This window comes from Lentzea atacamensis, assembly GCF_003269295.1.
Lineage (GTDB): Bacteria > Actinomycetota > Actinomycetes > Mycobacteriales > Pseudonocardiaceae > Lentzea > Lentzea atacamensis.
The window spans coordinates 8,811-64,861 of the sequence record NZ_QLTT01000012.1 but is presented as its reverse complement, the minus strand read 5'-3'; the positions used below and the strand labels follow the sequence as shown (position 1 = coordinate 64,861).

General features: G+C 67.9%; 58 protein-coding genes, 1 pseudogene and 2 riboswitches (1 of these 61 only partly in view). Of the genes and pseudogenes, 30 read left to right on the top strand and 29 right to left on the bottom strand.

What is annotated here, in order from left to right; genetic code table 11:
* The 5 genes in view from C8D87_RS38715 to C8D87_RS38695 are tightly spaced (at most 16 nt apart) and all read right to left on the bottom strand, a layout consistent with a single transcriptional unit that may run on beyond the window.
* Window positions 1–1,256, bottom strand: partial view of a 6-phospho-beta-glucosidase gene (locus tag C8D87_RS38715; RefSeq protein ID WP_112231043.1) — the 5' portion only. It extends 13 nt beyond the left edge of the window; only the first 1,256 of its 1,269 coding nucleotides appear in the window; it begins with the start codon at window positions 1,254–1,256; its stop codon lies beyond the left edge, outside the window.
* Window positions 1,253–2,146, bottom strand: a complete 894-nt coding sequence (locus C8D87_RS38710; RefSeq protein ID WP_112231041.1) for a carbohydrate ABC transporter permease — start codon at window positions 2,144–2,146, stop codon at window positions 1,253–1,255. The genes C8D87_RS38715 and C8D87_RS38710 overlap by 4 nt, the downstream gene beginning before the upstream one ends.
* The gene (locus C8D87_RS38705) at window positions 2,143–3,117 is read right to left on the bottom strand and encodes a carbohydrate ABC transporter permease (protein WP_109631376.1); all 975 of its coding nucleotides are present in this window, start codon (window positions 3,115–3,117) and stop codon (window positions 2,143–2,145) included. The genes C8D87_RS38710 and C8D87_RS38705 overlap by 4 nt, the downstream gene beginning before the upstream one ends.
* 12 nt (window positions 3,118–3,129) lie before the next feature.
* Entirely contained in the window at window positions 3,130–4,458 is a 1,329-nt protein-coding gene (locus tag C8D87_RS38700) for an ABC transporter substrate-binding protein (RefSeq protein ID WP_112231341.1), read from the bottom strand.
* A gap of 16 nt (window positions 4,459–4,474) precedes the next feature.
* Entirely contained in the window at window positions 4,475–5,686 is a 1,212-nt protein-coding gene (locus C8D87_RS38695) for an ROK family protein (RefSeq protein WP_112231039.1), read from the bottom strand.
* Window positions 5,687–5,812: 126 nt separating this feature from the next.
* On the opposite strand from C8D87_RS38695, the gene C8D87_RS38690 reads away from it, so the two are divergent.
* Window positions 5,813–6,457, top strand: a complete 645-nt coding sequence (locus C8D87_RS38690) for a DUF3159 domain-containing protein (RefSeq protein WP_112231037.1) — start codon at window positions 5,813–5,815, stop codon at window positions 6,455–6,457.
* A 31-nt stretch (window positions 6,458–6,488) separates the two neighbouring features.
* On the opposite strand, the gene C8D87_RS38685 is transcribed toward C8D87_RS38690, so the two are convergent.
* The 3 genes from C8D87_RS38685 to C8D87_RS38675 all read right to left on the bottom strand — a co-directional run bounded on the left by C8D87_RS38685 (window position 6,489) and on the right by C8D87_RS38675 (window position 10,452).
* Window positions 6,489–6,812 (bottom strand): hypothetical protein, encoded by a 324-nt coding sequence (locus C8D87_RS38685; protein ID WP_112231035.1) that lies wholly within the window; start codon window positions 6,810–6,812, stop codon window positions 6,489–6,491.
* 79 nt (window positions 6,813–6,891) lie between these two features.
* On the bottom strand, window positions 6,892–7,809 hold the full coding sequence (locus C8D87_RS38680; RefSeq protein WP_112231033.1) for an N-acetylglucosamine kinase: 918 nt from the start codon (window positions 7,807–7,809) through the stop codon (window positions 6,892–6,894).
* A gap of 51 nt (window positions 7,810–7,860) precedes the next feature.
* Window positions 7,861–10,452 (bottom strand): S8 family peptidase, encoded by a 2,592-nt coding sequence (locus tag C8D87_RS38675; RefSeq protein ID WP_170166738.1) that lies wholly within the window; start codon window positions 10,450–10,452, stop codon window positions 7,861–7,863.
* 337 nt (window positions 10,453–10,789) lie between these two features.
* Between C8D87_RS38675 and C8D87_RS38670 the strand changes: the two genes are divergently transcribed.
* The 9 genes from C8D87_RS38670 to C8D87_RS47250 are packed head-to-tail and all read left to right on the top strand — an operon-like array spanning window position 10,790 to window position 19,338.
* Window positions 10,790–11,644 carry a fumarylacetoacetate hydrolase family protein gene (locus tag C8D87_RS38670; RefSeq protein WP_112231029.1) on the top strand — a complete coding sequence of 285 codons (855 nt, stop codon included), beginning with the start codon at window positions 10,790–10,792 and terminating at the stop codon, window positions 11,642–11,644.
* Between the two features lie 3 nt (window positions 11,645–11,647).
* On the top strand, window positions 11,648–12,958 hold the full coding sequence (locus C8D87_RS38665; RefSeq protein ID WP_112231027.1) for an enolase C-terminal domain-like protein: 1,311 nt from the start codon (window positions 11,648–11,650) through the stop codon (window positions 12,956–12,958).
* Complete coding sequence (locus C8D87_RS38660; protein ID WP_112231025.1) at window positions 12,951–13,703, top strand: SDR family NAD(P)-dependent oxidoreductase; 753 nt, start codon at window positions 12,951–12,953, stop codon at window positions 13,701–13,703. The genes C8D87_RS38665 and C8D87_RS38660 overlap by 8 nt, the downstream gene beginning before the upstream one ends.
* A gap of 14 nt (window positions 13,704–13,717) precedes the next feature.
* Complete coding sequence (locus C8D87_RS38655; protein WP_112231023.1) at window positions 13,718–14,758, top strand: sugar ABC transporter substrate-binding protein; 1,041 nt, start codon at window positions 13,718–13,720, stop codon at window positions 14,756–14,758.
* A complete protein-coding gene (locus C8D87_RS38650) occupies window positions 14,755–16,230 on the top strand; it encodes a sugar ABC transporter ATP-binding protein (RefSeq protein WP_112231022.1) in 1,476 nt (491 codons plus the stop codon). Before C8D87_RS38655 ends, C8D87_RS38650 begins: the two co-directional genes overlap by 4 nt.
* On the top strand, window positions 16,227–17,243 hold the full coding sequence (locus C8D87_RS38645) for an ABC transporter permease (RefSeq protein WP_112231020.1): 1,017 nt from the start codon (window positions 16,227–16,229) through the stop codon (window positions 17,241–17,243). Before C8D87_RS38650 ends, C8D87_RS38645 begins: the two co-directional genes overlap by 4 nt.
* Before the next feature lie 3 nt (window positions 17,244–17,246).
* On the top strand, window positions 17,247–17,558 hold the full coding sequence (locus C8D87_RS38640) for an L-rhamnose mutarotase (protein WP_112231018.1): 312 nt from the start codon (window positions 17,247–17,249) through the stop codon (window positions 17,556–17,558).
* Window positions 17,555–18,511, top strand: a complete 957-nt coding sequence (locus tag C8D87_RS47255) for an aldo/keto reductase (RefSeq protein ID WP_215732609.1) — start codon at window positions 17,555–17,557, stop codon at window positions 18,509–18,511. Before C8D87_RS38640 ends, C8D87_RS47255 begins: the two co-directional genes overlap by 4 nt.
* Window positions 18,511–19,338 carry an amidohydrolase family protein gene (locus tag C8D87_RS47250; RefSeq protein WP_459178200.1) on the top strand — a complete coding sequence of 276 codons (828 nt, stop codon included), beginning with the start codon at window positions 18,511–18,513 and terminating at the stop codon, window positions 19,336–19,338. The genes C8D87_RS47255 and C8D87_RS47250 overlap by 1 nt, the downstream gene beginning before the upstream one ends.
* Here the strand turns inward: C8D87_RS47250 and dapA are convergent.
* Window positions 19,335–20,195 (bottom strand): 4-hydroxy-tetrahydrodipicolinate synthase, encoded by an 861-nt coding sequence (gene dapA / locus C8D87_RS38625; RefSeq protein ID WP_112231013.1) that lies wholly within the window; start codon window positions 20,193–20,195, stop codon window positions 19,335–19,337. The two genes, C8D87_RS47250 and dapA, sit on opposite strands and share 4 nt — an antisense overlap.
* Before the next feature lie 89 nt (window positions 20,196–20,284).
* Here dapA and C8D87_RS38620 point away from each other — a divergent pair, with 89 nt between their 5' ends.
* The gene (locus tag C8D87_RS38620) at window positions 20,285–21,145 is read left to right on the top strand and encodes a LysR family transcriptional regulator (RefSeq protein ID WP_211337138.1); all 861 of its coding nucleotides are present in this window, start codon (window positions 20,285–20,287) and stop codon (window positions 21,143–21,145) included.
* Here C8D87_RS38620 and C8D87_RS38615 read toward each other — a convergent pair.
* Entirely contained in the window at window positions 21,131–21,805 is a 675-nt protein-coding gene (locus C8D87_RS38615) for a FadR/GntR family transcriptional regulator (protein ID WP_109631436.1), read from the bottom strand. The two genes, C8D87_RS38620 and C8D87_RS38615, sit on opposite strands and share 15 nt — an antisense overlap.
* A gap of 189 nt (window positions 21,806–21,994) precedes the next feature.
* Here C8D87_RS38615 and nagA point away from each other — a divergent pair, with 189 nt between their 5' ends.
* On the top strand, window positions 21,995–23,194 hold the full coding sequence (gene nagA / locus C8D87_RS38610) for an N-acetylglucosamine-6-phosphate deacetylase (protein ID WP_112231011.1): 1,200 nt from the start codon (window positions 21,995–21,997) through the stop codon (window positions 23,192–23,194).
* Window positions 23,195–23,462: 268 nt separating this feature from the next.
* On the opposite strand, the gene C8D87_RS38605 is transcribed toward nagA, so the two are convergent.
* From C8D87_RS38605 to C8D87_RS38585, 5 genes are read right to left on the bottom strand one after another with little or no spacing between them, the layout of a single operon-like run.
* On the bottom strand, window positions 23,463–24,506 hold the full coding sequence (locus tag C8D87_RS38605; RefSeq protein WP_112231009.1) for an SIS domain-containing protein: 1,044 nt from the start codon (window positions 24,504–24,506) through the stop codon (window positions 23,463–23,465).
* Window positions 24,503–25,921 (bottom strand): glycoside hydrolase family 3 protein, encoded by a 1,419-nt coding sequence (locus C8D87_RS38600; protein ID WP_112231006.1) that lies wholly within the window; start codon window positions 25,919–25,921, stop codon window positions 24,503–24,505. The genes C8D87_RS38605 and C8D87_RS38600 overlap by 4 nt, the downstream gene beginning before the upstream one ends.
* A 3-nt stretch (window positions 25,922–25,924) precedes the next feature.
* On the bottom strand, window positions 25,925–26,743 hold the full coding sequence (locus C8D87_RS38595; RefSeq protein WP_109631449.1) for a carbohydrate ABC transporter permease: 819 nt from the start codon (window positions 26,741–26,743) through the stop codon (window positions 25,925–25,927).
* On the bottom strand, window positions 26,743–27,744 hold the full coding sequence (locus tag C8D87_RS38590; RefSeq protein WP_112231004.1) for a carbohydrate ABC transporter permease: 1,002 nt from the start codon (window positions 27,742–27,744) through the stop codon (window positions 26,743–26,745). Before C8D87_RS38590 ends, C8D87_RS38595 begins: the two co-directional genes overlap by 1 nt.
* 10 nt (window positions 27,745–27,754) lie before the next feature.
* Window positions 27,755–29,029, bottom strand: coding sequence for an extracellular solute-binding protein (locus C8D87_RS38585; protein ID WP_112231002.1), 1,275 nt, complete (start codon window positions 29,027–29,029; stop codon window positions 27,755–27,757).
* Between the two features lie 223 nt (window positions 29,030–29,252).
* On the opposite strand from C8D87_RS38585, the gene C8D87_RS38580 reads away from it, so the two are divergent.
* Both C8D87_RS38580 and C8D87_RS38575 read left to right on the top strand, forming a co-directional pair.
* Window positions 29,253–30,008 carry a GntR family transcriptional regulator gene (locus tag C8D87_RS38580; RefSeq protein WP_109633095.1) on the top strand — a complete coding sequence of 252 codons (756 nt, stop codon included), beginning with the start codon at window positions 29,253–29,255 and terminating at the stop codon, window positions 30,006–30,008.
* Window positions 30,009–30,018: 10 nt separating this feature from the next.
* Window positions 30,019–31,479, top strand: coding sequence for an MFS transporter (locus C8D87_RS38575; protein WP_112231000.1), 1,461 nt, complete (start codon window positions 30,019–30,021; stop codon window positions 31,477–31,479).
* Window positions 31,480–31,531: 52 nt separating this feature from the next.
* On the opposite strand, the gene C8D87_RS38570 is transcribed toward C8D87_RS38575, so the two are convergent.
* Complete coding sequence (locus tag C8D87_RS38570; RefSeq protein WP_112231339.1) at window positions 31,532–32,443, bottom strand: threonine ammonia-lyase; 912 nt, start codon at window positions 32,441–32,443, stop codon at window positions 31,532–31,534.
* Window positions 32,443–33,375: a threonine ammonia-lyase gene (locus tag C8D87_RS38565; RefSeq protein ID WP_112230998.1), complete on the bottom strand. Its 933-nt coding sequence runs from the start codon at window positions 33,373–33,375 to the stop codon at window positions 32,443–32,445. Before C8D87_RS38565 ends, C8D87_RS38570 begins: the two co-directional genes overlap by 1 nt.
* Window positions 33,376–33,438: 63 nt before the next feature.
* Between C8D87_RS38565 and C8D87_RS38560 the strand changes: the two genes are divergently transcribed.
* Window positions 33,439–33,933, top strand: a complete 495-nt coding sequence (locus tag C8D87_RS38560) for a hypothetical protein (RefSeq protein ID WP_112230996.1) — start codon at window positions 33,439–33,441, stop codon at window positions 33,931–33,933.
* A gap of 516 nt (window positions 33,934–34,449) precedes the next feature.
* A complete protein-coding gene (locus tag C8D87_RS38555; RefSeq protein ID WP_325049753.1) occupies window positions 34,450–35,445 on the top strand; it encodes a S1 family peptidase in 996 nt (331 codons plus the stop codon).
* Here the strand turns inward: C8D87_RS38555 and C8D87_RS38550 are convergent.
* Together C8D87_RS38550 and thiE are read right to left on the bottom strand one after the other, a co-directional pair.
* Window positions 35,442–36,203, bottom strand: a complete 762-nt coding sequence (locus C8D87_RS38550) for a dioxygenase family protein (RefSeq protein ID WP_112230992.1) — start codon at window positions 36,201–36,203, stop codon at window positions 35,442–35,444. The genes C8D87_RS38555 and C8D87_RS38550 overlap by 4 nt on opposite strands.
* A gap of 31 nt (window positions 36,204–36,234) precedes the next feature.
* Window positions 36,235–36,876 (bottom strand): thiamine phosphate synthase, encoded by a 642-nt coding sequence (gene thiE, locus C8D87_RS38545; protein WP_109631475.1) that lies wholly within the window; start codon window positions 36,874–36,876, stop codon window positions 36,235–36,237.
* Window positions 36,877–36,902: 26 nt separating this feature from the next.
* Window positions 36,903–37,014: riboswitch (TPP riboswitch) on the top strand.
* On the opposite strand from thiE, the gene C8D87_RS38540 reads away from it, so the two are divergent.
* From C8D87_RS38540 to C8D87_RS38525, 4 genes are all read left to right on the top strand, one after another.
* The gene (locus C8D87_RS38540; RefSeq protein ID WP_112231337.1) at window positions 37,009–37,962 is read left to right on the top strand and encodes an FAD-dependent oxidoreductase; all 954 of its coding nucleotides are present in this window, start codon (window positions 37,009–37,011) and stop codon (window positions 37,960–37,962) included. It overlaps the preceding riboswitch by 6 nt.
* Window positions 37,959–38,159 carry a sulfur carrier protein ThiS gene (gene thiS / locus C8D87_RS38535; protein ID WP_109631478.1) on the top strand — a complete coding sequence of 67 codons (201 nt, stop codon included), beginning with the start codon at window positions 37,959–37,961 and terminating at the stop codon, window positions 38,157–38,159. Before C8D87_RS38540 ends, thiS begins: the two co-directional genes overlap by 4 nt.
* Before the next feature lies 1 nt (window position 38,160).
* Entirely contained in the window at window positions 38,161–38,916 is a 756-nt protein-coding gene (gene thiG / locus C8D87_RS38530) for a thiazole synthase (RefSeq protein ID WP_112230989.1), read from the top strand.
* Between the two features lie 235 nt (window positions 38,917–39,151).
* Window positions 39,152–39,595 (top strand): MarR family winged helix-turn-helix transcriptional regulator, encoded by a 444-nt coding sequence (locus C8D87_RS38525; protein WP_233439171.1) that lies wholly within the window; start codon window positions 39,152–39,154, stop codon window positions 39,593–39,595.
* 36 nt (window positions 39,596–39,631) lie between these two features.
* Here the strand turns inward: C8D87_RS38525 and C8D87_RS38520 are convergent, their stop codons facing one another.
* Both C8D87_RS38520 and C8D87_RS38515 read right to left on the bottom strand, forming a co-directional pair.
* Complete coding sequence (locus tag C8D87_RS38520) at window positions 39,632–40,120, bottom strand: DUF5956 family protein (protein WP_112230987.1); 489 nt, start codon at window positions 40,118–40,120, stop codon at window positions 39,632–39,634.
* Between the two features lie 51 nt (window positions 40,121–40,171).
* Window positions 40,172–40,600 carry an SRPBCC domain-containing protein gene (locus C8D87_RS38515; RefSeq protein ID WP_112230985.1) on the bottom strand — a complete coding sequence of 143 codons (429 nt, stop codon included), beginning with the start codon at window positions 40,598–40,600 and terminating at the stop codon, window positions 40,172–40,174.
* A gap of 14 nt (window positions 40,601–40,614) precedes the next feature.
* On the opposite strand from C8D87_RS38515, the gene C8D87_RS38510 reads away from it, so the two are divergent.
* Window positions 40,615–41,205, top strand: a complete 591-nt coding sequence (locus C8D87_RS38510; RefSeq protein ID WP_215732608.1) for a TetR/AcrR family transcriptional regulator — start codon at window positions 40,615–40,617, stop codon at window positions 41,203–41,205.
* Here C8D87_RS38510 and thiD read toward each other — a convergent pair.
* From thiD to C8D87_RS38490, 4 genes are all read right to left on the bottom strand, one after another.
* Window positions 41,148–41,966 carry a bifunctional hydroxymethylpyrimidine kinase/phosphomethylpyrimidine kinase gene (thiD, locus tag C8D87_RS38505; RefSeq protein ID WP_112230983.1) on the bottom strand — a complete coding sequence of 273 codons (819 nt, stop codon included), beginning with the start codon at window positions 41,964–41,966 and terminating at the stop codon, window positions 41,148–41,150. The two genes, C8D87_RS38510 and thiD, sit on opposite strands and share 58 nt — an antisense overlap.
* Window positions 41,963–43,618, bottom strand: coding sequence for a phosphomethylpyrimidine synthase ThiC (gene thiC, locus C8D87_RS38500; protein ID WP_109631494.1), 1,656 nt, complete (start codon window positions 43,616–43,618; stop codon window positions 41,963–41,965). The genes thiD and thiC overlap by 4 nt, the downstream gene beginning before the upstream one ends.
* A riboswitch (TPP riboswitch) is annotated at window positions 43,608–43,732 on the bottom strand. It overlaps the preceding gene by 11 nt.
* Before the next feature lie 171 nt (window positions 43,733–43,903).
* Window positions 43,904–44,230, bottom strand: coding sequence for a hypothetical protein (locus C8D87_RS46490; protein ID WP_170154729.1), 327 nt, complete (start codon window positions 44,228–44,230; stop codon window positions 43,904–43,906).
* A gap of 211 nt (window positions 44,231–44,441) precedes the next feature.
* Window positions 44,442–45,044, bottom strand: coding sequence for a LysE family translocator (locus tag C8D87_RS38490; protein ID WP_109631501.1), 603 nt, complete (start codon window positions 45,042–45,044; stop codon window positions 44,442–44,444).
* Between the two features lie 85 nt (window positions 45,045–45,129).
* Here C8D87_RS38490 and C8D87_RS38485 point away from each other — a divergent pair, with 85 nt between their 5' ends.
* Window positions 45,130–46,071 carry an aldo/keto reductase gene (locus tag C8D87_RS38485; protein WP_112230981.1) on the top strand — a complete coding sequence of 314 codons (942 nt, stop codon included), beginning with the start codon at window positions 45,130–45,132 and terminating at the stop codon, window positions 46,069–46,071.
* Here the strand turns inward: C8D87_RS38485 and C8D87_RS38480 are convergent.
* Window positions 46,068–46,646 carry a peptide deformylase gene (locus C8D87_RS38480; protein ID WP_109631509.1) on the bottom strand — a complete coding sequence of 193 codons (579 nt, stop codon included), beginning with the start codon at window positions 46,644–46,646 and terminating at the stop codon, window positions 46,068–46,070. The two genes, C8D87_RS38485 and C8D87_RS38480, sit on opposite strands and share 4 nt — an antisense overlap.
* Window positions 46,647–46,754: 108 nt before the next feature.
* On the opposite strand from C8D87_RS38480, the gene C8D87_RS38475 reads away from it, so the two are divergent.
* Both C8D87_RS38475 and C8D87_RS49005 read left to right on the top strand, forming a co-directional pair.
* On the top strand, window positions 46,755–47,033 hold the full coding sequence (locus C8D87_RS38475) for a DUF3263 domain-containing protein (RefSeq protein ID WP_109633103.1): 279 nt from the start codon (window positions 46,755–46,757) through the stop codon (window positions 47,031–47,033).
* 242 nt (window positions 47,034–47,275) lie between these two features.
* Window positions 47,276–47,632: a LytR C-terminal domain-containing protein gene (locus C8D87_RS49005; RefSeq protein ID WP_325049759.1), complete on the top strand. Its 357-nt coding sequence runs from the start codon at window positions 47,276–47,278 to the stop codon at window positions 47,630–47,632.
* A gap of 58 nt (window positions 47,633–47,690) precedes the next feature.
* On the opposite strand, the gene C8D87_RS38465 is transcribed toward C8D87_RS49005, so the two are convergent.
* Window positions 47,691–49,844 carry an AAA family ATPase gene (locus C8D87_RS38465; RefSeq protein WP_112231333.1) on the bottom strand — a complete coding sequence of 718 codons (2,154 nt, stop codon included), beginning with the start codon at window positions 49,842–49,844 and terminating at the stop codon, window positions 47,691–47,693.
* Window positions 49,845–50,112: 268 nt separating this feature from the next.
* On the opposite strand from C8D87_RS38465, the gene C8D87_RS38460 reads away from it, so the two are divergent.
* The 4 genes from C8D87_RS38460 to C8D87_RS38445 all read left to right on the top strand — a co-directional run bounded on the left by C8D87_RS38460 (window position 50,113) and on the right by C8D87_RS38445 (window position 52,257).
* Window positions 50,113–50,499, top strand: a complete 387-nt coding sequence (locus tag C8D87_RS38460) for a hypothetical protein (protein WP_112230979.1) — start codon at window positions 50,113–50,115, stop codon at window positions 50,497–50,499.
* On the top strand, window positions 50,490–50,801 hold the full coding sequence (locus tag C8D87_RS38455; RefSeq protein ID WP_112230977.1) for a hypothetical protein: 312 nt from the start codon (window positions 50,490–50,492) through the stop codon (window positions 50,799–50,801). The genes C8D87_RS38460 and C8D87_RS38455 overlap by 10 nt, the downstream gene beginning before the upstream one ends.
* Window positions 50,774–51,439, top strand: a complete 666-nt coding sequence (locus C8D87_RS38450) for a hypothetical protein (protein ID WP_112230975.1) — start codon at window positions 50,774–50,776, stop codon at window positions 51,437–51,439. The genes C8D87_RS38455 and C8D87_RS38450 overlap by 28 nt, the downstream gene beginning before the upstream one ends.
* Before the next feature lie 437 nt (window positions 51,440–51,876).
* On the top strand, window positions 51,877–52,257 hold the full coding sequence (locus C8D87_RS38445) for a hypothetical protein (protein WP_112230973.1): 381 nt from the start codon (window positions 51,877–51,879) through the stop codon (window positions 52,255–52,257).
* Between the two features lie 148 nt (window positions 52,258–52,405).
* Here C8D87_RS38445 and C8D87_RS38440 read toward each other — a convergent pair.
* Window positions 52,406–53,017: pseudogene (locus C8D87_RS38440) on the bottom strand (CDP-alcohol phosphatidyltransferase family protein); the annotation flags it as partial.
* Between the two features lie 132 nt (window positions 53,018–53,149).
* Here C8D87_RS38440 and C8D87_RS38435 point away from each other — a divergent pair.
* Both C8D87_RS38435 and C8D87_RS38430 read left to right on the top strand, forming a co-directional pair.
* A complete protein-coding gene (locus tag C8D87_RS38435; protein WP_170166737.1) occupies window positions 53,150–54,904 on the top strand; it encodes an RHS repeat-associated core domain-containing protein in 1,755 nt (584 codons plus the stop codon).
* A 21-nt stretch (window positions 54,905–54,925) separates the two neighbouring features.
* Window positions 54,926–55,345, top strand: a complete 420-nt coding sequence (locus C8D87_RS38430) for an SUKH-3 domain-containing protein (protein WP_170166736.1) — start codon at window positions 54,926–54,928, stop codon at window positions 55,343–55,345.
* A gap of 91 nt (window positions 55,346–55,436) precedes the next feature.
* Here the strand turns inward: C8D87_RS38430 and C8D87_RS38425 are convergent.
* The coding region (locus tag C8D87_RS38425) for a CDP-alcohol phosphatidyltransferase family protein (protein ID WP_459178199.1) at window positions 55,437–56,051 on the bottom strand (615 nt) is incomplete at its 5' end.

The following is a 56,051-nucleotide window of genomic DNA, read 5'->3' as shown; positions in this document are numbered from 1 at the left end:
ACCCACGGAAGCAGATCGCGGTTCTGCGCGATCAGCTCGTCGGCCAGCTGGTCCGCGATGGCGTGCTGGCCGATCAGCGGGTGGGCGAGCAGCGCGTTCGCCACTCGGTCACGGCTGCCGTGGAGTGCCGCCTCCAGTGCCAGGTACTCGTACGCGGTCACGTGCGAGATCAGGCCGGAGATGGACGGTTCCACGGGGCGGACCGGTAGCGGTGCGCCACCAGAAGAATCCACAGTGGACGAAACTTCGATCACGGCGTCGTCGGGCAGGAACGGGAGGGTGCCGTTGTTCTGCACGTTCACCACATGCTTTTCGGCGCCGGCGCCGCCTGTCAGCGCGTGCACCAGTTGTACGGCCGCCTCGGAGTAGTAGGCGCCGCCGCGCTGGCCGAGCTGTTCCGGCTTCGTCACGACCGACGGGTCGCCGTAGATGTCCAGCAGCTCCTTTTCGACCGCTGCCACGACTTCGGCGCGCGGTGGTTCGGTCTGCTGCTTCTTCACGACGGCGTCGTGGTTGTAGAAGTAGTTCAGGTAGTACGAGGGCACCATGTTCAGGCGTCGCATCAGCGCGCCGTCGATGCCGATGTGCTCGGCCAGTCCCTCGACGTGGTCGGAGAGGAGTTCGGGCAGGCGGTCGACGCCGTCGACGTAGACGCCGCGCTCCCACGTGAGGTGGTTCAGGCCGACGTGCTCCAGCTCCACTGTGGACGGGTCGACGCCCAGCAGGGCGGAGGTCCAGCGCTGGAACGTGATCGCCACGTTGCACAGGCCGATCGCCTTGTGGCCGTGTTGCAGCAGGGCCCGCGTCACGATGCCGACCGGGTTCGTGAAGTTCACGATCCACGTGTCCTCGCCGGCCAGCCGGCGCACCTTGTCCGCGATGTCCAGGACCACCGGCACGGTGCGCAGGGCCTTGGCGAGGCCTCCGGCACCGGTGGTCTCCTGGCCGACGCAACCGCAGGTCAGCGGGAACGTCTCGTCCGAAGCGCGGGCCTTCTGGCCGCCCACGCGCAGCTGCAGCAGCACCGCGGACGCGCCCTCGACGCCATCCTCGAGCGACGTGGTGGTGCGCACCTTCGCCGGGTGACCCGCGTGCTCCAGCAGGCGCTGGCTGAACGGGCCGACGACGGAGAGGCGGTGCTCGTCCGGGTCGACCAGGACGATCTCGTCCACCGCCAGGCTGGTGCGGCGGCCGGCGATGCCGTCGATCAGCTCAGGTGTGTAGGTGGACCCGCCACCGACGACGGTGAGTTTCATCCCTTGACTCCCGTGAACGTGATTCCCTTGACGAACGACTTCTGGGCGAAGACGAAGAGGACGACGGCCGGGATCATCGTCAGGAACGTCACCGCCATCGACGAGTTCCACTGGACGATGTGCATGCCCTTGAACGTCGCCAGTGCCAGCGACAACGTCCACTGGTCCTTCACTTCGCCGGTGTAGAGCAACGGGCCGAAGTAGTCGTTCCAGGTGAAGAGGAAGCAGAACAGCGCGGTGGCAGCGATGCCGGGCTTCGCCATCGGCACGATGACCCGGACCAGCGCCTGGAACTCCGAGCAGCCGTCCACCCTCGCCGCGTCCACATAGGACTGCGGGATGGTGAGCATGAACTGGCGCAGCAGGAAGATGCTGAACGCGTCGAACAAGAAGTAAGGAACGACCAACGGCCACAGCGTGCCCGTCAGGCCGAGTGAGGACCACGTGTCGTACAGCGGCACCGCCACGACCTGCGGCGGCAGCATCATCGCGCCGATGACCAGCAGGAAGGCCAGGTTCCGGCCGCGCCACTGGAGTTTCGCGAGCGCGTAGGCCGCGGGGATCGACGAGATCAGCATCCCGGCGGTCGCGAGCAGCGAGTACGTGAGGCTGTTGATCAGGTACTGGAACAGCGGGGCCTTGTCGAAGACCTCGACGAAGTTCTCCCAGTGCCACTCGCGCGGCCACAGGTCCGCGGTGAACGCCTGGTCGTCGGACATCACCGCGGTGAGGAAGACGAACACGACGGGGGTGGCGAACATCAGGCCGAGCGCGAGGCCGATCGCGTGCGTGGCGACCCAGTTCAGGAAGCCGCCGACGTCGCGCTTCCTGCGCGGCTGCTCCGGATCCGCGGGGACGTCGACCGGTGGTTTGGTCAGCGTGGCGGTCATGCTCCCGGACCCCCTTCCTCGGCGGTGGAGTTCTTGCGCATCCGCTGAACCAGCACGATGGTCACGGCGAACGAGATGATGAACAGGAGCGTGGCCATCGCGGCCGCGTAGCCCATGTCGAAGTAGCGGAAGCCCTGCGTGTACAGGTAAACCGGGAACGTCAGCGTCGAGTTGTCCGGGAAACCGAGATATTTGGTCGATCCCGTCGCGTCCGCGGCTCCCGAGCCGGCCGACCCCGCGACGACCGCCTGTGTGAAGAGCTGCAACGCGAGGATCACCGAGTTCACGATGCCGAAGAGCAGCACCGGCGAGATCGTCGGCAGCGTGACGTGCCACCAGCGCCGGATCGGGCCGGCGCCGTCGAGCTCCGCCGCCTCGTACTGCTCCTGCGGCACGTCGAGGATCGCCGCCAGGATGATGATCATCAGGTCGCCGGAGATCCACAGCATGATCGCGGTGATGCCGGGCTTGGCCCACGCCGGGTCGGAGAACCACAGCGGCGAGTCGATCCCGAAGACACCGAGCAGGTTGTCGACCGGACCACCGTTGGGGCGCAACACCATGAAGAACACGAGTGTCGCGGCCACCGGCGGTGCCAGCGAGGGCAGGTAGCAGAGCGTGCGGATCAACCCGACGCCCGACTTGAGACGAGCGATGACCGACGCCACACCCAGCGCGAACACCGTCCGCGCGATCGTGAGCACCAGGACGAACCACAGCGTGTTCGTGATCGCCTTGATCAGCAGGGGATCCTTGAACATGAACGTGTAGTTGTCGAGGCCGTTGAACTCCGGCGCGTTGATCAGGTCGTACTTCGTGAACGAGAAGACGACCGTGGCGACCAGCGGATAGCCGAAGAACAGGACGAAGCCGATGATTGCCGGGGCCATGAACCCGAGCACGGCGAGACGGTGGCGGGCACGTGCCCGCCCCCTGCCGGGGGCGGGCCGAGCGCCGAGCGTGGCGGTCATCGTGGGAATCCCTTACTTGCCGCTCTTGGCGATCTGGTCGTCGATGTTCTTGTCGACTTCCTTCAGACCGGCTGCGAGGTCCGGCACCTTGCCGGAGGTGTAGGACACCGCGAAGTCCGTGACGGCCTTGATGTGCGCGTCACCGATCGGGGTGACCGGGTTGCCCTTGAGCTTGTCACTCTTGGCCAGGTCGATGAACGTCTTGAACTGCTCGTCCACCTGGAGCTTCGGGCTCTCCATCGCGGCCTTGGTGCTCGGCACGTTCTTGATGGCGTTGGAGAGATCGACGATCGTGTCGGTGTCGAACGACAGGTGCTTGATCAGCTCCCACGCGGCGCCGGGGTTCTTGGCGCCCTTGGGAATGCCCATGATCGTGCCGGTGGTGAAGGCGGTGCCGTAGTCGGCGGGCTTCCAGGTCGGGAACGGAGCCGTGCCGAACTTGATCTGCGGCGCCTGGGCCTTGAGGAAGGCGGTGCGGTACTCGCCGTCCATCATGATCGCGATCTTGCCCTGGTGGAACGCGTGGTCGGCCGAGTACTCCTGGCCGAGACCCGCGCGGAAGCGCTCCAGCGCGTCGAAGCCGTAGAAGTCAACGAGCTTCTTCTGGAACGTCATCATCTCGGCGAAACCGGGCGAGGAGGCGAGCGCCGACTTGCCGTCCTTCTCCCACTCGGCACCGAACGACGGAGCCAGGATGGTCGGGCGGTTGGCGTAGAAGCCCATCGTGGGCAGGTAACCCGCGACCTCGATGTCGCCGTTCGGTGCCCTCTTGGTCAGCTTCTTCGCGGCCTCGAACAGCTCGTCCAGCGTCTTCGGCGGGGCCGTGACGCCGCCGGCCGACATCATGTCCTTGTTGTAGTACATGGCGTACACGTCGGTGAGCATGGGCATCGCGCAGCGGTTGCCCTTGTACTCGGTGTACTCCCTGACCGCGGGGGAGATCTGGTTCAGGTCGACCTTGTCGCGGTCGATGTACGGCTTCAGCGCCTGGAACGCGCCGGAGGAGCAGAACTGGCCGATGTTGTCGGTGGTGAACGACAGCGCGACGTCCGGGGTGTTGCCGGACCGGATACCCGCGGTGATCTTGTCGTCGTCCTGCGAGCCCTCGTGCTTGATCTCGATGTTCGGAAACTTCTTGTTGAACGTCTTGAGGGCCTTGGTGACCTCTTCGTACTCGCGGTCGGAGTAGTTGCTCCAGACCGTGAGCGTGAGCTTGTCGTCCTTACCGGGAGCAGCGGCAGCACCGTCGGTGGTGGAGCCGCCACCCTTGCCCGCCGCACATGCGGTGAGGGTCAGCGCTGCGGCGACACAGAGCAAGGCAGCACGGGTGTGCTTGCGCATGTGCACTCCTTCTCGATCAACGTGGGGACCCGGCGACCACAGGGCCGCGGAATGGAGCCGTGGTGGCTGCCGGCAGGCCGAAGACCTGCTCGCGCGCGACGGCCAGTGCCGAGTGCAGTGCGCCGCTGCGCACCGGCTTCCCGGTCACCAGGGCCAGCTGGACCGGAGTCCTCGGCACCACCAGTTGCCGCAGTTCCGCGGCAACGAGATCGTTCAGCGTGGCTCCCCCTGCCTGGGCGATGTCGCCGGACAGGAGGATGAGTTCCGGGTCGAGCACCGCGACGACGCTGGCCACACCCGTGGCGATGCGCCTGGCGAGATCGACCATGAACTCCCTGCCCGCCGGCCCCGCGGCCAACGCCTTGCGCACGGCACCGTGGCCGTTGCGCGCGGCGAGCCCGTGAGCCCTGGCGAGCTTGCAGATCGATGCGTTGCTGAGCAGCTCACCGAACGTGCCGCCGGAGCGGTCGGTGTCGGTGTCGGCCGATGCGCGGTCGGGGATCATCAGCCCGTCGATCTCGCCCGCGCCACCGGAAGCGCCGCGCAGCAGCACCCCGTTGATCACGACAGCGGCACCGACGAGGTCCGCGGGCCAGATGACGACGAAGTCGCGCACCTTCGTGGCCCGTCCGGCGACCATCTCCTCCAGCGCGACGAGGTTGACGTCGTTCTCGACGCTCACCGACGTCGCGAGCTGCTCCCGCAACCGGCCGGGCATGTCGAAACCGCTCCAGCCGGGCAGATGTGGCGCGTAGGCGAGCTCGCCGTTCGCGGGGTTCACCGCGCCAGGACAGCCCACCACGACGTGCAGCAACTGGTCGGGCGCGAGACCTGCCTGCCCGCACGCCTTGCCGACCGCGCTCACGAGCGCCTCGAGCACACCGTGCTTCACGGGCATCGGCGCCTTGTACTCGGTGAGCACGGCACCGGAGATGTCCGCGATCGCGATGTCGACCGTCTCGGGGGTGAGGTCGATTGCCGCGATGTGCGCGAGGGCCCCGTTGACCGACCACAGCTGGGCACGCGGCCCGCGTCCACCACCGCGCAGTCCGTTGCGGACCACGGTGTCGGCGGTTTCCAGCCGGGTGAGCAGCTGTGCGGTCGCCGGCTTGGAGAGGCCGATCAGGCCCTCCAACTCCGACCTGGTCAGCGGCCCGTTGCGCAGCAAAGCCTCGATGGCTGCGCGGTCGTTGATCTCCCGCAGCAGTCGTGGGCTTCCGGCACGCATTAGGTCCGCTCCTGTCTGTTAACTTTCCAGACGATTTCCGCAGACGGTAGTGACCTGGTTCACCGGGGTCAATCCCCGATATGGGTCCGTTACCTGACTTAGGTTCACCTAAGGCAGTCTGGAACCATGACCGACGTGCGCCAGGAGTCGCTCGCATCACTGCTCGGAGGCCGAGGCGGCGCCCTCGACGCCTCCCTGCCGCCTCTGGCGTTCGTCGCGGGCTGGCTGATCTGGGGCCACTCGATCGGTGCGGGTGCGGTGACGGCCGTGCTGTGCGGCGTCGTGATCGGCATCGTGCGCTTCGCGCGCGGCGAGAAGCCCCGAGCGGTGATCCTGTCGGTGCTGCTGGTCGTGGCTGCCGCGCTGATCGCCCTCTACACGGGGCGCGTCGAGGACTTCTTCCTCATCCAGCTGCTGTCCAACGTGGCCTCGGCCCTCGCGTGGGCGGGTTCGATCGCGGTGCGCTGGCCGTTGCTGGGTGTCGTCGTCGGGACGCTGCTGGGGCAGAAGGCGCGGTGGCGGCGGGATCCTGCCCTTTTGCGCGCTTACTCGGTCGCCTCATGGGCTTGGGTCGGGCAGTACGTCCTGCGGGTCGCGGTGTTCACGCCGTTGTGGCTCGACGCTCAGGTGTTCTGGCTGGCGACCTTGCGTGCGGCGTTGTCGTGGCCGTTGCAGATCGTGTGCATCTTGGCGTCGGGGTGGCTGCTTCGACGCGCGTTGCCCGCCGGGCATCCCGGGTTCCGGCACCCGCAGGTGCCGGAGCAGGCGTAGCCCTTCACGAGAGGCGTTGCCGTCAGCAGGATCAGTGCGGGTGCTGAGGCGGGTACTGCTGCTGTTGCGGCGGGTAGGGGTACTGCTGCTGGGGCGGGTAAGGCTGCTGCGGTGGTCCGTACTGCTGCTGGGGTGGTCCGTACTGCTGCTGGGGTGGTCCGTACTGCTGCTGATGTTGCTGCTGCGCGTAGTACTGCTGCTGTGCCCAGTACTGCTGCAGCTGCCGCTCGCGGTTCTTCCGGCTGTTGCGAGCCGACACGATCACGGCGATGACGATGATCGGGATGATGAGGAACCCGATCAGCCGGCCGAAGAGGTAGGCCGGGTCGGAGCCGGCGGCGAGCACGTGGATCACCGTTGCACCTTGGCAGACTCCGGGTGCCCGGTCTCACCGAACGCGACGATCCGAGTGTGATCTGTAGCGCCCGGTGGCTCTAAGCCGGCCGCGGGGCGGTCGGTCCCAGCACGTCAACGGCGGCCAGCCAGGCCGCGCCCGCCGCTCCCTCCGTCGCCATGATCACCTGGGCGTCGCTGCGCGTGAGCAGTTCCTGCTTCAGATGGGTGCCGACCGGCGTCTTGATCAGACTGCCCACGAGCACGATCGGGGAGGTGTCGGACGGCTCGCGGACGGCGGAGGCCGTGTCGGCGAGCAACCGTGCCGCGGACGCCACGATCGTCAGGGCCTCTGGATCGCCGTGGTGGTAGGCGGCGCTGACGAGCGGGGCGAACTGCGCCATCGCGATGGGTGGCTGGGCGTTGACGGCGTTGATCAGCTGGCCTCGGCCGCGCGCGCCGGCCGCCGTCAGCACCGCGGTGGCGAGGCCTTCCAGAGGTGCGCCGAGGTCCAGCAGCCTCAACGTCGCGCGGACGGCTTCGCGGCCCAGCCAGAACGCCGAGCCGTCGTCGCCGATCAGCCAGCCGTAGCCGCCGGACTGGGCGACCATGCGGTGGTCCACCACGCGTCCTGCGATGGAACCCGTGCCCGCCACCAGGACCGTGCCGTCGGGGGACGACGTGCCGGTGGCGAAGGCGGCCTCGCAGTCGGTGATCACGCGCATCGGGCACTGCAGGCCCGCGCGTTCCCAGGCTTCCTGGAACAGCGCGGAGATGGCAGGGTCGGACAGTTTCGAGGCGCCGGCCATGCCCAGGACGCCGGAGCGGACCTTGCGGGAGTCGAGGCCGTCCAGGGCTTCCGCCAGGGCCTCGCCTATGTGGGCGGCGGCCACCGATGGCGGGTGCGAGTTCGGGTTCGCGCCGCCCGCCACGCCCTGACCCAGGCGGGCGCCGTCGAGATCGAGCACCAGCGCCCTCGTTGACGTGCCACCCGCGTCGAGTCCGACCACCAGATCCATATCGACCGAGTATGCCGAGAGACGCGCGGCGAGGGCACGCCCAACCGGGTGTCACCTGGTCAGCGCGCGGCTACCGGTTGCGTTGTGGTGGAAGAACACCAGCGACCCGGCCGGAACCCGATCACCCGGATGGACCACAGTGGACAGTGACGGGACGACCATCTCGTAGGAGAACACGGCAGAAGGAGCAACGTCGATCAGCTCGTCGGAGTCCGCCGGCGCGGTGTAGGGGCCGTCGACGCCGACGGTGTAGGTCACCGGGCCCGGCGGCAGCACCGAGCGCGACACCGGTAGTACGACGACGTCGCTGTCGAACACGTTCGTGTCGGAGGAGCCGTCCAGACCGTTCAGCGGCTGCTCGTCCACGACCTCCTCGGTGTCCGCGACGACGGTGCGTGCCAGCCAGAGGTCGGCCGTCACCTCGTCACCGGCGTTGGTCGGCTTCACGGCCGTGGTCACGAAGTCCTTGCCGCCCGCGGAGAACCGCACCTTCGGCTTGGTGTTGCTGCCGAGATTGGTCCACGTGTCCCAGGTCGCGACGCCGAACGCCAGCAGGTCCGGCGTCGCCGTCGCGCCCACGTAACGCAGATCGCCGCCACGGGCCGTGCGGTTGACGGCGCAGTTGTCCTGGAGGTCCTGGCCGCAGGCGGGCAGCCGGTCGGAGCGGGCGCCGAGCCGCAGCACGGTCATGCGGGCGCGGTAGTCCTGTTGATCAAGGCCTTGGCCGGCGACCCTGCCGGCGACCACGGTCAGCCGCGACACCGGCTTCGGTGCCGCGTAGACCGGCACCCGCAGCGAACGGTCACCCGAGAACGTCACCAAGCCGGACGCCTCCGCCAGGTACTGCCGTCCCTCGCCCAGTGCGACGGTGGGGTCTGGTGTCTTGCGCAGCGCCGACGGGTTCGAGATCCACAGCTGCACGCTGACCAGCGTCGATCCGCCCGGCGGCAGCGCCAGGTGAGGTGGGGTGACTCGGAAGGACACGCCGGGAACCGACGTGATCGGTTCGTACTGCGCGCGCAGGCGGACGGGAGTCGTCCCCTTGTTCAGCAGTCGGATCGTTCGGTGGTTCAGCAGCGGGCCGCCCACCTCGACCGTGCCGAACGACGCATCGCCCACCGCCAGCACGTCGGCTGACAGAGCCGCGAGTCCGTCGACACGGCCGGCGCCGACTCGCATCGGTGCCTCGCGTACGCCGTCGGCAGACCGGACGACACCGGAAGCGGTGTTCATCAACGTTGCCTTGATCTCCGCGACGGTCCACTGCGGATGGGCCTCGCGCAGCAGCGCCGCGATCCCGGCGACGTGCGGTGAAGCCATCGACGTCCCGCCCAGCGAAACACCGCCGGAGGCAGTCCCCGCGGCGGCGGAGAAGACCGTGTCACCGGGCGCGGCCAGCGAGATCGACGAACGAGACCGCGAAGAAGACGGAGTGATCGTGTCCGCGATCGAGGGCTCCGACGACGGCACCGCGAGCTTCAACGCGGACGTCAGGTGCACCGTCAGCGTCCCGGCCTCCAACGCGGGACGCAAAGCGGTAGCGGCCGCCGCCGTCAGCTGAAACGCCGGAATGTGTGCATTACCGGCGATCGCGGCCGCGAACACCGGCAAGGAGGTCGGCAGCAGCACCCCGGCCGCCCCGGCTTTCCAGGCGTTGTCCGTCCGAACCGCGGTACCGCAGGCACGAGTGGCGTCGTTGTCGTCCCACTCCAGCCAGACGATCTTTCCTGCCAGCGGCTCTGCGATCGGCTTGCAGCCATCCACATCGGACGAAAGCCGCACCACCGGCATCGTGAGGTCGAAGGCCTGCTTGAAACCGAGGCTGTACTGCCCCGGCCACCGCTTGCCGGCCACCTCCAGTCCGTCCAGCATCGAGAACGCGTCCCGGCTGTTCGCCACCGAGATCGCCTCGGGCGAGTTGCCCGGCGACCCTGCCACGTCGTAGAAGTCGCCACCGTTCCCGGCCGCCGCGACGACGACCACCCCGTGCTGCACCAGCTTGCGCACGAACAACGAGTCCGGGTCGTCGGAAGCACCGAAATCGCTGCCCAGCGACAGGTTCACCACGTCGAGCCGGTCGGAGAAGTCCCCGTCACCGTTGGGATCGAGCGCCCAGTCCAGCGCCTGCGCGGTCAGGTTCGTCCCGCCCTTGCAGCCGAACACCTTCAGTGCGTAGAGCAACGCGCGAGGCGCCGTCCCCGGTCCGATCTTCAACGAGTCGAGGTCGACGGAGGAGTACGACCCGCGATAGGTGGAGCCGTCGCTGTTCACCCCGAACCCCGCCGCGGTCCCGGCGACATGCGTGCCGTGCCCATCGCAGTCCATCGGATCCGCGTCCGGCTCCGGCAGAGACCCGGACGTCCCGGTGTACTCGTCACCCGCGAAGTCGTGCCCGCCGACGATCTTCGCGTTCGGGTACGAGCCGCCACCGAAGTCCGCGTGCCGGTAGTCGATTCCGGTGTCGATCACGCCGATGCGGACACCGTCGCCGAACCGCCCGAACGACTTCCACGCGTCGGCGGTCCGTGTGAGACGGACGGCGTGCGCGTTCGCGAGCTTCTTCGGCACCATCCGGTGGACGGCCCGCACCTCGGGCATGCGCGACAAAGCCGACAGGCGGGACTTTTCCGTCGCGAGAACCACGCCGGGAACGGCGTTGGACGTTCGGGCAACCTCCCGGCCACCTGACCGGGAAACCACTCGAGAAGCCTGGGTCGACGTCCGCTCGCGGGCTGAACGCGCCTGTGTAACGGTCGCTGTGTCGACCGCAGCGACCGAGGTCAGCTCCACGAAAACGGTTACGCGCTCGGCTGGGCCGGATGGTGTGAGCAGTGCGCCCGCCAGGAGTGATGCGGTCACCAACTTCATGATCAACCCCTCCTATTCATCGGACGACTTCACGTCGAGACCTAGACGAACGTGCCCTCGCGGGGCTATACATCCGATGTATTTTGGCGGTGTGAGTAGAGGAGGAACGGCCGTGCAGCTTTTGCGCCTGGGGCCGGTCGGCGATGAACGTCCTGCGGTGAGGACTGACGACGGGGCCACGTACGACCTCCTGCCGATCACGCCCGACATCGACGGCGCGTTCCTCGCGAACGACGGCGTCGCCCGCGTCCGAGCGGCCCTCGAAGCCGGTGAGCTGGAGGTGCTTGACGTCGAGGGGCTCCGCACCGGGCCGCCGCTCGCGCATCCCGGCAAGGTCATCTGCATCGGCCTCAACTACCGCGACCACGCGGAGGAGACCGGCGCGGAGATCCCCGGCGAGCCGGTGATGTTCCTCAAGACGCCCGACACGATCGTGGGCCCGTACGACGAGGTGCTCGTCCCGCGCCGGTCGGTGAAGACCGACTGGGAGGTCGAGCTCGGCGTCGTCATCGGGCGCACCGCTCGCTACCTCGAGTCCGAAGAGGACGCTCTGGCCTGCGTCGGCGCGTACGTGCTCTCGCACGACGTCTCCGAGCGGGAGTTCCAGATCGAGCGCGGCGGGACGTGGGACAAGGGCAAGAACTGCGAGACGTTCAACCCGCTCGGCCCCTTCCTCGTGCCCGCCGACGAGATCTCCGATCCGCAGAGCCTGGAGATGCGGCTCTGGGTGAACGGCGAGATCAAGCAGAACTCGTCCACCAAGAACATGATCTTCCCGGTCGCGGAGATTGTGCGCTACCTGAGCCAGTTCCTCGTCCTTCGACCGGGTGACGTGATCAACACAGGTACACCCGCTGGAGTGGCGCTGGGCCAGCCGGAGCCCAAGCCGTACCTGCGCGCCGGTGACGTCGTCGAGCTGGAGATCGAGGGTCTCGGCAGGCAGAAGCAGACCCTCGGGCAGGCCTGACCCATGCCCAAGATCACCGCATTGGACGTCCTGGACATCAGGTTTCCCACGTCGCGCGAGCTCGACGGCTCCGACGCGATGAACCCGGACCCGGACTACAGCGCCGCGTACGTGGTGCTGCGGACCGACGACGGACCGGAGGGCCACGGGCTCGCGTTCACCATCGGCCGTGGCAACGACGTGCAGGCTGCCGCCATCAGGGCGCTCGCCCCGCACGTCGTCGGCAAGGACGTGCCGGAGAACGCGAAAGCGCTGGGAGAGCTGTACTTCGAGCTGATCGGCGACTCGCAGATCCGCTGGCTCGGCCCCGAGAAGGGCGTCGCGCACATGGCGATCGGCGCCGTCGTCAACGCCGCGTGGGACCTCGCCGCCCGCCGCGCCGGGCTACCGGTCTGGCGGTTCCTCGCCCAGATGACGCCGGAGGAGATCGTCAGCCTCGTCGACTTCCGCTACCTGAGCGACGCGCTGACGCCGGACGACGCGCTGCAGATCCTGCGCAAGGTCGAGCGCGGCAAGGCCGAGCGCGCGGAAACGGTCGCCCGCGACGGATATCCGGCGTACACGACGTCACCCGGCTGGCTCGGCTACTCCGACGAGAAGCTCGCCGGCCTCGCCCGCCAGGCGCTCGCCGACGGCTTCGACATGATCAAGCTCAAGGTCGGCGGCAGCCTCGACGACGACGTGCGCCGGATGAAGCTCGCCCGTGAGGTCGTCGGCGACGAGGTGCGCGTGGCGGTCGATGCGAACCAGCGCTGGGACGTCGACACGGCGGTGCGCTGGATGCGTGAGCTGGCGCCGTACAACCCGTACTGGATCGAGGAGCCCACCTCGCCGGACGACGTGCTGGCGCACCGCGCGATCGCCGACGCGCTGGCCCCGATCAGGGTCGCGACCGGTGAGCACGTGCAGAACCGCGTGGTGTTCAAGCAGTTCCTCCAGGCCGGGGCGATCGACGTGCTGCAGCTCGACGCGTGCCGGGTCGCGGGCGTGAACGAGAACATCGCGATCCTGTTGCTGGCCAAGAAGTTCGAGGTGCCGGTGTGCCCGCACGCGGGCGGCGTCGGCCTCTGCGAGCTGGTCAGGCACCTGTCGTTCTTCGACTACGTCGCGATCTCCGGCGAGATCGGCGAACGCGTGATCGAGTGGGTCGACCACCTGCACGAGCACTTCCTGGACCCGGCCGTCGTCGAGAACGGCCGCTACCTGGCACCCGCCGAGCCGGGATTCTCCGCTCAGCTCAAGGACGAGACGCTGTCCGACTACCTCTACCCAGAGGGTCCGGTGTGGACGGCATTGGAGGGCGAGAGTGACTGAGTTCGAAAGCCTTGTCGCCGTCGTCACCGGCGGCGCGTCCGGCATCGGCCTCGCCACGGCGAACCTGCTGTCGAGCAGGGGAGCGACGGTCGTGGCGCTGGATCTCAACCCGGACGTGAAGGACCCGCTCGTCGGCATCCGCGCGGACGTGTCCGACGACGACAGCGTGAAGGCCGCGATCGACGAGGTCGTGCAGCGGTTCGGCCGTCTCGACGTCGTCGTCAACAACGCGGGCATCGGCGCGCAGGGTGACGTCACGGCCAACACCGACGCCGAGTGGTCGAAAGTGCTGGACGTCAACGTGCTCGGCATGGTCCGCGTCTCGCGGGCCGCGTTGCCGCACCTGCGGAAGTCGCCGTCGGCGGCGATCGTCAACACCTGTTCCATCGCTGCCTGGGCCGGGCTCCCGCAGCGTGCTCTCTACTCGGCCAGTAAGGGTGCGGTGTACTCGCTGACGCTCGCGATGGCCGCCGACCACGTGCGCGAAGGCATTCGCGTCAACGCGGTCGCTCCCGGCACGGCGGACACCCCGTGGGTGGGCCGTCTGCTCGACTCGGCACCGGATCCGGCAGCCGAACGAGCCGCGTTGGAGGCACGCCAGCCGCACGGCCGTCTGGTCTCCGCCGATGAGGTCGCGGGCGCGATCGCCTACCTGGCGAGCCCGCTTTCCGGTTCCACCGCAGGCACGATTCTCGCCGTCGACGGTGGCATGTATGGCTTGCGCTTGCGTCCCAAGCAGTCATGAAAGGCAACACGACAATGAAGCGTCGCAACCTCACCGCCGCGGTATGCCTCGCGCTCGCCGGTGCACTGACACTGACCGCCTGTGGTGGTGGAGCCGCCGGAACAGGCGCTGGTGGCGTCGGCCCGATCGGTGCCGACCACCCGCGGGCCGACTCCGACTTCTGGAACTCGTACATCAAGTACTTCCCGGACAAGGCCAAGGAACTCGGCATCAACCTGCTGAACCCCACCAACTCGCAGAACAAGGTGGAGAACCTGGTCGCCAACGCGCAGTCGTTGCAGTCGCAGGGCGCCAAGGCGATCGTGATGGCCCCGCAGGACACCGGCGCGATCGCGTCCACCCTTGATCGGCTCGACAAGGCGAAGATCCCCGTGATCACCGTCGACACCCGCCCGGACAAGGGCAAGACGTACATGGTCGTGCGCGCGGACAACAAGGCGTACGGCGAGAAGGCCTGCAAGTTCCTCGGCGACAAGCTCGGTGGCAAGGGCAAGGTCGTCGAGTTCCAGGGCGCGCTGTCGTCGGTCAACGGCCGTGACCGCTCCGAGGCGTTCGCCGCCTGCATGAAGCAGAACTACCCCGGCATCACGGTGTTCGAGGAGCCGACCGACTGGGAGGGCCCGAAGGCGTCCGCGGCCCTGCAGACCAGGCTCAACCAGCACCCGGACATCAACGGCATCTACATGCAGGCCGGTGGCGTGTTCCTCGCGCCGACGCTGCAGGTGCTGCGGCAGAAGAACCTGCTGGTCCCGCCGAGCGACCCCAAGCACATCTTCATCGTCTCCAACGACGGCATCCCGTCGGAGCTGGAGGCCATCCGCAAGGGTGAGATCGACGCGACCGTCTCGCAGCCGGCCGACCTCTACGCGCAGTGGGCGCTCTTCTACGCCAAGGCCGCGGTCGAGGGCAAGACGTTCCAGCCCGGCAAGACCGACCACGACTCCACCATCGTCGACGTCGGCGGCGGCCGCCTGGAGGACCAGCTCCCGGCACCGCTGATCACCAAGGAGAACGTCGACGACAAGGCCTTCTGGGGCAACCAGATCGCGAAATGAGTGAATTCGCAGCCACCGCGCGTGGCGTGACGAAGCGGTTCGGGCGGACGCTCGCGTTGGACGACGTGGGCATCGAGATCCGGGCCGGTGAGTCGCACGCGCTCGTCGGTCGCAACGGCGCGGGCAAGTCGACGCTGGTCTCGATCCTGACCGGCATGCAGGTGCCGGACGCGGGTGAGGTCAGCTTCTTCGGCGAACCCGCGCCGCCCGTCGCCGACCGCGCGGCGTGGCGCCGTCACGTCGCGTGCGTGTACCAGAAGTCGACGGTGGTGCCGGAGCTGTCGGTCGCCGAGAACCTGTTCATCAACCGGCAGGACCTCGGCGGCGGCCTGATCAGCTGGAGGAAGCTGCGGCACCAGGCTTCCGAGCTGCTGGAGACCTACGACGTCGCGGTCAACCCGGACGAGCTGGTGTCCGCGCTGACCGTCGAGCAGCGGCAGCTCGTCGAGATCGCGCGGGCGCTGTCGATCGGCTCCCGGTTCGTGATCCTCGACGAGCCGACCGCGCAGCTCGACGGCCCGGCGATCGAGCGGCTGTTCGACCGGATGAGGTCGTTGCAGGACAAGGGAGTGACGTTCCTCTTCATCTCCCACCACCTGCAGGAGGTCTACGAGGTCTGCCAGACGGTGACGGTCTACCGCGACGCGCGGCACATCGTCACCGCGCCGGTCGCCGAGATGTCCAAGCCGGACCTGATCGAGGCGATGACCGGTGAGGCGGGCGGGCTCAACGTGCCCAGCGGTGACGACCGGCCCTCTTCCTCCGATGAGGTGCTGAAGGTCTCGGCGTTGAGCGGGGAGTCCTTTTCGGACATCTCGCTGTCGGCGACGCGGGGCGAGGTCATCGGGCTCGCGGGCAGCGCGTCGTCCGGCAAGCACGAGTTCGCCGAGACCGTGTACGGGCTGCGTAAGCCGTCGTCCGGCTCGATCTCGGTGGACGGCTCCGCGGTGCGCGGCGGTGACGTCCCGGCTGCCTTGAAGGCAGGGATCGGTTGTGTGCCACGGGATCGCCACCACCAGGGGCTCGTGCTCGACCTGTCGATCGCGGAGAACGCGACGATGAGCACGGTGGGCTCCTTCGTGTGGCCGTCGGCGCAACGTTCCGCCGGCAGCACCGCGATCGCCTCGTACGACGTCAAGGCCGCCGGGCCGGACCAGCCCGTGTCCGACCTGTCCGGCGGCAACCAGCAGAAGGTCGTGATGGCGCGGGCACTCGCCAACGACCCGTCCGTGCTGGTGCTGATCAACCCGACCGCCGGTGTGGACGTGAAGTCCAAGGAGTCGCTGCTCGGGGTCGTCGACGCGCAGGCGCGCAGGGGCAAGGCGGCGATCGTCGTGTCCGACGAGCTCGACGACCTGCGCGTTTGCGACCGTGTTCTCGTGATGTTCCACGGCCAGGTGGTGCGCGAGTTCGCACGCGGCTGGCGCGACCAGGAACTCATCGCCGCCATTGAAGGAATGAGCTCGGAATGACGAAGGCCATGACACCACCGGTCTCGGCGCCTGCGCCGCCTCCCAGGCAGAAGTTCCAGTTCGCGCGCTATCAGGACCTGGCGCTCGTTCCTGTGATCATCATTCTGCTGATCATCGGGGCGGTCCTCTCGCCGATCTTCCTGACACCGGGCAACCTGATCGCGGTGCTGACCCAGCAGAGCGAGCTCTCGTTGCTGGTGCTGGGCCAGGCGATGATCCTGATCGTCGGCAAGATGGACCTGTCGCTCGAGTCCACGGTCGGTCTCGCGCCCGCGCTGGCGGTCGCGTTGATCATCCCGGCGTCGTCCGGCGGGCTGGACGTCGGGCTCGCCGCGTGGATGGCGCTGCCGTTGTGCCTGCTCATCGGTGTCGCGATCGGTGGCCTGAACGGGTTCTTGATCCTGAAGGTCGGGCTGTCCGGGTTCATGGTGACCCTGGGCATGCTGACCGCGCTGCGCGGCCTGCAGCTCGCGATCACCGAGGGCAAGTCGCTGATCGACGTGCCGGAGTCGTTCCTGTACCTGGGTTCCACGACCTGGCTCGGGCTGCCGGCGGCGGTGTGGATCTGCATCATCTGCTACGCCGCGGGCATCTTCGTGCTGAAGTACCTGCGCGCCGGCCGTTCGTTGTACGCGATCGGCGGCAACTCGGAGGCCGCGCGTGCCGCGGGCATCCGGGTGGACCGCGTGGTGTGGATCGTGCTGATCATCGGCTCGGTGCTGGCGGTGATCGCGGGCATCCTGATGACCGGGCGGCTCGGTTCGGTCGCCGCGACGCAGGGCGAGGGCATGATCTTCCAGGTCTTCGCGGCCGCGGTGATCGGCGGCATCTCGCTGCAGGGCGGCAAGGGCACGCTCTTCGGGGCGCTGTCCGGTGTGCTGATGCTCGGCCTGGTCGAGCAGATCCTGCGGCTGCAGGGCGTGTCCGGCTTCTACATCAAGGCCTCGTACGGCGCGGTGATCATCCTCGCGCTGATCGTGACCCGGTTCGCGACCGGCCAGAAGCAGGAGTGAGTCGTGGAGACCGTCGCACTGCACACCCGGCTTCGTGAGGGGCGGGAGGCCGACTACGACCGGATCCACGCGCGGATTCCTGCCGAGCTGGACGTCGCGCTGCGCGAGGCCGGGGTGCATTCGTGGCGGATCTGGCGGTCCGGCCGTGAGTTGTTCCATCTCGTCGAAGTGGACGACTACGAGGCCATGCGCGCCCATTTGGCCACCCACCCGGCCAACATTCCATGGCAGGCTGAGATGGCTGAACTGCTGGAGGTCGAAGACGACTACTCCGGCGCCGAACCCGATGTGCGACTCGTGTGGGAGCTGCCGTGAAGGTTGCTGTTTCTCGTCTGGGCTTCGGCGCTGCGCCGATCGGCAATCTCTACCGGGAGGTCTCCGACGAGGTGGCCTTCGGTGCGGTCGAGGCGGCGTGGCAGACCGGCGTCCGCTACTTCGACACCGCGCCGCACTACGGGCTCGGGCTGTCGGAGCGGCGGCTGGGCGTGGCGCTGGCCGGGCGGCCGCGCGACGAGTACGTGATCTCCACGAAGGTCGGCCGGCTGCTGGAGCCGTTCGACGGCGAGGGCCTGGACGACGAGGGTTTCGCGGTGCCGCGGCACTTCCGCCGGGTGCGGGACTACTCGGCGGACGGGGTCCGCAGGTCGATCGAGTCCTCTTTGGAGCGTCTCGACACCGACCGGGTGGAGATCGTCTACATCCACGATCCCGACGACCACTGGGATGTGGCGTTCGGCGAGGCCTATCCGGCGCTGGAGGACCTGCGGTCGCAGGGCGTGGTCGGCGCCATCGGCGTGGGCATGAACCAGTGGGAGATGCCGGAGCGGTTCGTCCGCGAGACCGACATCGACGTGGTGATGCTGGCCGGGCGGTACACGTTGCTGGAGCAGCCGTCGCTGGTCTCGTTCCTGCCGCTGTGCGCGGAACGCGGTGTTTCGGTGGTGGCGTGCGGCGTCTTCAACTCCGGGCTGCTGTCGAAGCCCGAGGTGCCCTCCGACGCGAGGTACAACTACGAGACCGCGCCGCCCGAGCTGGTCACGCGGGCCCGGTCGATCGCCGAGGTGTGCGAGCGGCACGGTGTGACGCTGCCGCAGGCCGCGATCCAGTTTCCGCTGGGTCATCCCGCGGTGGTGTCGGTGGTGATCGGGTCGCGGACGGCGGAGCAGATGACGGCCAACGCGGCGAACTTCTCCGCTTCGATCCCCGCGGGCCTGTGGAACGAGCTGAAGGCGTTGAACCTGCTCGACCCGGAGGTGCCGACGCCGTGATCGTCGACGCCCACCACCACCTGTGGGACCTGTCCGTCCGCGACCAGGACTGGATCACCGACCCGCCGATGGGCGTGATCCGGCGGTCGTTCCTGGAACCGGACTTCGTCGCCGCGGCACCTGAGGTCTCGGCTTCGGTGCTGGTGCAGACGGTGTGCGTGCCGGAGGAGACGCCGGAGTTCCTGGCGGTGGCGGCGTCTTCGGACATCGTGGCCGCGGTGGTGGGCTGGACCGATCTGACTTCGCCTGCCGTCGGCGATGAGCTGGCGGCGTTGACGGACGGCTCGAACGGGGCGTGGCTGCGCGGGATCCGGCATCAGGTGCAGGGCGAGCCGGATCCGGAGTGGTTGTGCCGCAAGGACGTCTGGCGCGGGCTCGCGGCTGTCGGCTCGTACGGGCTGATCTACGAGCTGCTGACGTTGCCGCACCAGCTGCCGGCGGCGCGCAAGACCGTGGCGGCGTTGCCGAACGTGTCCTTCGTGCTGGACCACTGCTCGAAGCCCGCGATCGGGTCCGATGCGGGTGAGTGGGCCGAGCTGGTGCGGTCGCTGGCGGAGCACGAGAACGTGACGTGCAAGCTGTCGGGCCTGGTCACCGAGGCCGACTGGAAGTCGTGGGACGCGGCTGATCTGCGGCCGTACTTCGAGGTTGTGCTCGACGCTTTCGGCGCCGACCGCCTGATGTTCGGCTCCGACTGGCCCGTCTGCCTGCTGGCAGCCACTTATGACGAGTGGTTGGACGCGGCTCGGGAACTCGTGTCGGAGCTGTCACCCGACGAGCAGGCCGCGATCTTCTCTGGCACTGCTCGCCGGGTCTACGCGCTCTAGACGAACAGGGCCTTGAGCTCGTTGATCAGCTTCGGCGTGGCACCGGTCAGCGGCTCGCGGACCGGACCCGCCGGGAGACCGAGCAGGTTGAGCGCGGCCTTGACCGCCACCGCGCCGGGCTCGCGGGTCATGATCGCCGTGAACACCGGAAGCATGGCCTGGTGGCGGCGCAGCGCTTCCTTGTTGTCGCCCTCGTCGAAGGCGTCGAGCATCGCCTTGATCTCGTTGCCGACGACGTGGCCGACGGTGCTGACCGTGCCGACGCCACCGATCGAGTACAGCGGCAGGATCAGCTCGTCGTTGCCGGAGTAGTAGTCGAGCCCGGTCTCCGCGATGACGCGCGCGGTCGCCAGCAGGTCGACCTTGCAGTCCTTCACGCCGACGATCCGCGGGTGCTCGGCGAGCCGGAGCAGCGTCTCCGTCTCGATCGCCGTCGCCGTGCGGCCGGGGATGTCGTAGAGCAGCGCGGGCAGGCCGGACGCGTCGGCCACCTGCCTGAAGTGGTTCTCGACGCCCTCCTGCGTGGGCTTGCTGTAGTACGGCGTCACGACGAGCAGGCCGTGCGCGCCGTTCTCCTCTGCCTGGCGGGCGAGCTCGATGGTGTGGCGGGTGGAGTTGGTGCCGACGCCCGCGAGCACCTTGGCCCGGTCACCGACGGCCTCGGCGACAGCCTTGATGACCTGCGCCTTCTCCGCGTCGGTCGTGGTCGGCGCCTCGCCGGTCGTGCCGTTGACGACCAGCCCGTCCACGCGTTGTTTGTCCACGAGATGCGCCGCCAGCTCCTGCGCACCCTTGAGGTCCAGGTCACCGTCGGGGGTGAACGGGGTGACCATCGCTACCAGCACTCGTCCGAACATGACTCCAGGGTGACTTGAACATATGCGAAGTTCCAGTTAGAAGTTCTGCCCGGAATGTTAAGCTGAGCTTTGTGTTGGACGTTCGGCGGTTGAGGTTGCTCCACGCTCTCTCGGTCCACGGCACGGTCACCGCCGCAGCCGAGGCCCTGCACGTCACGTCTCCCGCGGTCTCCCAGCAGCTGGCCGCCCTGGAACGCGAGGCAGGCGTCGCGCTGGTCGAACGCGAGGGCCGGCGGTTGACGCTGACCCGCGCCGGACACGTGCTGGCGGCGCACACGCAGCTGGTGCTGGACCAGCTCGCCGCCGCCGAGGCGGACCTGGCCTCGCTGCGGACCTCGGTCTCCGGCGTGGTGCGGATCGGCGCGTTCGTGTCGGTCGCGGCCTTGCTGCCGCGCGTGATCCAGGTGCTGCGCTCGGCGCACGGGTCCGATGTGGACCTTTTCGTGCACGAGATGGAACCGGAAGCCTCACTGCCGGCGTTGCGGCGTGGGGACATCGACATCGCGGTCATCCACTCGTACAACATCATGCCGCGCTCGCTGCCCGAGTCGTGCGAGTCGCACGAGCTGTTCGTGGAGCCGGTGAACGTGGCGCTGCCGTTGAGCGACCCATTGGTGCAGCAGGATTCTGTGGACCTGTCTTTGCTCGCGGACCGGCCGTGGATCATGCCGCGCACCGACGCGTCGTGCCACGAGCTGACGCAGCGGGCGTGTGGGGCCGCGGGGTTCGTGCCGCGGGCGCAGGCCTACTGCGACGACTTCGGTGTCATGTGCGGGCTCGTCGAGGCCGGGCTCGGGGTGGCGCTGGTGCCGTCCGTCGCGCGGCGGCCCGGGGTGGCGTTGCGGCCGTTGAAGCAGCAGGTGTTCCGGACGGTGTCTGCTGTTGTGCGGCATCGGGCGGACGGGCAACCCGCCGTGCGTGCGGTGCTGGAGCAGCTACGCCAGGTCTGAAAGCCACTGCTCGACGCCGGCCACGTGCACCGTCGACCAGCTCCTGGCGAGCTCCGGCTGATGAGCGGCCAGCGCGTCGACGATGGCGCGGTGCTCGGCCACCGTGCGATCCACTGCGTTCGACTGCGTGATGCCGCGCCAGATCCGCACCCGGACCGTCGGCCCGGCCAGCGTGTCGAGCAGCTGGGCCAGGTAGGCGTTGCCGGAGCACTGGGCGATGGCGCGGTGGAAGTCCAGGTCGTGCTCGACGAGCTCCTCGACGGACTTCGCGGACTCGGCGGCGTCGCACAGGGCGCGGAGCTTGATGACCTCGTCCGGGTCGATGCGCTGGGCGGCCATCGCGGCGGCAGCGGGTTCGAGGATGCGGCGGACCTGCAGAACTTCGAGGACCGAGTCCTCGCCGCGGTGCAGGTCGAGGACGAACGAGAGCGCGCCGAGCAGGTCGTCCGCGCGCAGTGACGAGACGTACGTGCCGTCGCCCTGACGGACGTCGAGCACTCGGACGAGTGACAGTGCCTTCACGGCCTCGCGCAGGGAGTTGCGCGAGAGGCCGAGGCGTTCGGCCAGGTCAGCCTCACGCGGGAGGCGGTCGCCGGGCTTGAGCTCGCCCGAAACGATCATCTCCTTGACGCGCAGGATCGCATCGTCAGTGACTGCCACGGCACCCTCAACTCGTCGTAGACCTCGGATGTCTGAGGACCAGTATGCGCCACAGTTGGTCATCTTCGGCGCACCCCCGCACGAATGGCCGTGATTCACGGATTGGGATGTGGGATGGTTATCTACTAACGATACGTGACGCGAACCCCCGTTGTCGCCATAATGGTCTGGACCATTCAAGGAGGGATCTTGGACGCCGTTGTCGCAGCACCGCGCGCTTTGCTCGGTCGCACGATCGTCGGTCCTGCCTCGGTGCGGATCAGGGACGGCCGCATCGTCGAGGTGACCACCGGTGAAGCACCACCCGGCGCGGAGGTTCTGTCCGACGGACTGCTCACACCCGGCCTCGTCGACGTCCAGGTGAACGGCGCCGTGGGCGTCGACTTCGCCGAGGTGGACGCCGCCGGGATGCGGTCGGTGGCCGAGGCTCTGCCTTCGACCGGTGTGACCCGGTTCTTGCCGACGTTGATCACCGCGCCCGTCGACGTGGTGCTGCGCCAGGCCCGTGCGGTGCTGGCCGCCTCGGCCGCGCTGCCGGACGGAGTGGGAGCGCGTCCCCTCGGCGTGCACCTCGAGGGCCCGTTTCTGTCACCGAAGCGGGCTGGTGTGCACGACCCGTCGTTCATGGTCGAGCCGGGACCGGACCAGATTTCGGCTCTGCTCAACGACGACACGCTCCGCCGCGCCCTGCGGATGGTGACGATGGCGCCGGAGCAGCCCGGCGGCCTGGAGGCCGTCCGGCGGCTCGTCGAGGCCGGGGTTCTGGTCGCTGTGGGCCACTCCGACGCCACTGGTGAGCAGACGCGTGCGGCGGCCGACGCCGGCGCGCGCATGGTCACGCACCTGTTCAATGCTCAGCGCCCGCTCGGCCACCGCGAACCCGGCGTGCCCGGTGTGGCGTTGGTGGACGAGCGTTTCACGCTCGGGTTGATCGCTGACCTCGCGCACGTGGGACCGGACGTGTGCCGGTTGGTGTTCAACGCGGCCGGGGCGCGGGTCGCTCTGGTCACCGATGCCGTTGCGGCGGCCGGGATGCCGCCCGGTCGCTACCACCTCGGCGGCGCCGACGTGCTGCTGACCGAGGACGGTGTGCCGCGTTCGCCGGAGGGGACGATCGCCGGGTCCGCCCTCACGCTCGATCGCGCGGTGCGGAACATCGTGTCCGTGGGTGTGCCGATGGCGGACGCGCTCGCTTCGGCCACGATCGTTCCGGCCGAGGTCATCGGGGAGTCCGGTCTCGGCCGTCTCGCGCCCGGTGCTGTCGCCGACCTGGTGTGGTGGGACGACGACCTGCGCCCGAAGAGGGTGTGGGTCGACGGCGAGGTCGTGTTCGACGCCGAGGTGCCCGTTCAGCCCGTCTCCGCCGGGTACGCGACCGCGGGTCAGTAGCGTTTCGTACGAACTCATTGCAACGAAGCTGAGTCGTGATCGTTGCATTGAAAACAGAGCCGTTGCAACAATATGGCGGCTCTGAACTGAATAGATGCTGATCGTTGGCCCGTGCTCGTTGCCTCTGATTGTGAACGCAACGTAGCGTTTTCGACATCGGAAACAATGAGCACTGGGCTGATCACAATGCAGAACACCATCCAGGGTCCGGATCGGCAGCAACACGAAAGGGCCGCCCGGAGCAGATCCGGGCGGCCCTTTCGGCGTTTCACAGCGTCCGGGTGACCTTGTTCAGGCCCCGCGGACTGTCCGGGTCCCCACCGCGCGCCAGAGCCAGGCCGTGCGCGAGGCGTTGCACCGGAAGGATTTCCAGCACCGGCGCCACTTCCTCTGCCGTCTCCGGGATGCCGATCGACAACGCGGAAGGCACCTTCTCGGAAGCGGAACCGACGGCCACGACGTCCGCGCCGCGCTGGTTCACCACCTCCAGCGCGTCCAGCAGCGAGTCGCCGCCCTTGCCCAGCGACGTGATCGCCAGCACGGCGGTTTCGCCGTCGACAGCAGCCACGGGACCGTGCAGCAGGTCCGCGCCGCTGTACGCCCGCGCCGCGAGGTACGACGTCTCGGCGAGCTTCAGCGACGCTTCCAGTGCCGTCGCGTACGAGTAGCCACGCCCGGTCGTCAGCACCCGGTCCACGAACCGGTAGCGCCGCACCGCTTCCTCGACCGTCGGAGCCGACGCGTCCAGCGTCACCTGGGCCAGGTCGCCCAGCGAGGCCGCCGCCGCGCCGTCGCCACCGCGCACGGCGTCGATCAGCAGGTACAGCGCCAGCAAGGTCGCGGAGTACGTCTTCGTGGCGGCGACCGCGTGCTCGACCCCCGCGGCGACGTCCACCGAGAGCTCGGCGGCGGCGTTGAGCGGGGACTCCGGCGTGTTCGTCACGGCCACGGTCAGGGCACCGCGGCGGCGGGCCGAGGCGGTGACCTCCAGCAGGTCGGGAGAGCCACCGGACTGCGAGACGGTGATCAGCAGAACGTCGCGCAGGTCGGGCTCGGCGCCGTAGAGGGTGGTCGTCGAGGCGGAGACCAGTCCGGCCGGGAGCTGCAGCAGGATCTCGGTCAGGTACTTCGCGTAGATAGCGGCGTGGTCGCTCGACCCGCGCGCGGCGAACAGCACGAAGCGCGGCGCCCGCTCGCGGATCACGGAGGCGACCTCGGCGATCGACGAACGTGACGCGTAGAGCGAGGAGAAGATCGACGGCTGCGCGGCGATCTCCGCTGCCATGTGCTGGCCAGGCTGGGGCGTGGTCATGTCGTGCCTTTCAGGATCAGCTCGGCCGCGGCTCGGAGGCTCACCCGAGAACCGCCGTGGGTGTCGATGCGGGCGACGCTGCCCAGGTCAGGACCCGGCACGCCGGTTTCGACGTGCACCACGTCCAGGCCCAGATTAGTTAAGTTTGTTACCAGTTGTCGAGCGCTGGTGTGGCGATGTGCGTCTCGCGTCACCACCACAATCGTCCGGTCGCCGGCGGCCCGCGCAACTTCTTCGGCGGAGACGTCGCGTGACGCGATCACCTCGGTGCCGGGAAGCACCTCGCGCAGATACGGCCCGAGCCCCCACGGGACGTCGCCCACCGCGATGGACGGGTCCACCACCAGGTCGACGACCACCGGAGACGTACCGACATCAACCCGGCCGCGCACCTCGACAGCACGTCGAGCGGCCGTGAGACCTATCCCGGCGTCGTGGGCGTCGACGGTCGACGGCGGAAGCCCGAGGGCCAGTGACCGCGCGGCCGCCTGAGCCAGGCGTTCCTGGGAGAGCTCGCCGGACTTCACGGCGGCCACGATCGACTCGATCAGCCACTGGAGGTCGTCGTCGTCCAGCGCGATGCCGCCGAGGCACAGCGCGTCGACACCCGCGGCCAGCGCGCGCACGGCGCCGACGGCCAAGTCGCCACCAACGGCCTTCATGTCCAGGCCGTCGGTGATCACCGCGCCGGTGAAGCCCAGCTCGGAGCGCAGCAGGTCGATCGCGTGCTTGTTCAACGTCACCGGCGCGCTGCCCCACTCTGGCACGACGAGGTGGCCGGTCATGATCGACCGCACACCCGCGTGCACGGCGGCCTGGAACGGCACCAGCTCCACCGCGCGGAGTTGTTCCTCGGTGCGCGGCAGGACCGGAAGCTGCTCGTGGGAGTCCTCAGTGGACGCTCCGTGGCCGGGGAAGTGCTTGGCACACGCGGCAACGCCGACGGCCTGCAGTCCCTCGACCCACGCGGCGACGTGCCGCGCGGCCAGCACGGGGTCCGAACCGAACGAGCGGACGCCGATGATCGGGTCGTCCAGGGTGAGGACGAGGTCGGCGGACGGCGCGAGGTTCAGCGAGATGCCGCAATGCGCCAGCCGCGCGCCGATCGACGCGGCGACCGAGCGGGTGAGGTCCAGGTCGTCCGCCGCGCCCAGGGCGTGGTTTCCCGGCACCTCGGAGCCGTGGCCCGCGTCGAGACGAGTGACGTCGCCGCCCTCCTCGTCGATGCCGATCACCACGTCCGGGCGCACCGAACGCAGTTCACCGCACAGCGCGGTCACCTGGGCGTCGTCGACGACGTTGCGGCCGAAGAGCACCACGCCGCCGAGACCGTCAGCGACCCGCCGCAGCAACCAGTCGGGGGCGGTCGTTCCGTGAAACCCAGGCAGCAGAACGGCAGCGGCCAACTGATCCACGTGTCATCCCTTCACTGCACCGGCGGTGACACCGGCGACCATCTTGCGCTGCACGATCAGGAAGAAAACGAGTGCCGGCACCGTGAAGAGCGCGGAGGCGGCCATCGCGCCACCCCAGTCGGTGCCGAACGCGGTCTGGAAGCCGGACAGCCACACCGGCAGGGTTTCCAGGTCCTGGCTGCGGATCAGCACCTTGGCGAACAGGAACTCGTTCCACGCGGTGATGAACGCGAACACCGACGTGGCGACCAGACCCGGTCCCAGCAACGGCAGCGTCACCTTCTGGAACGCGCCCCAGCGGCCGCAGCCGTCGACCATCGCGGCCTCTTCGAGCTCCACCGGGATGCCGTTCACGAAGCCGCGCAACGTCCACGCGCAGAACGGCAGCGTCACCGCGAAGTAGACGAGCACCAGCGACGAAAGGTGTTCGTAGAGCTGAAGATCCCGCATCATCAGGAACATCGGAATCAGCAACGCCTCGAACGGCGCCATTTGCGCGACCAGCATCAGCAGCACGAAGCTCTTGCGGCCGCGGAACGCGAAGCGCGACATGGCCACGGCAGCGGTGATGCCGACGATGATCGCGGCGAGCACCGCGGTCAGCGTCACCATCAGGCTGTTGCCCAGTGCGGACAGGAAACCCGGCTTGGTCCACGCGGTGATGAAGTTGGTGAACGTCACCGAGAACGGGATCAGGTCGTAGTCCGAGGTGATCGTCGAGCCCTTGGGCTTCAACGCGGACGTGATCATCCAGTACGTCGGGAACAGGAAGAACAACGCGAGCAGGAGGCCCGCGGCGTTCGCGGCAGACTTCTTGAGCATCAGATCTTGCCCTCCTCGGTCTGCAGCAGCCTGCGCAGGTACTGGAAGGTGATCAGGCCGAGGATGATCATCATCAGGACGCTGATCGCGGCGGCGACACCGAAGTGGCTCTTCGCGATGCCTTCCAGGTACTGCAGCACTGCGAGCGTCGTGCTCTCACCGCTCGGTCCGCCCTCGCGGAACACCCAGATCTGGGCGAAGACCTTGAAGTCCCACAGCGTCGACAGGAACGTCACCATCATCAGCAGCGACCGGATCTCCGGCCACGTGACCGCGCGGAACGTCTGCCAGCCCGTCGCGCCGTCGATGCCAGCGGCCTCGTAGAGGTCGCGGGGGATGCCGACGAGCCCCGCGTAGAGGGAGAAGGCGAGGAACGGGATCGCCTGCCACACGATCAGCAGACCGACGACCGACAACGTCGACGTGCCGGAGGAGAACCACGAGTAACCGGCGAAGGAGTCGAACCCGAGCTGCACCAGCGTCTTGTTCAAGATGCCGTAGTTCTGGTCGAACATCCACTGGTAGACGGTGGTGGACGCCAGGATCGGCATGGCCCACGCGCAGAGCATCGCGACCTGCAGCGCGATCCGCACCCACGGGGTGAGCACGCGCATCAGCAGTGCGATCAGCAGACCCGTGCCCACCGAGGCGCCGACGACGGCGATGGTGAACGCGACGGTGCGCAGGGTCACGGTCCAGAAGCGCTCGTCCTGGAGAACCGTCACGTAGTTGTCGATGCCGGTCCACACGATCTCGCCGCGGACCAGCTCGCCGAGGTTGAGCTGGCGGAAGCTCGTCACGAAGACCGAGACGACCGGGAACCCGATCAGCCAGAGGATCGCGATGAGCGCCGGAGCCAGCAGCAGGTAGGGCAGCGCCCGGTCGAAGGCGCCGCCCCGGTGGCGGCGCTTGGGCGCCCCACCCGTCACGGCAGGCGGCAGCGCCGGCGGGGTGATGTCCCCGGCCGGCGCTGCCGTTTCGGTCGTCTTGACGGCCGTCATCTCAGCTGGGCTAGCCCATGGCCTTGGTGACGGCTTCGCTCGCGTCCTTCGTCGCCTGGTCCAGCGACTTGGCGCCGGACAGGTACGCGGTCAGCGCGTCCTTCAGCGGGTTCTGACCGGCCTCGACCGCCGCCCACTTCGGCGTGGTCGGGGTGACCTTGCCGTTCGGGGAGGAGTCGGCCAGCGCCTTGCCGACCGGGTTGGTGGCGAGCTTCGAGGTGTCCTTCGAGGTGCCCGGCACGGCGCCACCCTCGGCGAGCATGTCCTGGTACTTCTTGGACGACAGCAGCGCCAGGTACTTCTTCGCGGCAGCGGCGTTCTTGCTGGCCGCCGGGATCGCGAGGTTCGAGCCGCCGAGGAACACCGGCGCGGTCGAGCCGGCCTTCTTGGACGGGATCGGGAACGCCGCGGTCTTGTCCTTCAGCTCCGGCTTGTCCTTGGTCGCGCTGCCGAGCTCCCAGGGCAGGCCGATCATCATGCCGACGTTGCCGGTCTGGAACACCTCGTACTGCTGCGGCTTGGCCTCGTCCGTGTCAGCCGGTGCCTTCTTGGTGGCCGACGCGTCGTAGAGCTCCTTGTAGGCCTGGAAGCCCGCCTTGGCCTGCGGCGTGTCGAGCTTGCCGGTCCACTTGCCGCCGTCCTGCGTGGCGACGTCGCCGCCCTCGTCCCACAGCAGCGAGAGCAGGAAGTACCAGGACTGACCAGGCAGGTAGAGAGCCTGGAAGTCAGGGTTGGACGCGTTCGCGGCCTTGAGCTTGTTGATCGCGTCGATCCACTCGGCACGCGACGTCGGCGGCTTCGTGATGCCGGCCGCCTGGAACAGGTCGGTGCGGTAGATGACGGTGCGGTTCGCGGCGTAGAACGGCATGCCGAACTGCTTGCCGTTCAGCGTCAGCGAGTCCTTCAGACCGCCGAGCCACTCGCCGCTGTTGAACTGGCCAGCGTCCGCGGTGAGGTCCATCAGCGTGCCCTGGTCGGCGAAGCTCGCCGTCTGGGTGTTGCCGAGCTCGATGACGTCGGGCGGGGTGCTGCTGGCCAGCGCGGTGGTCAGCTTCTCCTGGATACCGGTCCACTTCTGGACCTCGTACTTGACCTTGATGCCGTTCGCGCTCTCGAACTCCTTGTTCAGAGCGTCGGTCAGGGTCGGCGCCGCGGAACCGTCCATGAGCCACACGGTGATCTCTTTGGTCTCCGTGCCGCTACCGCTGTTCGTGCTCGTGCCACATCCCGACACGGCCACTGCCAGTGCGGCGGCACCAGCAGCGAGTCCTCTCCAGCCCTTCACAGTCGCGCCCTTTCAGCAAGCCCGGCCCCACGGCCGGAACGCCCAAGTGGTGTAGACCAATGCGGAACAGCGTGTGCCGCGTCACTGCTCCTGTCAAGCGCGTTGCCAAAGCGTTGCGGAGTCATCGGACCAATTTCGTGTCGATTGACGGGGGTTCGAACGCACGAAACGACACGGACAAGGCATCCTTGTGATGCCTGACATGGAGTGCGAGGAGGAGGCCATGCTGGAGACGACGCCTGTATCAGGCGTGGACGCCAGGACGCGTGCGCAGCGCGAGCCGAAGTACTGGGGTCTCAAGCGGCACCTGCTCGACCTGTTGAGGGCGCTGCCGCCGGGTTCCCCGATCCCCACGGAACGCTCGCTCGCCGCCGAGTTCGACGTCTCCAGGACGACGGTCCGGCAAGCGCTTGCCGAGCTGACGGTCGAGGGCCGGCTGCTCCGTGTGCAGGGCAAGGGCACCTTCGCGGCCGAACCCAAGGTCGCCCAGAGGTTGCAGCTGTCTTCGTACACAGAGGACATGCGAGCCCAGGGCCGCGTGCCGTCGTCCAAGCTGATCGAGGCCTCCGAGATGCCCGCGGAAGCCGAGCTCGCCCGGCTCCTGGGCGTGCGGCCCGGCGCCAAGGTGCTGCGTCTGCACCGCCTGCGCCTCGCCGACAACGAGCCGATGGCGATCGAGACCACGCATCTGGCCCTCGGCCGGTTCCGCGGGCTTCGCCGCTACCTGGCTCCCGGCGCCTCGCTCTACCAGGTGCTGTCGGAGCGGTTCGGCGTCGAGATGGGACACGCGGAGGAGACCATCGAGACCGCGCTGGCCTCGCCTGAAGAGGCAGAGCTGCTCGGTGCCGACATCGGCCTGCCGATGCTGCTGCTGTCCCGGCACTCGTTCGACACCGAGGGCAACCCGATCGAATGGGTGCGCTCGGTGTACCGAGGTGACCGGTACAAGTTCGTGGCCACGCTGAACCGGCCGTCCTGATCGGCGGCGCATGATCACCTGGGGTACGCCGCGTGCCCGCGCGGTGCTGGCCACGACGATCCTCGGTTCGGGCATGGCGATGCTCGACGGGACGATCGTCAACGTGGCGCTGCCCCGGATCGGCGCGGAGCTGACCGCGTCGGTCACGGACCTGCAGTGGATCCTGAACGGGTACCTGCTCGCGCTCGCCTCGCTGATCCTGATCGCGGGGTCGCTGGGGGATCGGTTCGGGCGGCGCCGGGTCTACGTGATCGGGGTGATCTGGTTCGGCGTCGCCTCGCTGTTGTGCGGTGCGGCGTGGAGCGTGCCGGTGCTGGTGGCTGCTCGGGTGCTGCAGGGTGTGGGCGCGGCGCTGCTGACGCCAGGTGCGTTGGCGATCTTGCAGGCGTCGTTCAACCGGGAGGACCGGTCGCGGGCCATCGGCGCGTGGTCGGGGCTTTCCGGTGTCGCCACGGCCGTTGGGCCGCTCGTCGGCGGGCTGCTGGTGCAGGCGTGGTCGTGGCGGCTCGCGTTCCTGGTGAACCTGCCGGTGGCCGCCTTGTGCGTGTGGATGGCGCTGCGGTTCGTGCCGGAGTCCCGTGACGACTCAGCCAGCCATCCCAACTACCTGTCGGCGCTGGTGGGCGCCGTGGGCCTCGCATTGTTGACAGGTGGGATCGTTGAACAATCCTACGTTGTGACAATCCTCGGCCTGGTCGCGCTGGTGGCGTTCGGCGTGCTGCAGAAGCGGTCGGCCGACCCGCTGGTCCCCGTAGAATTGTTCAACAACAGAACATTCCTACTTTCCAACATCCTGACGTTCCTCGTCTACGCGGCCCTCGGCGGCGTCATGGTTCTGCTGGTCCTGCAGCTGCAGATCTCCCTCGGCTACTCGCCGACGGCGTCGGGCCTGGCCAGCGTGCCGATCACGATCATCATGCTGCTGGCGTCCTCGACGTCCGGCAAGATCGCCCAGCGCCACGGTCCGCGCCTGCAGCTGATCGTCGGCCCCCTCCTGGTGGGCCTCGGCATGCTGTTGCTGCGAGGAGCCGAGCCGGGCGCCTCTTACCTGTCCGGCGTACTGCCGGGCGTCCTGGTGTTCGGCATCGGCCTGGCGGTGGTGGTCGCCCCGGTGACGGCAACCGTGCTCGCCTCGGCCCCCGACCACCACGCGGGCGTCGCGTCCGGCGTGAACAACGCCGTGGCCCGCACCGGCAGCCTCCTCGCGATGGCCGTGCTGCCCGCGGCCGTCGGCCTGACGGGCGACGACTACGCCAACCCGGCGGTCATGACCGACGGCTGGCAGATGGCCCTGGTGCTGTGCGCCGTCGCGTCGATCATCGGCGGCTTGTTGGCCATCGGGATCGACAACCGAGTGCTGTCCGCGGCGCCGGAACAGCAGGACTGCCCGCGCCCCGGCGAGTGCCTGCACTGCGGCGTGGAGGGCCCGCCGACGCACATCAGGTCAGGCGGCGAGCAGGTGCACCGCTGACCGGTTTCGCGGAGGGCGAGGACCGGTGGCGGGCCCGGCTGGGCACGCTCGGTCAGGCCCGCGCTGTGAGAGCCGCCGCCAGCAGCTCGGGGTCGACGTTGCCGCCGGACACGACCGCAACCCCGCTACCGAGCTTCGCCTGAGCCGCCACCGCGACCGCGCCACTGGGCTCGGCAACGAGCCGGGCACGGCGAGCCAGATCGGCCACCGAGGCCAGGATCTCGTCCTCGGACACGGTGATCACGTCGTCCACGAGCTCAGAGATGTGCTCCCACGTCAGCCCGGACGGCTCGTCCCGCAACGCGTCCGCCACCGTGCGCGCGCGGTCAACCGGGTCCCAGCGCACCAGCGAGCCCGCGCGCAGCGAGTCCGCGATGTCGGCGGCCAGCGCCGGCTCTGCGCCGATCACCCGGACGTCGGGGCGCAGGGTCTTGATCGCCGTGGCCACACCGGAGATCAGCCCGCCACCGGACATCGGCACCACGACGGCGTCGACGTCCGGCAGGTCCGCCAGGATCTCCAGGCCGATGGTGCCCTGCCCGGCGATCACGTCGGGGTGGTCGAACGGCGGGATCAGTGCCGCGCCGCGTTCGGCGACCAGAGCCTCGGCGCGCTCGACGCGTTCGGTGATGCCGACGATGAAGACCTCGGCTCCCAGCGTCCGCGTGGCCTCGACCTTCACCGCCGGGGTGTTGTACGGCATCACGATCGCCGCGGGCACGCCGTGCAGGCGGGCCGCGTAGGCGACGGCCTGGGCGTGGTTGCCGCTGGAGTAGGCGACCACGCCGCGCGAGCGGTTTTCCAGGCGCGCCAAGGCGTTCAGCGCGCCGCGGAGCTTGAACGCGCCGATCGGTTGCAGTGACTCCGGCTTGAGCCAGCGCCCGGCACCGAACGGCAGCAGCGGCGTGCGCACCACGTGGGGCGCGATCACCGTTGCCGCCGCGCGGATGTCGTCCAGCGAGATCACGGGTTGACCAGGGACGCGAACAGCGCGGGTTCGATGTTGCCGCCCGACACGACCGCCACGGCCGGGCCGGCGGGCAGCGAGCGGTTCAGGTACGCCGCAACGGGAACCGCGCCGCTCGTCTCGGACACGACGCGGGTGCGGCGGGCGATTTCCTTCACCGCGGCGCGGATTTCGTCCTCGGTCACGGTCACGATGTCGTCGACGTACTCGCGGATGTGCGCGAAGGTCAGCTCGGACGGTTCGGCGCGCAGGCCGTCGGCGATGGTGCGGGCGCGGTCGTGGGCGTCCCAGCGGACCAGCGAACCCGCGGCGAACGAGGCGGCGGCGTCGGCGGCCAGTTCGGGTTCGACGCCGATCACGCGGACGTTGGGGCGCAAGGACTTCACGGCCGTTGCCACGCCGGCGATCAGGCCACCGCCGCTCACCGGGACCAGGACCGTGGCCACGTCGGGAAGATCCGCGCAGATCTCCAGGCCGATGGTGCCCTGGCCGGCGATCACGTCCGGGTGGTCGAACGGCGGGATCAGCGTGGCGCCGCGTTCCTCGACCAGTTCGGCGGCGCGCGACTCGCGTTCGGTGATGCCCACGACGAACACCTCGGCGCCCCAGGCGCGCGTGGCGTCGATCTTCATCTGTGGCGTGTTCGACGGGACGACGATCGCCGCCGTCATGCCCAGAAGTGAAGCGGCGTGAGCGACTGCTTGCGCGTGGTTACCGCTCGAATACGCCACGACACCACGGGCGCGGTCCTCGGAAGGTATGCGGGACAACGCGTTCACCGCGCCGCGCTGCTTGAAGGCACCGATCGGTTGCAGGCACTCGGGCTTGATCCACAGTCCGGAGTCGAACGACAGCAGCGGGGTGTGAACGACGTGCGGGGCAATCGTGGCGGCGGCCGCGTGGACGTCTTCGAGAGTCACCAAGCGCATGTGTCGATGATGCACGTCACCGGCGCACAACCGGTGAACTGTGCCCGACGTCCCACAAGTGTCATGGCTGAGAAGGAGAAGATCACCCCCGTCAAGCTCGTCGCGAGTGTGCTCGCCGCCGTCACCGCGGCTGTGCTGAGCCTTCGCCTCAACGTCGTCGGCACCATCATCGGCGCGGCTCTCGCGAGTGTGGTGACCACGGTGGGCGCCGTGCTCTATCAACGGTCGATGGAGCGCGAAAAGCGTTGGCAGGTAATCGCGGTCGGCGGCCTGCTCGCCTTCGTGGTGACCGTCCTCACCGTCACGAGCGTTCAGCTCGTCACCGGCAAACCGACGTCAGCGGACCCCGCGACACCCACGACGAGCACGAGCGTCCACACCGAGACGCACACCGAGACGACGAAGACCGAAACGATCACCGTGACGGCCCCGCCGACCACGTCCGGTCAGCCGCCCACCGAAAGCACCACGACGACCGGACCGCCGACCTCGTCGACAGGATCACGACAGCCGACCGACAGCTCGACGCCGCCGTCAACTGTCGACCCCATTCGGTGATCACGTCACTACTTTGAGCGATAGTTAACTGTCAATTGCTACGCACCGCAGTTGATCTGTCGTGAGCTGTGACACACTTCGTCCACGGTCGAGGTTGGGCGTAATAGATAACAGGCCCATAACGTCACTCGATCGGGCGAAGGATCGGTCCGAAAGAGACCGGGAGGAGGGGCGCGATGAGGCTCGTGGCCGGACCACTTGAGCGCGGCGCCCCTGTCAGAACCAGGAGACAACCGAGGGTGGGAGGGGTGGGGCGACCCCTGCCGCCGCCCCACCACCCGTCCCCCTAGAGCCCCCGAGAGAGGTCCCTGCAACCGATCTCTCGGGTTCCCCTGCACCCGAAAGTGAGGGAGACGTCTGATGAACCGCACGAGTGCGGCCCGTATCACCGGTGCCGTTCTGCTCGCCACCGGAGTCGTCACTGCTCTCAGCGTACCGGCGTTTGGCGCCCCTGCCGCACCAGTCGCCCCAACCGGTTCCGACACGGAGAGCTACCCGGCCGAATTGCTCCAAGCGGTGGAACGTGATTTGGGCCTGAACGCTGACCAGGCACGCGTCCGGTTGGCCACTGACCAGAAGTCGAGCGAAATCGTCGAGCAAGCGAAGGCGTCGTTGGGCGACGCGTTCGGCGGAGCGTGGATCGACCAGGCGAGCGGCAAGCTGACCGTCGCGGTGACCAAGTCGGGACTCTCCGTGAGCGGCGCCGACGTCAAGGTCGTCAAGAACTCGCTCACCCAGCTCAACGGCACCAAGTCGGTGCTCGACCTCATGAGCGCTCCCCAGTCGGTCACCAGCTGGCGCGTGGACGAGAAGTCCAACGCCGTCGTGATCGAGGTCAACCGCAACACCCGTGACGCCGCGGCCGAGCAGTTCATCGCGACCGCGAAGTCCATCAACTCGGCCGTCACGGTCGAAGAGGTGACCGAGAACCCGACGCCGCTGTACGACCTGCGCGGCGGCGACGCCATCTACATGGGCGGCGGCCGCTGCTCACTCGGCTTCTCGGTGTCCGGCGGCTATGTGACCGCGGGCCACTGCGGCCGGGCCGGCACCGCTGTCTCCGGCTACAACCGGGTCGCGCAGGGCACGTTCGCGGGTTCGGTCTTCCCCGGCAGCGACATGGCGCACGTCCGCACCAACGCCAACTGGACCCCGCGGCCGTGGGTCAACCGCTACGGCGGCGCGAACATCATCGTCCGCGGTTCCACCGAAGCCGCTGTCGGCGCGCAGATCTGCCGCTCCGGCTCGACCACCGGCTGGCGCTGCGGCACCGTCCAGGCCAAGAACCAGACCGTGAACTACCCGCAGGGCACCGTCCGCGGCCTCACCCGCACCAACGCGTGCGCGGAGCCCGGTGACTCCGGTGGCTCGTGGGTGGCGGGCTCCGGCTTCGGCCAGGCCCAGGGCGTGACGTCCGGTGGATCGGGCAACTGCTCGTCCGGCGGCACCACGTTCTTCCAGCCGGTCAACCCGATCCTGTCGCGCTACGGCCTGACCCTCACGCGCGGCTAACTGAACTGCACCGACCGTTTCGAGAGCCCGTACCAGAAGCCTTCAACGCTGGTACGGGCTTTCTCGTCGCTCGCAGCGCCCAGTGCCACGAACAACGGCGCGAAGTGCTCAGTCCTCGGATGTGCGATTCCGGCGGCCGGAGCCTTCTGCTGGAAGTCCAGCAACGCGTCCACGTCGCCGGTGGAGAGCATCTGGTTGGCCCAGTCGTCGAACTCGGCAGACCACGACGGCGGCTCGTAGTCCGGTCCGGCGGGGAAGTTCACGCAGCTCAGGTTGTGCGTCATGAACCCGCTGCCGACGATCAGGACGTTCTTGTCCCGCAACGGTGCGAGCTTGCGGCCGATCTCGTGCAGCTGCCGCGGGTCGAGCGTGGGCAGCGACATCTGCAGCACCGGCACGTCGGCCTCGGGGAACATCTCCTTGAGCGGCACGTAGGCGCCGTGGTCGAGACCGCGTTCGGCGTCCTGCTCGACGTGCCCGCCGAGGAGCTTGCGGACGTCGTCGGCGAGCTCGGGCGCGCCCGGTGCCTCGTACGTGACCTCGTAGTACCGCTGCGGGAAACCCCAGAAGTCGTAGACCAGCGGCACGGTCTCGGTCGCGCCGATGGTCGTCGGCGCCTCCTCCCAGTGCGCGGAGACCATGAGCACGGCTTCCGGGCGCGGGAGGGTGGCGGACCAGTCCTTGAGCTCTCTGGTCCACGTCTCGTCGTCAGCCAGCGGGGGTGCCCCGTGGCTCAGGTACAGCACAGGTGCGCTCACGTCGTCGAGCGTACGCCTGCTTGTTCAAATTTCAACTACTAAGTTCAACTTTGAACGACTCGGCGGCGGCCTTGGGGTCCTCGGCGTCGGTGATGGCCCGCACGACGACCACGCGCGTGGCTCCCGCGGCCTTGACCTCGTGGAGGTTCTGCAGGTCGATGCCGCCGATCGCGAACCACGGCCGCCGCACGCCCTTCGTGGCACGGACGAGGTCGAGCCCCGGTGCGGGACGTCCCGGCTTGGTCGGCGTCGGCCAGCACGGACCCGTGCAGAAGTAGTCCACGCCGTGCTGCGTCGCCGCCGCCTGCATCTGGTCCACGTCGTGCGTGGAGCGCCCGATGACGACCTCCTCGCCGACGACGTGACGCGCGCACGAGACCGGCAGGTCGTCCTGGCCGAGATGCAGCACGTCCGCCCTGACCGCGTACGCGATGTCCGCGCGGTCGTTCACGGCGAGGAGCTTGCCGTGCGCGGCACAGGCTTCCGCGAGCACCTCGAGGGCGGCGATCTCCTGCTTCGCCTCGAGTGACTTGTCCCGCAACTGGATGATGTCGACCCCGCCGGCGAGCGCCGCATCGGCGAACTCGGCCAGATCAGGCCGGTTCGGCGTGCAGAGGTAGAGCGTCGCGTCGGCGAGTCGTTGCCTGATCAGGTTTCCGTCGAGTCCTGGCACGCTCGCACCGTAACCGTTATGTTGGTGTCGGTCCGCACGGGAGCCTGGAGAAGACCGGGCTGAGAGGGAGCGTGGTTCGCTCCGACCGTCGAACCTGATCCGGGTCATGCCGGCGCAGGGAGCGTGAATGCCTTGACTGTGGAAGTGTCCGTCCGGGGTGGCGGTGTCATCGGCCTGTCCGTCGCGTTGGCCGCGGCACGGGCCGGCTACTCGGTTTCCGTTTCCGACGAGGGCTCGCCGCACGCGGGCTCACGGGTCGCGGGCGGCATGCTCGCGCCGCTCACGGAGGCGTGGCCCGGCGAGGAAGCCGTGGTGGCGCAGGGTGTTGAGGCACTGGCGATGTGGCCTGCCTTCGCGTCGTCGATCGGTGTCGAACTGTTCACCGCGGGCACTCTCGCGGTCGGCACCCAGCCCGGTGATCTCGCCGACCTGCGGCACGCGGGGGAGCTGCTGACCTCACGGGAGATCCGCGCGCTGGAACCGTCGCTGGGGCCTGCGGTCCGTGGCGGTGTGTACGCGTCGGGTGACCTCGCGGTCGACAACCGCGCGTTGCTTTCCGCTTTGTGGAAGGCATGCGTGGAAGCAGGTGTGCGGTCCGATGTGGACGGAACGGTGCAGGTGATCGCCGCCGGCGCGTGGAGCGGCCGGCTGCACCCCGCGTTGCGCGACGTCATCCGCCCGGTGAAGGGCGAGATCCTCAGGCTCACGCATCGGCCAGGTGCCCTGCCACCGCCGAAGCACACGATCCGCGCGCTGGTCTCCGGCCGGCCGGTGTACCTGGTGCCGCGCGACGACGGCCTGGTGGTCGGCGCCACCCAGTACGAGGCGGGCTTCGACACCGACGTGACGGTCGCCGGCGTGCGGGACCTGTTGCGGGACGCGGAAACCGTGCTGCCGGGCATCGCCGAATACGCGCTGACCGAGACCGCCGTCGGGTTCCGTGCGGGCAGCCCCGACAACGTCCCGGTCGTGCGCTGGCTCGAACCCGGCGTGATCGCCGCGACCGGCCACCACCGCAACGGTCTCCTGCTCGCCCCGCACACCGCTCGTCTCGTGGTCGAGCTGCTCAAGGGAGGAAGCTCGTGAAAGCACAGGTCAACGGCACTTCTCGGGACTTGGCCGACGGCACGTCGGTCGCCGCCGTGGTGTCGCTGGTGGGGGCACCCGAGAAGGGGGTTGCCGTCGCACTGGACGGCGCCGTGGTGCCGAGGGCGTTGTGGGACAAGACGATCGTGCCGGACGGCGGCGTGGTCGAGGTGCTGACCGCGGTCCAGGGAGGCTGACGTGGACGATCCGCTGCTCATCGCGGGCCGGGAGTTCCGGTCCAGGCTCATCACCGGCACCGGCGGTGCCGCGAACCTCTCCGTGCTGGAGCGGGCTCTGGTGGCCTCGGGCACCGAGCTGACCACCGTGGCCATGCGCCGGGTCGACTCGGCGGGTCAGACCGGCGTGCTGGAGTTGTTGCGGCGACTGGGGATCGAGGTCCTGCCGAACACCGCGGGATGCCGCACGTCCGCCGAGGCCGTGCTGACCGCGCAGCTCGCCCGTGAGGCGCTGGAGACGAACTGGGTGAAGCTGGAGGTCGTCCACGACGAGGAGACCCTGCTGCCGGACCCGGTCGAGCTCCTCGACGCGGCCGAGCGGCTCGTCGACGACGGCTTCGTGGTCCTGCCCTACACCAACGACGACCCGGTGCTGGCGCGCAAGCTCGAGGACATCGGCTGCGCGACGGTGATGCCGCTCGGCTCGCCGATCGGCACGGGTCTCGGCATCCGCAACCCGCACAACATCGAGCTGATCACGTCCCGCGCCTCGGTGCCGGTGGTGCTCGACGCCGGGATCGGAACGGCGTCCGACGCCGCGCTGGCGATGGAGCTGGGCTGCTCGGCAGTGTTGCTCGCGACCGCCGTGACCAGGGCCGATGATCCGGAACGGATGGCGGCGGCCATGCGGTGCGCGGTCGAGGGCGGGCGGCTCGCGCGGCTGGCGGGCCGGATCCCGCAACGGTTCTGGGCCCAGGCGTCCTCGCCCAGCCGGTAGGCGGAAAGAAGTCCGCGTTCTGCGGAATTCCGGTCAGCACCCGTCCGGGGTGGCCGGCTACGGCGACGAGGTGCATCGGGTTTCCTCCTTTGTGAGTGAGAAATTCACCATGGAGGCGCTGGATCCGTTCTGGCTCTTCGCCAGAACTCGACGACGAGGAGCCGCTACCTTGGGTACACACGTGCTGGGGGATGATTGACCATTACCTGAATTCCGCCGAGGAGGACGACTAGCCGTGACGGCCCCCATTGACGCCGAGGTCGAGGACGCGACCGCGCGTCTGTACCTGGCGATCGGCCGGCTGGCCCGGTTGCTGCGACGCACCGGTTCCCCCGGACTCGGCCCCGGCGCGGTCTCCGCGCTCGCCACGCTCGCGAGGTGCGGTCCCATGCGCCTCGGCGACCTGGCGAACAAGGAAGGCGTGGCGCCCCCGACGCTGTCCCGCATCGTCGCCGCACTGGTCGAGGCCGGGTACGTGAAGCGGGAACCCGACCCGCAGGACGGCCGCGCGTGGCTCGCAACGCCCACGCCGGAGGGCGAGACGATGGTCTCCGGTGTGCGGTCCGCGCGGGTGCGTGAGCTGCAACGGCGGATCGAGCAGCTCACGCCCGAGCACGTGGCGGCGCTCGTGAACGCGTTGGACGCGCTGGAGACCCTGGTCGGAGAAGAGTCGAAGTAGCCGAACCGGCCACCTGCCTCAGAGCAGTGGGGCGGCTCATTCGGCTGTTCGACCGAAGTCGGCGAGTGCGGCTCGGGCCACGCGACGTACATCAACCGGAAGGCCGGTGGTGTCCTTCGCGATGATGGCCCGTTCCAGCTCCTTCAGGCCACTGCGCGTGGGTGGGACCTTCAGGTACCACGCGAATCCGCGCGGTCGTGGCGGAATGCCGGCCTCGGCAAGATAGTCGTTGACGGACTCTTCGATGACGTCCTGGTCTTCCTCGGTTCGCGGAACTGTTCGCTGTTCCGCGATGACGCGCGAATTCCCGGCACGTGTCCGTTCCACGACGTGGTAGGCGGACACGTCGTCGGCGATCCTGCCCGCGAGCTCAGGACCCGCCTCCCACGCGATCGTCGCTCCCCATCCGTTGTCCGGCAACAGGGCGTAATGCAGGGAGCCGACGTGGATTTCCTTCTTCGCGGGCTCGGTCCGGGCGGTGACGGGCTCAGTCGGGAGAACGGGGAAGTCTTCCCATGAGTACATGTCACGCTCCTGAGGGATGCCGGGAGCCGGTGGCCCCCGACACCCTACGTCTCAACTCGTCGGCCTGTGGGAGAAGAGCCGAAGCAGCGCCTGGTTGAAAGCATCGAACTCCGCGACGAGCACGTCACGGGTCTGCGCCAGCACGCCGGCGGCCATCGTGCCGGTGAACGACTCCGCGTTCACCAGGTGCGTGCCGCAGTCGACCTCCGTGAGCTCCCAGCGGTGGCGGCCGAAGAACGTCCCCTGCTCGCCACCCTGGGACGTCAGCGAGTAAGGATCCATCGAGGTGATCTCGCCCTCGAAGTCGCGTTCGAACGGCGTGCCCTTGGCCGCCTTCACCTTCGTCTTCATCCCGTCCACGTGCGTGTACTCCATGACGGGGTTCCAGTCGGCGTAGCCGGCGAAGTCCACCAGCACCCGCCACACGTCATCCACCGGCGCGGGGATGACCAGCTCTGTCCTGACCTCATTTTCCTGCATGGTTGTTCAGCTTAATGGCGACGGCTACTCTTTTTCCCATCGTCGGGATCAAGGGACAGGTGCAGCAGCGCGGCGTCGAGCGACGTCGCGAGATCGTCGACGCCGCGATCGAGCTGTTCGGCGTCAACGGGTACGCGGGCACGGGCGTCGCGGCCATCGCGAAGAAGGCGGGCGTCACGCCGTCCGCGGTGATCCACCACTTCGGGTCGAAGGAGAACCTGCTCAAGGCGGTTCTGGACGAGTTCGACGCACGGGCCGCAGCGCGCGTCTCCTCGAAAGATCTCGTGACTGCGTTGCTCGAGGACGCCGAACACACCGTGGCGCACAAGGGTTTGGCGACGCTGCACACAGTCCTGCAGGCCGAGCACCTGGCGCGCGACGACGAGATCACGCGGCGCTTCCGGGAACGCAACCGGCTCCTGCGCCGGCACTTCGCCGAAGTGCTCTCGGACGCAGGAGCCGTGGAGCTGATCGCGTTCCTGGAAGGTGCCCTGACGGTCTGGCTGCTCGATCCCGAGACGACCGACCTCAAGGCGATGTACGCCCGCTACCTGTCGAGCCTCCAGAGCGGCGACACCGGGCCCACACCGGCGCCCAGCGGGTAGGCGGCGGCGACCGACCGGACGATGAAGTCCTTGCCGAACCGCACGGCTTCCGGCACCGTCGCACCCTTCGCGAGCGCCGAGCTGATCGACGACGCGAGAGTGTCGCCGCTGCCGTGCGTGTGCTTGACGTCGTAGCGCGGGCCAGGCAGCTCGATGAACTCCCTGCCGTCGTACAGCAGGTCGAGGCACTCCGGGTCGTCCCACATGTGGCCGCCCTTCACGAGCACCCACTCCGGACCCATGGCGTGCAGAGCGACCGCGGCTTCACGCTGGTCCGCGCGGTCCTTCACCGCGAGACCGGTGATCAGCCGCACCTCGTCGAGGTTCGGCGTGACCAGCGTGGCGCGCGGGAAGAGCAGGCCCCGCAACGCGTCCAGCGCCGAGTCGGCCAGCAGCTGGTCGCCGTGCATCGACGCCGACACCGGGTCGACGACGAACGGGGTCTTCCCGCCGCGGCCGATCCCGACCCGGTCCAGCGCGGGTGTGATCGCCTCGATGATGGCAGCGGAAGCCAGCATGCCGGTCTTCGCGGCCTGCAGCCCGATGTCCTCGGCCACCGAAAGGATCTGCGCCGCAACGGTTTCCGCCGGAATCTCGGCGACGCCCGTGACACCGAGCGAGTTCTGGACCGTCACGGCGGTCAGTGCGACGCAGCCGTGCACTCCGCACGCGAAGAGCGTGCGGAGGTCGGCCTGGATGCCCGCACCACCGCCGGAATCGCTTCCGGCGATGGTGAGGACCCGAGGAGGTGTTGCTGTCACGTCGTTTCCACCACTGGCAGGTAGACCTTGTTCCCGGTGTCGGCGAACTCGTCGGACTTCTCCGCCATGCCCGCCTCGATCGCCTCCACAGTGGACAGTCCGCGTTCCTCGGCGTAGCGCCGCACGTCCTGCGTGATCTTCATGGAGCAGAACTTCGGCCCGCACATCGAGCAGAAGTGCGCCGTCTTCGCCGGTTCCGCGGGAAGCGTCTCGTCGTGGAACGAGCGCGCGGTGTCCGGGTCGAGCGACAGGTTGAACTGGTCCTCCCAGCGGAACTCGAAGCGCGCCTTGGACAGCGCGTCGTCCCAGTCCTGGACGCCGGGGTGACCCTTGGCGAGGTCGGCGGAGTGCGCCGCGATCTTGTACGTGATCACGCCGGTCTTCACGTCGTCCCGGTTCGGCAGGCCGAGGTGCTCCTTCGGCGTGACGTAGCAGAGCATCGCGGTGCCCAGCCAGCCGATCTGCGCCGCGCCGATCGCGGACGTGATGTGGTCGTACGCCGGCGCGATGTCCGTGGCCAGCGGGCCGAGGGTGTAGAACGGCGCCTCGCCGCACCACTCCTCTTCCAGCCGCACGTTCTCGGCGATCTTGTGCATCGGTACGTGGCCGGGGCCCTCGATCATGACCTGGACGTCCTTGGCGCGCGCGATGTGCGTGAGCTCGCCCAGGGTCCTCAGCTCGGCGAACTGCGCCTCGTCGTTGGCGTCCGCGATGGAACCCGGCCGCAGCCCGTCACCCAGCGAGAACGTCACGTCGTACTCGCGCAGGATGTCGCAAAGCTCCTCGAAATGGGTGTAGAGGAAGCTCTCCTTGTGGTGCGCGAGGCACCACGCGGCCATGATCGAACCGCCGCGCGAGACGATGCCGGTGACGCGCTTGGCCGTGAGCGGCACGTACCGCAGCAGCACGCCTGCGTGCACCGTCATGTAGTCGACGCCCTGCTCGCACTGCTCGATCACCGTGTCGCGGTAGACCTCCCACGACAGCTTCGCCGGATCGCCGTTGACCTTCTCCAACGCCTGGTAGATCGGCACGGTGCCCACGGGCACGGGGGAGTTGCGCAGGATCCACTCGCGCGTCTCGTGGATGCGCTTGCCGGTGGACAGGTCCATGATCGTGTCGGCACCCCAGCGGGTCGCCCACACCATCTTCTCGACCTCGTCCTCGATCGACGACGACACGGCGGAGTTGCCGATGTTGGCGTTGATCTTCACGAGGAACTTCTTGCCGATGATCATCGGCTCGGCCTCGGGGTGCTTGCGGTTCAACGGAATGACCGCACGCCCGATGGCCACCTCGTTGCGCACGAACTCCGCGTCGAGGTTCTCGCGCGCCGCGATGTAGCGCATCTCCGGGGTGATGATCCCGGCCTTCGCGTACGCGAGCTGGCTGACAGCTCCGTTGATCGGTTCCCGTGCGGCGATCCACTCCGCCCGTCCAGCTGGCAGTCCACTGTGGACGTCGATCACCGCGTTGTCGTCGGTATACGGACCGGAAGTGTCGTACAGATCGACATGTTCGCCGTTGGTCAGTTCCACCCTGCGGAAAGGCACCCGGATGTCAGGAGCGACTTCGCGGTACACCTTGCGGGAGCCCGAGATCGGGCCGGTGGTCACACTGGGTTTGACCGAACGGTCGTCAAGTGCCGTCACGACATTCCTCCCTACGCCGGCATTACCCGGTCAGGTTCAGGCGGTCGGTGACACCGGCACTACAGCCAGTCACCCTCTCAGCCCGCTCAGGCGCGAGCTCCCGCGTTGTGTTGAGTTGTCGAGACCCGACCATAGTCAGCGCGCGCCACAGCTGCCAAGGGCGCCCTTTGCCCCTAATCTCTTCCAGGTGGCGGATCATCAGCCGTTCCCGCCCGGCGCGCGTCGCGGTCAACGTCCCGCCGTGGTCTCCGCATGCCCTTCGTGCGGAGAACTCGCAGGTCGTGGCTATCCCGACTGCGGCTTCTGCGCCGAGCTGCTCGACCAGTTCTGGCTCGCGGACTGGGAGGCCCTGCGGATGTCGTCGCAGCTCGCCGACCGGGAACTGGCCGAGCTGGTGGTCTCCTCCGACGTCGGCGAGTACCCGTGGACGTGCGTGGACTGGGCGATGACGCTGCTGGCGTGTTCGAGGTGCGGTGCCGAGCTCGGCACCGGACCGGTCGAGTGCGTGCGGTGCGCCGTCACGGAGGAGCGCCGGTGGAGCTGGGACCACGCGGCGCATCCGAACACCATGAGCGCGAACGAGCACCTTTTACGGGTCGCCCGCGCGGCCATGCGCGCACCTCACCGGCGCCGGCCCGCGGTGGTCCAGGCCTGGCGGCTGGTGCTGCCGTTCCTCATCGCCGGCGAGGTGATCGAGTTCGGCCGTCTGGACCGAGTTCGCGCGCACGTGCTGGCCGGTGGCTACGCGTCGATGGCCGCGTGCCACACCATGGCTGAGCTGGCCGGACTGCCCGAGCTGTTCTGGCGCCGGGGCAACCCGATCTCAACGCGGGTCGAGTACCAGCCGGATTCCGAGCGCCAGCAGCACGCCGCCCGACAGCTTCTCGAGCGCGGGACGGACCCGCGGGCGGGCGAGCCAGCCGCGGATGGTGTGCAGGATCGACACGATGATCAGGTACCAGAAGGTGTCGATGACGACCCAGAACGCGGCGAGGAAGAGCAGAACCCCCTGGCCGGCCTGCCCAGCAGGCACGAACTGCGGTAGGAACGAGATCGCGAACACGCCGAGCTTCGGGTTGGCCAGGTTCACGACCAGTCCACTGCGGAAGGCGTGACTGGCGGGCGGAGGTTCCGCGGACGGCAGGCTCTTGCTGATCAGCGCCTTGACACCCAGGTAGATCAGGAACACCGCGCCGGCGATCCGAAGCCCGTGGTAGGCGATCTCGGACGCCGTGAGCAGCACCGAGATGCCCAGAGCCGCGGCGATCGCCCAGCACGCGACGCCGACCTCCATGCCGAACACCGTCGCCAGCGCGGCTTTTCGTCCGTGCACCGACTGTCGCAGGACCATGGCCGTACCGGGTCCTGGCGACAGTGCGATGAGGAACGAGGCCGCGATGAAGGCGACGAGGTTGTCCAGTGGCATGCCTTGATGGTCGCCGATGAGAGCAATTTTATTTTCCTGGAAGTGGCTTGACCTGGAGCGCGCTCCAGGATGTTCGGTAGGAGCCATGACAGAGCTGGACAACGTGAAGCTGGGTTTCGGAACGTGGGCCATGGGAGGGCCGTTCCTGGGGCCGGACGGATCGCAGGTCGGCTGGGGACCGGCCGACGACGCCGAGTCGGTGAAGGCGCTGCAGCGATCGTTCGAGCTGGGCGTGCGACTGTTCGACACGGCCGACGTCTACGGCTGCGGGCACTCGGAGACGCTGGTGGGGCAAGCGTTTGCGTCCGTGCGTGACGACGTGCTGATCGCGACCAAGTGGGGTTGCGGGTTCGACGCCGCCACCCGCCGGATGACCGGGAACGAAGGATCGGTCGAGTACCTGCGCCGCGCCGTCGAGGGGTCGTTGCGGCGACTGGGCACCGACCGGATCGACCTGTACCAGCTGCACATCGGGGACCTGCCGCTGGAGGACGCCGCGCTGCTGAGGGACGAGTGCGAGGCGCTGGTCGCCGCAGGCAAGATCCGCGCGTACGGCTGGAGCACCGACGACGTCGAGCGGGCGCGTTTCTTCGCGGCCGGGGAGCACGGGGTGGCCGCTCAGGCCGACATCAACGTGCTGTTCGACAACCCGGAGATGTACGCGGGGGAGTACGCCGTGCTGTGCCGTCGTCCGCTCGCGATGGGTCTGCTCGCGCGGGAGACGTTCTCGACGTTGCCGGCCGACGACGTGCGCGTCACGAACCCGTCGTGGCTGCGCTTCTTCGTCGACGGGAAGCCTTCGCCGGAGTACTTCCAGGCGCGGGAGGCCGTGCGGGACGTGCTGACGTCAGGCGGCCGGACGCTGGTCCAGGGCGCGCTGGCGTGGTTCTGGGCGCGCTCCCCTCGCCTGATCCCGATTCCGGGCGTCCGGACGGTGGCTCAGGTCGAGGAGAACGCGGCTGCGCTGGAGTTCGGGCCGTTGACGGCCGAGGAACTGGCCCAGGTGGAGTCGGTGCTCCGCCCCTAGTCCTCGTCGTCCACGAAGTTCGAGGGGTCGGCCGGGTCCCAGGAAAGGCCCGGCTGGCCCCACTCGTTGTCGCGCAGCATCCGCTTCGACTCCTTCTTGTACCGGCCGACGAGGCGGTCGATGTAGAGGTAGCCGTTGAGGTGGTCGGTCTCGTGCTGCAGGCAGCGCGCGAAGAACCCGGTGCCCTCGACCTCGAACGGCTGCCCGTCGACGTCCTGCCCGGTCACCTTCGCCCAATGGGCGCGTCCGGTCGGGTACGCCTCACCCGGCACCGACAGGCAGCCCTCGAAGTCGTCGTCCGGATCCGGCATGGTCTCCGGGATCTCGGAGGTCTCCAGCACGGGGTTGCAGATCACGCCGCGGTGCTGGTTGCCCTCGTCATCAGGGCAGTCGTAGACGAACACCCGCAGGTCGACACCGATCTGGTTGGCCGCGAGGCCGACTCCCTGAGCAGCTGCCATCGTCTCGAACATGTCGTCGACGAGCGTCTTCAGCTCGGTGTCGAACTCGGTGACCTCGCGCGTCGGGTTGTGGAGCACGGGGTCGCCAACGATGCAGATGCGGTGCACGGCCATGGTCAGACTTTAAGCCGTCCAAAACTGTCGGTGTCGCGCGGTAGGTTGGAACGATCACGTGATTGAATTGCCCACACCTGAGATGGTGTGGCGACCGTGGGGAGCCAGATGGATCACGCCGAGGCGCTTGCTACCGCTGATGGGCTGACCAGCCGCGAACGCACGATGCTCGCGTTCGAGCGTCAGTGGTGGAAGTACTCGGGGTCCAAGGAACAGGCCATCAGGGAACTGTTCGACATGTCGGCCACCCGCTACTACCAGCTGCTGAACGGCCTCATCGAGAAGGAAGCCGCACTGGCTGCCGACCCGATGCTGGTCAAGCGGCTGCGCGGCGTGCGGACAGGCCGCGCCAGGGTTCGTGCACGCGCCAGGAGCACCGAGGACTGATGACCTCCCCCGAGTCCGCAAGCCCGTCCCGTCCGGCAAAGGCCGCCGGCTTCGCTCTGCTGGGTGTAGCCGCGGTGGCTTTGATCATCGGCGTCGTCAGCCTCTTCGGTGGAGGGTCTGACACACCGCCCTCCGCTGAGGGGAGTTCGACCGCGCCTCCAGCTCAGACCGGGTCTGAGCCGCCTTCCACACCGTCGTCGGCGCCCGCGGGGACGACCACCACGGTTCCGCCGACCACCACTGTGCCGCCCACGTCTTCTGCCGCGGTGCCGCCGCCTCCCGTTACGCAGCCCGGGGCTGCGAAGGTGCCGGTTCGGGTTTACAACAACTCGACCATCACCGGGTTGGCGGTCAAGGCTGCGGACGATGTCCGGGCCAACGGGTGGAATGTCGAGGGGACCGGGAACTACTCGCAGGGGACGATTCCCACTACGACCGTGTACTTCCGGCCTGGGACTGAGGAAGAGGCTTCTGCGAAGGAGCTGGCTTCGGTGTTGCGGGCTCGGGTTGAGCCTCGGTTTGACGGGATTCAGTCGTCCGCGCCCGGGATCATTTTGATCGTCACCAATGACTATCAGGGCGCTTCTAAGAACAAGTAGACGTTGATGAGGGGAGCTTTCCTCAACCTCGGGTTGAGGAAAGCTCCCCTCATCAACGTCAGCGGGTCGCTGCATAGGCCGCAAGCGAGGCCAGCTGTACCGGGTCCAGCGACGGGCGGACCACCTCGCGGGCCTTCGCCAGGTGGGCCTGGGTTACCTCGGCTGCCTCCAGCGACTCCCGCATTGCCGTCAGCGCTGCTTCTCGCACCAAAGCCGCGCAGTCTGCGGCCGAGTACCCCTCCAGCTCGCCGGCCAGGGCGGCCAGGTCCACGTCGTCTGTGAGTGGCGTGTTGCGCGATGCGGCCTTGAGGATCTCGGTGCGTGCGTCGGTGTCTGGCGGTGGCACGTAGACGAGGCGCTCCAAGCGGCCAGGACGCAGCAGCGCCGGGTCCAGCAGGTCGGGGCGGTTCGTTGCGCCGATCACCACCACGTCGCGGAGTGGTTCCACGCCGTCGAGTTCGGTCAGCAGAGCTGCCACTACTCGGTCTGCTACACCGGCGTCGGACGACTGGCCTCGGCGTGGGGCCAGGGCGTCCACCTCGTCCAGGAACACCAGGGCGGGGGCGGCGTCGGCGGCGCGGCGGAACAGCTCGCGGACTGCTCGTTCTGACTCGCCCACGAACTTGTCCATCAGTTCGGCGCCCTTGACGGTCAGGACGTTGAGCTGGCCTGAGCCTGCCAGGGCGCGCACCAGGAAGGTCTTGCCGCAGCCGGGAGGGCCGTAGAGCAGGACACCGCGCGGGGGAGCCACGCCCAGGCGGGCGAAGGAGTCCGGGTAGCGGAGAGGCCAGAGGGCTGCTTCGGTCAGGGCCTGCTTCACCTCGGTCATGTCGCCCACGTCGTCGAGGGTCAGTCCGCCGGTCTGGACGGTGTCGGACGCGGACATCGAGATGGGGCGGACGGTGTTCAGGGCGCCCAGCAGATCTTCTTGGCCCACGCGAGGTTCTGCCACTTCGCGCTGGCGCAGGGCTGCCCGGACCGCTGCCTCGCGGCGCAGGGCGCAGAGGTCGGCGGCCACGAAGCCCGGGGCGCGTTCGGCCACCGCGCCGAAGTCCACATCGGACTCCAGTGGGACGTCGCGGAGCAGGACGCGCAACAGTTCGGTGCGGGTGGCGCCGTCCGGGAGCGGGAGGGTCAGTTCGCGGTCGACCAGATCGGGGGCTCGCAGGCGGGAGTCGACCGACTCGGCACGGGCCGAGGTGACCACCAGGGCCAGGTTCGGGCGGGACACGGCCGTGCGGAGGATGTCCAGGACCACAGTGGCCACCGGCGGGGGTGACGCCGGTAGCAGGGCGTCGATGTCGGTGATCAGCAGGACCGTCGGTTGTTCCGGGACGCCAGCGATCGCGTCGCCCAGTTGCTTGGCCATCGCGCCCGGTTCCAGCACGGAGATGCTCGGCGCGGCCAGTTCCACGATCGACGCGTCCACGGAGCGGGCCACGGCTCGGACGAGGGTTGCCTTGCCGACGCCTTCCGGGCCGCTGACCATGGCCGCCAGGCGGGCCGAGGCGCCCAGGCGGGTCAGCAGTTCGGGTTGGCGGAACATCAGTTCCAGCCATTCCGTCAGGCGGCGGGCCTGGTCCTTCTGACCCACCAGGTCCGTCACCGGGAGCGCCTCGTGCTTTTCCTGCACCACAACGGGAGTCACCTCGGCGGCCGGGGCTGAGGCGGAGCGCCAGCCCACCACGCTCGACGGCTGTACGGCCACCGGGCCCGCCGGGTCGGTGGAGGTGATGGTGATCAGCTCGTTGGTCCACGTCATGCCGATGGCGTTGGAGAGCTTGCGACGCGTTTCGGAGACGTTGGCGCCGGGCGGCGGCGCGAGGTCCTGGGGGAGCAGCGAGACGTTGTCGCCCACCGTCAACACCTTGCCGGTCAACGCCAACCGAACGTGATCGGGAGTCAGGGCGGTGGTGGCCAGGCGGGAGCCGGCGACGGTGATCGAGCGCGCGCCCGCCACCTGGACCGGGGCCACGACGATTTCGGAGCCTTCGACCACGCCCAGGTTGGTCAGGGTGACGTCGTCGACGAGGACCACACCAGGCGGTTGTTCACCGGCGGCGGCCAGGGCGGCACTCACGCGGGCGCCGGTCAGTTTCACGGCGTCCCAGGCGCGCAGGCCCAAGGCGTCGAGCACCTCCGGGTGGAGGCGGACAACGCCGCGACGGGTGTCCAGTGCGGACGGGGACAGGCGAGCCGTCAGCGTGATCACGTCGACCACTCTAGTTCTTCATGACGAGCGTGCCGGTTGGTTGATGTCTCTGCGTCACAGATGCACAAGCGGCATGGGCGGTCACACATTGGTCACACCAGACCATTCGGGACGCGATTGACCTGAACGGAGTCTTCCGGGCACTGCGGAGGCGACGGCAGGGTGGTGCCGAATCCGGGCGGGGAGGCTCGGTTGTCGCGCGGCGGCGGGACATCAGCCCAATTTGGGGGAAATCTCAATGCGCCAAAGATCGGCGCGCGTCTTTGGCGTGCGCGCGTTCACTCTTGTACTGGCCGTTTCGGCTGGTTTCATCACTCCGGTCGCGAACGCCGCGCCGGCTCCGAGCGAACTGCCGAACGAGGCGTCCGCGATGGCGGCGGCGCGGAAGTTCGACAAGCCGGTGAAGGTGTCCGGGCTTACGACCGAGGCGACGGAAACGATCGCCAACCCGAACGGCAAGATGACGTTCATCCAGTCGCTCAAGCCAGAACGAGCGAAGTGCGGGGACAAGTGGGTTCCCGTCGACACCAAGCTGCGCAAGCACTCGGACGGACTGATCCGTCCTGAGGCGGCTGTGGTGGACCTCCAGTTCGCCGGAGCCGGCAAGGACAAGCCGCTCGCACTGGTGCCAAGGACGGCGTCGAGGTGGGTCTGACCTGGCTGGAAGCGTTGCCGGAACCGAAAGTCGATGGCGCCAAGACGACGTACTCAGACGTTTGGCCGGGCATCGATCTGACGGTCGAAGCGACCGCGACCGGGTTCAGCCAGCTGCTGGTGGTGAAGACCGCCGAGGCGGCGAAGTCGGAGAAGCTCCGCAAGATCACCTACGGCTCGCACGTCAAGGGCGGCAAGCTGAGCCAGCGCGACGGCCTGCTCGAGGCCAAGGACGACAAGGGGACCGTGCGGTTCACCGGGGATGCCTCGCAGATGTGGGACGCAACCGGCCGCTGCGACTGACCCTCGGCGCCGACGTGAGCCCCGACCAGTTGTGGCTGACGAACTACTTCGAGGAAGGCACCCGTCGGCTCGAACAGTCCATCGTGGACCGTTCACGGGACACCGATTACCGGATCTCCAACCGGAAGTACTCGTACGACACCGGTGGCAACGTCACGAGGATCGCTGATCAACCAAGTGATGCGACGGCATGGGACACCCAATGCTTCCGTTACGACAAGCTGCGCAGGCTGACCAAGGCATTCACACCGCGGTCAGGTGACTGTGCGGGAGAGCCGACCGCTGAGTCTCTCGGCGGTGTGGCGTCGTACTTGTACGACTACGGCTACGACAAGATCGGCAACCGGACGTTGGGGCGCACGACCACCTCGTCCGGTGTGGTCAACCGCAAGTACAACTACGACCCGGCGAACCAGCCGCACGTGGTCCGCTCGATCGACGAGACGGGCCCGTCCGGCATGGCGCGTGACGAGTTCGGCTACGACAGGACGGGCAACACCACCACTCGCAAGGTCGCGGGGCAACACCCAGACCATCTCCTACGACGTCGAGGGCCGTACGTCCAAGGTCGTCGAGGCTTCCGGCAAGGAGTCGTCGTATCTCTACGACGCCGATGGCGGCCGACTGATCAAGCGTGAGCCGGGCCGTACGACGTTGTATCTGCCCGAGGGAATGGAGTTGGTGAAGGACGATGCCACCAAGCAGGTCTTGGGCAAGCGGTACTACTCGCACGGCGGCACTGTGGTGGCGGTGCGTCACTCGAGTGGCCGGTTGTCTTTTGCGCGGCTCGGGACCAGTAAGGAAAGTACTGGTCGATTTTCTGCTGCAGAGCAAAGGCGGAAGAAAACTCCAGGTCATTCGGGCACGGGGTCTCGGTGCGGGGGGTTGACGGTCCTGTGGAAAACGCATCCATGGCAACCAGGCGTCAGATAGAAGACGCAGGATTCTCGCTGATCTTCACTCCACTAGAAATCTTCCAACGCATCACACTCTGATTCTTTCGAAGCCGGTAGACTCAAAAGTGCAAAAGGCTTTCAATACTGTGTTCGGGTGGGTTAAGGTGAATGAGATTTCTGTGGGGAAGCTTGACCAGCTGCTGGTCCTGATCATCTTCGACTGGCGCGATGGGCCGATCGAGGGGATCGTGAGGCTCAAGGGTGGGAATGCTTGTTGGTACTTCAAGTTGTTCGCCGAACGGCTGGAAGCAACGACTGTCGACGACCGTCTCTTTGCTCTCTGGGCGCTTCCTGACCCTGACAGTGCGATCCTGTGTGAGGAATTCGGCGAGGGTGATCAAGGCGGCCATGTCTGGCCTGTGTCTGGTGGGCTCGGCACGGCCAAGGTGTGCGACATCGTAGACGGGCTCCTGGCTACCAGGCCAGGATCGCCGAATCTGATCATTCGAACTCCAGATTTTGTTGAGGTGTTCGGTGTTTGGAATGTGGCGCTGGACTGAGTAGCAGAAGTGAAATATGAGAGGCCCCACCGGTATGATTCCGGTGGGGCCTCTTGTGTGTTGGGTATCGGACAGCAGTTTGACGGCAACGTCAGCGGAGAGGGCCGTATCGAGTGGCGGCTTCGGTGCTGATGTGGGCGCAGTCCGGTTAACGTTTGGGTTGGCGTCTAAGACCCAACTGCCGCCAAGACCGACGACGCCCGTTGGCGCCAGCCACCGTGCCCTCCGCCGCAACAGCCGTAGATGCGTCACGCCGAGGCTGGCGCACCGCGCGCATGGCCGCACCGGCGACGCGTCCGTGCAACGGCTGACGCAAGCCGAGCCGACGGGCAGCCACGCCGTGGGCGCGCTTGATGGCGCGACGATCAGCCCCGGTGACGGTCCACGCCTCGGGGTGCTTCGACAGCCACATGTACCGGCGCACCGAGTACGGCAGGTGCGCGAGGTACGCGACCATCGCGATGATCAGTGCCACTAGCGGGAACGTGATGATCGCGGCGGCCAGCAGGCCGATGAGGACCAGCAGGGGGGCTACCGCGCGCGGGGGGACCTTCACGGTCTTCACGGACAGCGTCGGGATGCGTGAGACCAGCAGCATCGCGACGATGACGGTCCACACGCCGACGACGATCGGGGAGTTCCACCAGCCGTCGCGGCGGACCTGCTCCTCGATGATCAGGGGGAGGAGCAGCAGCAGGCCGCCTGCCGGGGCCGGGACGCCCACGAAGAACTCCTTCGCGAACGGCGGCTGTTCCTTCTCCAGGGCCGTACGTCCAAGGTCGTCGAGGCTTCCGGCAAGGAGTCGTCGTACCTGTACGACGCCGATGGCGGCCGACTGATCAAGCGTGAACCGGGCCGTACGACGTTGTATCTGCCCGAGGGAATGGAGTTGGTGAAGGACGACGCCACCAAGCAGGTCTCGGGCAAGCGGTACTACTCGCACGGCGGCACTGTGGTGGCGGTGCGTCACTCGAGTGGCCGGTTGTCTTATGAGGTAAGCGACCATCAGGGCACGCCGGTTGTCTCGGTCAAGGCCGGCGAACTGACGTATCAGCGTCAGTACTTCGATCCGTTCGGCAAGGCGCGTGGTCCGAACGGCGGCTCATGGCTAGACGACAAGGGCTTCGTGGGTGGCACGCGTGATGCTTCCGGCCTGACGCATTTGGGTGCTCGGGAGTACGACCCGGCGATCGGTCGGTTCCTGTCGGACGACCCGATCATGAACACGGCGAATCCGCAGCAGGTCAACGGGTATTCGTACAGCAACAACAATCCGGTGACGTTCAGCGACCCGTCAGGTATGTACCTGGAAGGCGGCACTGGTTCCGACGGGCACAACTACGGCATCGACAAAGAACGCAACATCATCGTTGGTAACTGGCCGGGTGGTGACGAGGCGTCCGCGGCGGCGTACCCGGCGGCGACGAACAAGCGGCGTACGGCTCATGCCGCGTACAACAAGGCGCAGCAGGCTCGGTATGACGCCGCGGGTGGTAAGGACAAGTACGAGGAGTACTTGCGCGAGGCCAACAACTCGCAGTCGTGGTGGGACGTTGTTGTTGCGGAGTTGCTTGACCTGTTGATGGATCTGACGGGTATCAACGACGTCAAGGATTGCTTCACCAGTTTCGACATTCTCGCGTGTGCCAGCCTGGTGCCGGCGGCGAAGGTCATCAAGCTGGTGCAGGCCGCTGAGCGGATCGTCAAGGCGATCATGAAGGCTAACCGGATCATCGACAAGATCGCGGATGCCGCCGCGAGGTTGCGCCGGGTCGAGGAGAAGGCCGAGGAAGTCGCCGAGGCGGCGACCAAGTGCCTGGTTAACAGTTTTGTGCCGGGCACGCGGGTGTTGATGGCCGACGGCTCGTCGAAACCGATCGAGCAGATCAAACTCGGTGATCAAGTCCTCGCTACAGATCCGGAGACTGGTCAGAGCCGGGCTGAGGGCGTGGTGCGGACCATCGTCGGTGATGGCTCCAAGAACCTCGTGCAGCTGACGGTTGACGGTCAGTCCGAGAAGATCGTCGCCACTGATGGACATCGGTTCTGGCTGCCGGAGCTAAAGGAATGGGTACGGGCGGACAAGCTCGTTGCCGGTGTCTGGTTGCAGACGTCTTCCGGGACCTGGGTGCAGGTCGTCCAGGTGCGGAGGTGGAGCGCTGAACAGCGCGTTCACAACCTGACAGTCAGCGGCGCCCACACCTACTCTGTGCTTGCAGGCAACACTGCGTTCCTTTCTCACAACTGTGGAGTTGTTGACGCCGTGCTTGCGGAAGCAGAAGCAGTTGCGGACCTCTCGGGTTCTCAGCGCCCGAACGCGATTGAAGCTCTGCAAGTTCCCGGCCATGCCCCCATCGTCGCTCATAGCGATGGGGGTGTCGGAAATCGTCGAGTGCATCCGGTGGTCCAGGAAATCCTCGACAGGATTCCTCCTGGTCAGCAGCAGGGCAAGAATCATGGAGGTTGCGGTTTGGTTCAGTGTTTGACCGAGGCCTTGGATGCTGGGCTCGACCCGACTGGGGCTACCGCTGCTGCCGTGATAGGCCGCGCCAGAGGGAACGCGAACTTCAAGAGAATGATTGGGCCATGCGCGAGCTGTCAAGCGCTGGTTGATCATTTCAATATTGACTTCAAGGGGACGCCGTAGATGTCTCGATTCTCTCGAGAAGTGGAAGATGTTCTTCGGCGATCCGGCTGGGCGTCGGATCGTCAGGTTGATCTCGCTCGCTGGAAGAACTCTCTGTCGGAGTTCGTCTGGCACGAAGCGGCGGAGAAGTTCCTTCGAGAGTTCGGCGGAATTCGAGTGGTTGTCGAAGGTCCTGGTGTCAACTGTGCGCGGGAGCCGTTCGAGTTCGACCCGGATCTTGCCATCGGAGAGGGGGCGAGATTTGCAGAGCTTTCTGATCTGTTTGACCGGAAATTCTTTCCCTTGGGGGAGATTGGTCAAGGGGAGTTTTTCCTGGGAATTGATGAGGAGGGTGTCGTATATGCGCTTGCGCGTTGGGCGTTGCGGTACGACGTAGGGGATCAAGCGTTGGAGCAGCTCGTTACGGGGGTTGCGCCGGAGAGGCTCAATCCTTCCGCCTGAGTTTGCTCGCGGAGACGGGGTGTACTGATCCTGCTCCAAAGCTGAGGGCCGGACACGATGAACGTGTCCGGCCCTCAGTCAGATCAGGTGATCAGGACTTGTGGTGGCGGCGAAGGCCCAGCTGACGCCAGGAACGGCGCCGTCCACCTGCGGCAGGCATCGTGCCGTCGGCCGCGGCAGCGGTCGAAGCGTCACGCCGAGGCCGACGCACCGCGCGCATGGCCGCACCGGCAACGCGTCCGTGCAACGGCTGACGCAAGCCGAGCCGACGGGCAGCCACGCCGTGGGCGCGCTTGATGGCGCGACGATCAGCCCCGGTGACGGTCCACGCCTCGGGGTGCTTCGACAGCCACATGTACCGGCGCACCGAGTACGGCAGGTGCGCGAGGTACGCGACCATCGCGATGATCAGTGCCACCAGCGGGAACGTGATGATCGCGGCGGCCAGCAGGCCGATGAGGACCAGCAGGGGGGCCACCGCGCGCGGTGGCACCTTCACGGTCTTCACGGACAGCGTCGGGATGCGTGAGACCAGCAGCATCGCGACGATGACGGTCCACACGCCGACGACGATCGGGGAGTTCCACCAGCCGTCGCGGCGGACCTGCTCCTCGATGATCAGGGGGAGGAGCAGCAGCAGGCCGCCTGCCGGGGCCGGGACGCCCACGAAGAACTCCTTCGCGAACGGCGGCTGTTCCTTCTCCAG

Bases quoted from the DNA above. Each gene is read 5' to 3' on its own strand.
- C8D87_RS38560 (WP_112230996.1), top strand. From the start codon at position 33,439: ATGGCTGAGAAGGAGAAGATCACCCCCGTCAAGCTCGTCGCGAGTGTG.
- C8D87_RS38605 (WP_112231009.1), bottom strand. From the start codon at position 24,506: ATGACCACGCCCCAGCCTGGCCAGCACATGGCAGCGGAGATCGCCGCG.
- C8D87_RS38510 (WP_215732608.1), top strand. From the start codon at position 40,615: ATGGCGACGGCTACTCTTTTTCCCATCGTCGGGATCAAGGGACAGGTG.
- C8D87_RS38580 (WP_109633095.1), top strand. From the start codon at position 29,253: ATGCTGGAGACGACGCCTGTATCAGGCGTGGACGCCAGGACGCGTGCG.
- C8D87_RS38565 (WP_112230998.1), bottom strand. From the start codon at position 33,375: ATGCGCTTGGTGACTCTCGAAGACGTCCACGCGGCCGCCGCCACGATT.
- C8D87_RS38520 (WP_112230987.1), bottom strand. From the start codon at position 40,120: ATGTACTCATGGGAAGACTTCCCCGTTCTCCCGACTGAGCCCGTCACC.
- C8D87_RS38490 (WP_109631501.1), bottom strand. From the start codon at position 45,044: ATGCCACTGGACAACCTCGTCGCCTTCATCGCGGCCTCGTTCCTCATC.
- C8D87_RS38695 (WP_112231039.1), bottom strand. From the start codon at position 5,686: ATGCGTGCCGGAAGCCCACGACTGCTGCGGGAGATCAACGACCGCGCA.
- C8D87_RS38485 (WP_112230981.1), top strand. From the start codon at position 45,130: ATGACAGAGCTGGACAACGTGAAGCTGGGTTTCGGAACGTGGGCCATG.
- C8D87_RS38655 (WP_112231023.1), top strand. From the start codon at position 13,718: ATGAAGCGTCGCAACCTCACCGCCGCGGTATGCCTCGCGCTCGCCGGT.
- dapA (WP_112231013.1), bottom strand. From the start codon at position 20,195: ATGTTCGGACGAGTGCTGGTAGCGATGGTCACCCCGTTCACCCCCGAC.
- C8D87_RS38705 (WP_109631376.1), bottom strand. From the start codon at position 3,117: ATGACCGCCACGCTCGGCGCTCGGCCCGCCCCCGGCAGGGGGCGGGCA.
- C8D87_RS38575 (WP_112231000.1), top strand. From the start codon at position 30,019: ATGATCACCTGGGGTACGCCGCGTGCCCGCGCGGTGCTGGCCACGACG.
- C8D87_RS38595 (WP_109631449.1), bottom strand. From the start codon at position 26,743: ATGCTCAAGAAGTCTGCCGCGAACGCCGCGGGCCTCCTGCTCGCGTTG.
- C8D87_RS38700 (WP_112231341.1), bottom strand. From the start codon at position 4,458: ATGCGCAAGCACACCCGTGCTGCCTTGCTCTGTGTCGCCGCAGCGCTG.
- C8D87_RS38475 (WP_109633103.1), top strand. From the start codon at position 46,755: ATGGATCACGCCGAGGCGCTTGCTACCGCTGATGGGCTGACCAGCCGC.
- C8D87_RS38515 (WP_112230985.1), bottom strand. From the start codon at position 40,600: ATGCAGGAAAATGAGGTCAGGACAGAGCTGGTCATCCCCGCGCCGGTG.
- C8D87_RS38645 (WP_112231020.1), top strand. From the start codon at position 16,227: ATGACGAAGGCCATGACACCACCGGTCTCGGCGCCTGCGCCGCCTCCC.
- C8D87_RS38665 (WP_112231027.1), top strand. From the start codon at position 11,648: ATGCCCAAGATCACCGCATTGGACGTCCTGGACATCAGGTTTCCCACG.
- C8D87_RS38690 (WP_112231037.1), top strand. From the start codon at position 5,813: ATGACCGACGTGCGCCAGGAGTCGCTCGCATCACTGCTCGGAGGCCGA.
- C8D87_RS46490 (WP_170154729.1), bottom strand. From the start codon at position 44,230: ATGGCCGCGCGGGCGACCCGTAAAAGGTGCTCGTTCGCGCTCATGGTG.
- C8D87_RS38680 (WP_112231033.1), bottom strand. From the start codon at position 7,809: ATGGATCTGGTGGTCGGACTCGACGCGGGTGGCACGTCAACGAGGGCG.
- C8D87_RS38650 (WP_112231022.1), top strand. From the start codon at position 14,755: ATGAGTGAATTCGCAGCCACCGCGCGTGGCGTGACGAAGCGGTTCGGG.
- C8D87_RS38590 (WP_112231004.1), bottom strand. From the start codon at position 27,744: ATGACGGCCGTCAAGACGACCGAAACGGCAGCGCCGGCCGGGGACATC.
- C8D87_RS38710 (WP_112231041.1), bottom strand. From the start codon at position 2,146: ATGACCGCCACGCTGACCAAACCACCGGTCGACGTCCCCGCGGATCCG.
- C8D87_RS38480 (WP_109631509.1), bottom strand. From the start codon at position 46,646: ATGGCCGTGCACCGCATCTGCATCGTTGGCGACCCCGTGCTCCACAAC.